We start from the raw sequence: 57,671 nt of genomic DNA, 5'->3' as shown, positions 1-57,671 counted from the left end.
CTATACCCAAAAAACCATTTCAGTGAGTCCGCTCAAGGAAATGGTTTTTTTATTGATTCATACTTGGCGATATTAAACCATATAAGTCATATAAGTTCATTTAAACTAAACTTATATGGTCTTACATGACTTATATAGTTTAAAAAAATTATATGTTCCAAACTAGTTTCCTTCGTTTTTTTATAAATTAAACCTAACAGGTTTTAAAAACCTGTTAGGTTTGGAATTGATCGAAAATAAGTCCTATAAGTTCATTCAAGCTAAACTTATATTGACTTACATCACTTATATGGTTGAAAAAATTTATACGTTCCAAACTAGTTTCTTCCGTTTTTATAAATTAAACCTGACAGGTTTTAAAAACCTGTTAGGTTTGGAATTCATCGGAAATAAGTCATATAAGCCCATTCAATCTAAACTTATATTAACTTACATCACTTATATGGTTTAAGAAATTATGCGTTCCAAACTAGTTTCCTCCGTTTTTAAAAATTAAAGCTGACAGGTTTTAAAACCTGTCAGCTTTAGAATTGATCGAAAATAAGTCATATAAGCCCATTCAAACTAAACTTATATTAACTTACATCACTTATATGGTTTAAAAAATTATACGTTCCAAACAAACTAGTTTCCTCCGTTTTTAAAAATTAAAGCTGACAGGTTTTAAAAACCTGTCAGCTTTAGAATTGATCGAAAATAAGTCATATAAGTCCATTCAAACTAAACTTATATTAACTTACATAACTTATATGGTTTAAAAAAAATTATGTGTTCTAAAAAGCGATATCTGCCAACGAATTACTTTCTAATATCTTTAATGTATTATCTCTCACTTCCGTCATTAAACGACGGGCTGCACAGGTAGATTCATCATCACAGTCATCGCATTTTTCGTAGAAATTGTGACTCGCGCACGGAAGTAGTGCAATCGGTCCCTCCAAAATTCGGTATACTTTGGCCATGCTAATATCTTTCGGATCTTTGATCAGATAGTAACCGCCTCCTTTTCCTTTTTTCGCTCCCAAGAAACCGGAATTCCTTAAAAGCAACAATATACTCTCCAGGAACTTAATCGAAATATGTTCGCTTTTTGCAATTTCAGCAATTTGCACAGGATCATTATTCTCGCGTCTTGCTAAAAACGTCAAAGCTTTAATTCCGTATTTTGTTTTCTTTGAAAGCACTTATTAAGATTTTAGAATGTTGATTTTAGATTTTTTGTGCTAAAATGACAGCATATTTTTCAACAGCAAAAATAGGCTATTGCTATAAGAATAACAAAAGAATAAAAAGTATGACGCTGACGAACTTATTATTCGTTTTCCTTAACTCCGATTAATTCAAATTCTTTAAATGTTTTTATGCTTTCTTTTAAAGCCTTATTACCGACTACATAAGTATCTGAAAAAGAATCATGCCAACCTCTGCTGCCTAAAAAAGAAAAAGCATCAAAAGGGATTAAGCGAGATAGACTTCTTTTAAAAATTGCTCCAAAACCCGGTTTTTCACCATTTTCATCAACGACAACAGTTCCCGTGATAAATTTCCCTATTGATCTTCCGAAAAGACCTTCTGTAAACACATAATAAAGTATCGATATTATTACAAAAACAAGTTGTGACTCCAGATCGCTCATGTTAATCAACCATTCATTCAGGCCATCCCATTCTAACAGATTGGACAAAATCGCAAAGATAAAAGTTAAGATAAATGCAGAAAGCATAATAACAATGATATCTAAAATGTAATTTAAGAAACGACTTCCATTAGAAGCTATTAAATTGTCATCAAGAATATAAGTAGTGTTACTCATGTTATAATTGGTTTTAATTAAGGTTATGTTTTGTTCGCGACAAAAATATACTTTTTGTATAAACAATTATGAAAAAGAAAGAAAAATCAACTTAAAGTTCACTGCAAATGACAACCGTATTCTTTTCTATTAAATACAACTGATGCTCTTGATTTTCGAAAACATAATTTGAAACATTCAAATCCGAAAACCATTCAGAATTCGGTTTATTCCGGTCATTCTCTCCAAAATACAACTTGATTTTGCAATTAGGAATCTCCGTTTCAAAACGCAATCTAGTTGACGAAACCGCCACCAACTGCTTTACTTTTAAACCAAGCAACGAAGCTTTCCAGCCAATTGTTCCTCCTATGCTAAAACCTAAAATAGTCACTTCTTCTTTTTCAAAATCCAATAAAGTTTTAACCGCCTTATCAATTCCTCCCTTTAAAAATTGACTGTGAATACCACTTTCATCGCAATCAGAAACATTTATTCCGCCCAATTTCAGAACATCATAATAGTGAACATCAAATTTAGATGCTAAGGTTTTACTATACGATTTTATCCATTCCGGGCTTTCTCCTCCAAATAAATCAGACAAGAGCAACAATCTTGGTTTTACCATAATCATGTTTTAAAAACTAAATTTAAGATACTAAAAAAGGCTATTCATTTTTAAAACAGATAGCCTTTTAGATTTTTAAAATTACAATACTTTTAAGAAAGTGCTTGCTCTAAATCTGCAATTACATCTTTTACGGTTTCTAAACCTACAGAAACACGCACTAAACCTTGTGTGATACCAACTGCCAATTGATCTTCTTCAGACAATTTACTATGCGTTGTTGAAGCCGGATGCGTTACAATTGATCTGGTATCGCCAATATTAGCGGAAAGAGAGCAAAGTTTAATTTTATCCAGAAATTTTCTTCCGGCCTCGATTCCTCCTTTGATTTCAAATGCAATAATATTACCTCCTAAAAGCATCTGTTTTTTGGCGATTTCGTATTGTGGATGTGATTTCAAAAACGGGTATTTCACACTATTCACATTTGGATGTGCTTCTAAAAACTCCGCTACTTTTAATGCATTTTCACAATGTTTTTCTACACGGATTGCAAGCGTTTCTAAACTTTTTGACAAAATCCAGGCATTAAACGGAGATAAAGCAGGACCGGTATTTCTTGAAAACAAATAAATCTGTCTGATTAAATCTTCACTTCCAACGGTCACTCCTCCTAAAACACGACCTTGACCGTCGATTAATTTCGTTGCCGAATGCACTACCAAATGTGCTCCAAACTTAATGGGCTGCTGAAGGTATGGCGTTGCAAAACAGTTATCAATGATTAAAATTAAATTGTGTTTTTTAGCGATGTCACCCAACAACTGCAGATCAATTACATCTACTCCTGGATTTGTAGGCGACTCTGCATATAATATTTTAGTATTCGGTTTAATGAAACTTTCAATTGTTTCCGGTTTATTAATGTCAAAATAAGAAGTTTCAATATTCCATTTCGGGAAATAAGTCATAAATAACGCATGCGTTGAACCAAAAACACTGCTTGCCGACACAATATGATCCCCCGCATTTAATAAAGCTGCAAAAGTAGAATACACTGCTGCCATTCCGGTTGCAAAAGCATAACCGGCTTCTGCCCCTTCCATTTTACACACTTTATCTACAAATTCAGTTGTATTTGGATTACTGAAACGGCTGTAAATATTTCTTTCTTTTTCTTCTGTAAAAGAAGCACGCATGTCCTCTGCGTCTTCAAATACAAAACTTGACGACAGGTACAAAGGTACCGAATGTTCTAAATACTGAGATCTCTCTAATTGTGTTCTAATGGCTTGTGTTTCGAAACCAAATTCTTGTTCGTTCATTTTTTTTTTGTTTTTCAGAGGACTATTTCACAGCGTTACACAAAGCAAACACTGAGTTGCACCAAAGATTTTAAAATATCTTTCAATAGCCTTTCAATTATTTAATAGCTAGTCAAAATTTTCTAATTCTCTAATTGACTAATTTTCTAATTCTTTGTCGTTTAAAACAACTTTGTATTTTATAGTTGCAGTTGGTTCAACCGTTTTGGCAACGGAGCAATATTTCTCAAAAGAGAGTTGTGCAGCACGATAGGCCTTTTCCGGATTGATGTCTCCTTTTAAATAAAAAACCACATTGATTTCTTTAAAAGGTTTTGCTTCGTCTATCTGAACGCGAAGTCCTTCTACCTCAGCATCAAAAGAAGTTATTTCCTGACGTTGTTTTTTTAAAATCGAAATCATATCGATAGCACTGCATCCTGCAACACCCATTAAAACAAGCTCCATTGGACTTGCGCCTAAATCACTTCCTCCAAATTCTGCCCTGCTGTCTACATCGATTACATGACCGCGTTCATTTTTTATTTTAAAATGAAATGCGTCATTTACTCTGTTTAAGGTTACTTTCATTTTTTTTTATTTTAATCTTTACTTTAATTATTTTGCTTTCGAAAAGGCCATTTTAATTGCCATTGACGTTAAAACTCCTGCCATAAACCATTTCTGAACCTTTAGCCACATTGGTTTTTTAGCGAAAAAAGAAGCTATTTTTGCTGCCGTTAGTACGATTATAAAATTAACCGTAAAACTCACCAAAACCTGTGTTACACCAAGTTCCAAACTCTGTGTCATAATCGATCCGTAGGCCGGTTTGATAAACTGAGGAAAAAACGATAAATAAAACACAGCAATCTTAGGATTTAATACACTTGTTAAAAATCCGATACTAAATAGCTTTTTCGGTTTATCTATAGAAAGGTTTTCATTCGGTTGAAAGAGATTCTTTCCGTTTGGTCTCACCGCCTGAAACGCCAAGTATAACAAATAGAGAACTCCTGTAATTTTAAGAATATTATACGCCATCGGAACAGCAAAAAGTAGCGCTGTAATTCCAAAAGAGACCATGATAATATGAACAAAAAAACCAAAAACAATTCCTGCCAACGATAGCATTCCCGCCTTTTTGCCTTGAGTAATAGAGCGCGAAATCAAATACATCATATTCGGTCCCGGTGTAATTACAAGTAATAAAGCCGCCAGGATAAAAATAACAAGTTCGTTTAATGGTATCATTTTTTTCTTTTTTATTTAAATATGTAGTCTAGTTTGTCTTTTCAAAAGAAGTTCAGAACTTAACTCAAACCGCGAAGCAATTCGCAGCTGTTTTTCAGATCCGTTTTCTACAAACCATCATAATTCTCTATCATAGAAATCGCAACAACTTTCAAAAAATCTAAAGCCTTCAATCTAAAATCAAAAACCTCCGTACTTATTTCTTTTTAGTCTTTGCTTTTGCTTTTGTCTCCTGTACTTTGGCTACTTCTTTTTTATTACAATTATTCGTCTCGTAAAGTTCAATTATACGACCGGCCAAAGTATTCTTTTTGAAATTTTCTTTATTAACCGCTTCCAAAAAAGCAGGACAATCTTTAAACTGAATACCTGCGATATTCCTCACAGCCTTATCCATCCCTACATTCACAGACATCATTGCTGACAACATATAAACATAAAATACACCATCTTCCTTCTCTTTTCCCATGTACAGCATTGTACCGCCACCTGAGCCTGTTGAAGTTCCTGTCGCCGCATTGTATCTAAGAGTCGATTGAAGCGCATCTACCGTAAGTTTAATTCCTTTCGAATAAATCACGTACAGCCAATATTTATCGGAGCTTTTTTTCACTCCTTTTTCTCCTTTATCCTGAAGCACAAACAATCTTTCTGCTTCATACTTATTTCCGTCTTTGTCAACGTACTCCACTTTTTTGAGTTCTTCACTCAAAATTTTCTCCGTATCTCCTTTTTCAGTAAGTCTGAATTTAACTTTAGAACTGTTTATTTCAACAAGTTCGGCGAACCCTTTTTTAACGGTTCCGTTTTCAAAAGTCAGAACAGCTTCATAATATTTTGCCTGCATCGTAAAAGAGATCAGGCAAAAAAGGAAATAGATTTTTTTCATTTGTATAGGTTAATTCATTTGGGGGCAATCAGAATCTGTAATGTTCAGATTCTTTCTATTCTTTGGCCCGTCGAATGTTATTTAACACATAGAAACATAGATTTAAAATTACTAACTATGTCTCTATGTGTTCCAATTAATTCCAGACAACGGGTTATTTTTATATTTTTTATGTTTAATTTTTCTTCTTTGTCGAAATAACAAGTTAGCGAATAAATCTAAAATCTCTTACTCTTTATCTGACAATCTCAAAATATCACCAAAAACGCCTCTTGCGGTAACGGCAGAACCTGCACCGGCTCCTTGTATTACGATTGGTCGGTCTCCGTAAGATTCTGTATAAATTTCAAAGAAAGAATCAGAACCTTTTAATCCGCCTAAAGCAGTATCTGAAGGCACAGAAACTAATTTTACTTCCAAAATTCCTTTGTCATTTTGTAAATCTCCGGACAATTCTCCGATATATCGCAACACATGATTCGGTTTTTGATCGGCTTTAATCTTCTCATAAATCGGATCAAATTCTTTTAGTTTGGTTAAGAAATCAGAAACATTTCCTTCACGTAAATGTTCCGGTATTAGATTTTGAATTGAAATTTCTTCAAACTCATTTTGCAAATCCAATTCTCTTGCCAGAATCAATAATTTTCTACCTACATCATTTCCGCATAAATCCTCACGCGGGTCCGGTTCTGTGTAACCATTATCAATTGCCTCTTGCAAAATCTCACTAAACGGAGCTTCTTTTGCAGAAAAATTATTAAACAAATAACTCAAAGTTCCCGAGAATACTCCTTTTATTTTAGTGATATTTTCACCCGAAAGGTGCAATAATTTTATCGTATCAATTAATGGCAATCCTGCACCAACATTGGTTTCATACAAATAATTCTTCTGATTATCTGCCAGTGATTTTCTCAATTCTTTATAGAAACCATAACTTAACGTATTGGCCACTTTATTAGACGAAATCAAATCAAAACTGCTCTCAATCAACGAAATATAGTTTTCAACAAAGGTAGCACTCGCCGTGTTATCAATCGCAATTAAGTTCTCTAAATGATGCTTATCTGCATAGGCAATAATGTCATTAATAGTATACGCAACTCCTTTATCCTGAATGTCATTTTTCCAATCTGATGTTACTCCATTTTTATTTAAAAGTACCTTTTTAGAATTGGCAATTGCAAAAACATTCAGTTTAATGTCTTTGCGTTTTTCAATAGCAGCAGTAGATTCCAAGATTTGATTGATCAAAGTTCCCCCAACCAATCCATGACCAAAAACGGCAATATTGATTTTTTTGGAAACTCCGAAAATCTCTCCGTGAATTACGTTTAAGGCTTTATGCAATTCTGATTTTTTAACTACCAAACTCACGTTTTTACCCGTAACCGTGTTGTTAAACAAAATCGGAACAATTTTATTTTTGATTAAAGCGGTGTAAGGCTTATGAAAAGTACTCAGATCCTGACCAATAATAGAAATAACCGAAACATTGTCTGTAACTGTAATTTGGTTTACGTCTTTAGAATAAAAATCATTCTCAAACTCTTTTTCCAGTTCGATCATGGCAGTAGTAGCTTTATCCGTTGCAACTACCAAACCAATTCCTCTTTCGGAAGATCCCTGAGAAATAATACTCACACTGATATTGTGATCGCCCATTACTTTAAAAATACGGGCATCAACTCCTGATTTTCCAAGTAATCCACGACCTTCAAGGTTTACTAAAGATAAGTTCTCTAAAACAGAAAGTGTTTTAATTCCTTCTTTTGCAGACTCTGAAGTGATTAAAGTTCCGCGATTTTCATGGTTAAATGTATTCAAAATACGAAGTGGAATACTCTTTTCCAACAACGGAATTATTGTTTTGGCATGCAAAATAGTAGCTCCGAAATTGGCCAATTCGTTTGCTTCATTAAACGATAAATATTCGATTTTTTTAGCATCGGCAACCAAATCAGGATTTGCAGTATAAATTCCGTCAACATGCGTAAAGTTTTGAAGCTCTTCTGCATTTAAATAATTTGCTAATAACGAAGCGGTATAATTACTTCCGTTTCTTCCTAAAGTTGTCGTGTCATTATTGTTGTTTGAACCGATAAAACCGGTTACAATATTCACTGTTGATCCGTTATGTTCTTTGAAATAATTGATGACATTTTTCTTAGAAAGCTGTTCCAAAGGCTGAGCATCACCAAATTTCGAATCCGTTTTCAGTAAATCTCTTGTGTCCACAAAATTAGCCGGAACTCCTTTTTCAATCAAAATTGCCGTCAATAATTTAGCCGAAAGCAATTCACCTTTAGACAAAATCTGGTCTTTGATTTTATTACTGTAATCTCCAATCAGACTTACGCCTTCAAAAAGTTTATCCAAAATACTGAATTCTTCAGACAGATCAACTTGTGGGTAATCTGAAACCTGGTACGTTTTAAAACTTTCTAATAACGGTTTATAGTTGCCGTTTTTAGAAGCAATACTTAAAATATCTTCTAATTCATCAGTAGCATTTCCGCGGGCAGAAACGACAACGGCAATTTTTTCACCCTGATTGATTTTATCTGTAATAATGGAAACTACTTTGTTAAGTCCTTCTCCGTTTGATAACGATTTACCGCCAAATTTTAATATTTTCATTTTATTTTTTTATTGTTTCTGCCTTAAAAATATCGGCAAGTAAATAATCTAGTTGTTTGTACTCTATTAAAAAAGCGTCATGTCCGTGTACTGAATCTATTTCGCTATAAAAAACATTGTCTTTGAATTTTATTAATTCCTGATACGTTTCCTTGTTTTCTTTTGCTGTGAAAAACAAATCTGAATTGATTCCGATAATATGAATCGCCGCAGTTGTTTTAGATAACAACGTTTCAAAATCGGCGCTGTTTCTGGTAATATCTATCGTTTTCAACAATTGATTCATCAATTTATACGAAGACAATTGGTATCTTTTTTGCAATCTTTCTCCGTGATGTGCCAGCCAGCTTTCAATATTAAAAATAGAAAGGTCTGAATTGATTGTACGTTGAAATTTTTCTTTGAATGATTCGGGAGAGCGGTAACACAACATAGCGTGAATTCTGGCATCTTCTATTGGTTTTGAAGAATTGTTCAGGATTTGCTCTTGTAAGTAACAATTTGCAATCATCCAGTCTGTCGATTTCCAGTCTGTTGCAATTGGTATTAAATTTTGTGTGATAGCGGGTTCTAAAGCCAGTATTTCCCATGCGATTCCACCTCCTACAGAGCCTCCTATTATGGTATGAAGCTGCTCTATCTTTAAGAAATCGAGTCCTTTTATAAAAATCCTCGCAATATCACGGGCTGTAAAATCCTGGTAATTTTCTATTAAGAAAGAATCATTCCCATTGCCGGGAACATTAAACGCTAATACCGTATAGACATTAGTATCAATTGTTTTTCCTTGTCCGATCAGATCATTCCACCAACCGTTTTCACCTGTTACCTCAGCATTTCCTGTCAGGGCATGATTGACCAAAACAATAGGCGCGCTATAGAGTGGTAAGCCCGAAATTGTAAAACTTAAGGGTAACGAATGATAAACTGCACCATTTTCGGTGGTGAAATTTTGTATGCTAATAAGGGTTGGTATATTTTCCAATTTCAAATCTGTTGTATTATTGATTTGTATGAGGAAATATTAGAAAGAAAGTCTAGACGAAACTAGAAAAATTCTTATTGTTATCTTTCCACGTTTGGGCGTGGTAGAATGCAGCACCTTCTTCGAATTAACGAAGGGTTGCTAAGGATTCATCGGGTCTAATCCCTCGTCCTTTCTTTATAACATTTCAATACGTTTTTGAACTTAACGGTGCAAATTAACTACTATTTTCTTAAACAAGCAAATTTATCTGAACTGAATCTTTTATTTTATGAAAATAGTTTAATCTGAAACTATTATACGCAAAAAATTACCGAACAATATGCCCAGTAAAATTAAGCCGGTTTCACCCTATTTTATGACTCTTTTCGATTTAGATGAAAAGGGTTTCATTCTCTTTAGAATACATTAAAAACAACAATGAATTTGGTGCTTTTTTTTCTGCATTTTTATCCGTTTCGGTAATTCCAAAACTTGGGTGGATCAATTCGTTTGTTGGTGGCGGGTTGTTTCTTTTTGTCCTGCCGTTTTTCAATCTAGAAAATGTTCTTGCTAAGTAGTTTGTTGCACTCATGATATTTAAGTTTTAGTTCAGTTGTGTATTATTATGTTTATTAATCTTTTACTATTTTGTTAAGGCAACCCAATGGAATAAAAAAACCCTTTTGGTTTCAGATGCCAAAAGGGTTATAAGTTTTACAAACTTGTATTTACTTTTGGAATCAACAGACGTATGCGCAAATACTTGCGACATTAAACATCTTATTCATCTGTAACGATTGATTCATCTGTGATTTATTTGTTATCTTAAAAAAATTCTGCATTTCGTATAAATTTAAAAAGCCTCTCAAAAAATTCTGGGAGGCTTTGCTATATTTTTTATTGTATTACAATATTAAGCAAAAGACATCCCCACGGTTTTAACCGAAATGACACAAAACATTTTGTAGGCATTTAAATTCATGTGATTAGTAGCTTTTTGGGTTTTACAAATATCAGAATAATAATTTTATTACACAAATGGAAATGAAGAATTTAATTACTAAAAATGTTAAAAAACATTATTTAAATGTTAAAAAATAGCTTCTAAAAGCAAAATTTCTTAAAAAAGCCATAAAGGGCCTTAAAAAATAGGTTTACACACTCCATATCAACTCTGCAAATCAGTTTATCAAAGAACATTTTTCAGTGTTTTAGTTCTTATACTTACAACCAAACAGCTTCTTTATTTCTGATTTTTTCAGCCACTTTCAGGATGTCGGTGATAATGCCGCGCGAAATGGCCTGCTTACAAGCCGAAGCACTTTTAATCACAATTGGCACAGCCGCATAAGATTGAGTGTAAATTTCAAAAATCGTATCGGAACCTTTCAATTGCCCGATAGCAGAAGTAATGGGTTCAGAAACCAATTTGACTTCCAATGTATTTTTCTGAACATCAAATTCTCCTATATAACGAAGCACATGATTGTCTGACTGGGTAATTTTTGCAATTTTGAAATACCGGTCCACCGCTTCTTTATTAAGTGTACCGTTTTTCTCCAGATGCGCCTCTTCGATCAACGGATTGATTTTTATATCCGAAAGTTCAAAGTCTTGCCCTATTTCCCTTGTTAGAATCAATAGTTTCCGTGCTGTATCATTTCCTGATAAATCCTCCTTAAAAGTAGAACGCATTAATCCTAAAAGACTGGCATCTTTTAAAATAGAAGAAAAAGTCACCTCCTCTGAAGAGAATTGATTAAAAACATAACTCAGATTATCGGAGAAAACACCGCGAATTTTAGTGATTTTTTCTCCTGAGTAATACAAATCTCTTAAAGTCTGCAAAACCGGAACTCCTGTATCTACCGAGGTTTCATACAAAAACTCTTTATCGTACTTTTTAAGATTCTCTCTTATTTCTTTATAAAGCTCAATAGGCAACGTATTGGCTTTTTTATTTACCGCGACAATATTAAATCCGTTTTGAATTAAGGTATTGTAATGGCCTATCAGTTCCTCACTCGCGGTTGCATCAACAGCGATCAGATTTTCAAATTCATTTTCTTTTGCAAATTCAATAATATCTTCCACTCTAAAAGGCACTGCCAATTCTACAAAATTGGTTTCCCACGCATACCCGACACCTTCTTTTTCAAAAAAAGCTACGGTAGAATTGGTGATAATCGGAAAATGAAAGTCAACATTTTTGTTTTGCAGAAAAAACTCCTGGCTTTCGATAATCTGATTGATTAAGGTACTTCCGATATTACCGATCCCGAAAAGGACAATGTTTATTTTAAGCTTTGACATAATTTTTAATTTTAAAATGACTCAAAAACAGAATTGTTTTTAATTAATTTAACCATATAAGACATTTAAGTTCCTTTTACTACTCGACCTTAGCTTACCTGAACTTATCGTACTTATATGGTTTAAACTTTATATTAAATTTTGTTTTTATAAAAAATCACCTCTAGCAAAAATCATATTGCTAAAGGCAATTTTTCAAACAAAAAACAAAAAAACCTTAATTTTTATTGATGCTGTATGCCTCTTTTTTAACCGTTGCGAAAACGGTTTGCAAATCAGCAATCAAATCCTCAATATCCTCAATTCCAACAGAAAGACGAACCAAGTCTTTAGAAACTCCTGTTTCTGCTTGCTCCTCCTCTGTCAATTGTTGGTGTGTTGTACTTGCCGGATGAATGATTAGTGACTTTGTGTCTCCAATATTGGCCAGAAGAGAAAACAATTTTGTTTCGTCAACTACTTTTTTAGCTGCTTCAAAACCGCCATTCAGTCCAAAAGTGATGATTCCGCTTTGTCCTTCAGGCAGGTATTTTTTGGCTAAATCAAAATATTTACTGGACTCTAATCCCGGATAATTTATCCAGGCCACCTCATCTTGTTTCTCGAGCCATTTGGCCAAAGCCAAAGCATTTTCGCTATGTTTTTTGATTCGGATTGGCAATGTCTCTAATCCCTGAATAATCTGGAAAGCATTAAAAGGACTCAAAGCTGAACCAAAATCCCGCAACCCTTCAATTCTCGCTTTTGTGATAAAGGCAGCATTTCCAAGCGCTTCATGATACACCAAACCATGGTAACCCGGAGAAGGTTCTGTAAATTCAGGGAATTTTCCGTTTGCCCAATCAAAAGTTCCGGCATCAATAATAGCGCCTCCTAGCGAAGTTCCGTTTCCGGCAATATATTTGGTCAAAGAGTGAATTACAATATTTGCTCCGTATTCAATTGGTTTTAGCAAATAAGAAGTGGCTACCGTATTATCTACAATAAAAGGCACTTTGAAGTTTTTAGCTTCTTTCGAAATGGCGCCCAAATCCAATACATCTAATTTTGGATTCCCTAAAGATTCTACAAAAAAGGCTCTTGTATTTTCTTTTGCCGCTTTGGAGAAATTTTCTGCTTTTGACGGATCAACAAACGTCGTTGTTATGCCTAATCGGGGTAAAGTTACTTTCAACAAATTGTAAGTTCCTCCATACAAACTGTTTGATGCTACTATATGATCTCCGGATTTTAACAAAGTTAGGAACGTTGTTGCGATTGCAGCGGTTCCCGATGCGGTAACGACTGCTCCAATTCCACCTTCGAGCGCCGCTAGTCTTTGCTCTAAAATGTCGTTTGTCGGATTGTTTAATCTGGTGTAAATAAATCCGGCTTCTGCAAGACCGAATAAATTGGCTGCGTGATCTGAATTGTTAAAAACATACGATGATGTCTGGTAAATAGGCACGGCTCTTGTTCCTGCATTTTTAGTAACATCGTGTCCAGCGTGTAGTGCGTTTGTTGCAAATTTTTGTGTGCTCATAATTTCTTAGTTTTTAGTGTTGTTAATAGTATTTTAGTTTGTTATTGATTTGTTTTTAAAAATAAAGGTCTTCTTCTTCTACTGCATACATTTGAAATAGTAATGATTTGTGTCCTTCCAGGCTCAACTCTTCTTTTACTTGAGTTACTTCCTCTATAATGTTGCTGTTGATTTTAAAATCTGTTTCTATTGCTTTCGAACTTTTAGCTGTGGTTTTCATACTTGTAATTTTTTAAAATGATGAAATAAAAAAAGCCCTTTTGGCTGGCTTACCAAAAGGGCTTATAGTTTAACTATAACAAAGATTTTATCTTTCACTTTTGGCAACAACAGACCGGAACGCATTTACGCATCATACAACACATTATCATTTTGTCTGCTATTGTTTTCATTTTATAAAATTGTATTAATTAAAAACTTTTAGATTTTTTTTAGTTCTACTAGTTTGATAGAGTAAATATAGTAACTATTTTTTAACTACCAAAAAAAAATGTATAATTTAACATTTAAAAAGAATTAAGCTACATAAATTTCACTCCAATTCTCTGTAAACCCCTTTCAAATCAAGCTTAAAGCTGTTTTGGACCTGAAAGGGATTTTTTTATTTTTTATTTAAAACTTGAACCCTAATCGTGCAAAAACAAATCTTCCGTTTAATCCAAATTGCGAAACGGCTCTTGAATAAGCAAATTGATTTGCGTTACTTAAGTCGGTACTCGGTGCAGGAGACAAAGTTGGGGTTGTATTGGTAAAGGCAGGTGTTGAAGGATTGTTTCGGTCCGGATACACATCACCTATATTATTAACTCCAAGCGTAATTCTGAACTTCTCATTAATCTGATATCCTAAAGACAAATCGGTCACAATTTTTGCGCTGTATTCCGGATGTTCGTACACAGAAGAAAATCCGTCTAAGTTTACATCTGTTGCTCCCGGATCTGTTACCTTTCCGAAATAGCTGTTTCTTAAATAAATATCCAATTTCTTGATATTAAAAGTGGTGGTCAAATTTGCCTTCAACTTTGGAATTGCTTCTTCCAAATAAACTCTGCTTGACTCGGGAAAAAACGAATATTTAAAAGGTTCTCCTCCTGCATCAATAATAGACTGAGGAACATTTAAATCTCCTACTCTTTTGGTTTCATTATAACTGATCGCAAAATCATTTCTGATTGTGAAGTCGGCTACTACATTATACTTCTGAGAAATCACTACATCTATTCCTTTTGTCTCAGAATTGATTCCGTTTGTCCAGAATGAGGCCCTTTCTACTCCTTTTAAATCAAATGCTTCCTGAAACAAAGTCAATGCTTCTGCTTGTTCCGGTGAGGTAGCGCCCGTAATTTGCGCGTCTGTTGGTCTTGCATATTGCCCTGTTAAAACAATTCGGTCATCGATTCTTGTAAAATAGGCATCGGTAGAAATGGTGATATTGGCTTCCGGAATTTTAAACGTAAAACCGGTGCTGATACTTTTAGATTTCTCCGGTTTTAAATTTGCTACACCAATGCTTTTTGCCGCATCGGAGTCATTTGTAAAATACCCCACCTGATATGGAGCACCATTGATAAATTGAGTAGAGCTGGTTTCAAAATATTTTTGTTGCAATGAAGGTGCTCTAAAACCTGTTTGTCCCGAAATTCTCCAATTGATGAAATCATTTAATTTCAAAAGTGAAGCCAATTTAAACGTAACCGTATTTCCAAAATCAGAATAATTTTCGAAACGTGCTGCTCCGTTTAAAAGCCAGTTTTCTGTTGGGTTTAATTCTAAATCTACATAAGCTGCCACACTTTTTCTGTCTTTCTCTTTTGCATCGGTAGCTTGAAATCCTGAGAATCCCTGCGCTCCTGCTCCACGTTTGTTCCCGAAGAAATCAGTCACAATTAATGGTGAAGTTGTTGGCAATGTACCGGAAACAAAATTCCCGTTTACATCATATAATCCATAAGAGGCTTGTTCTCCGGCTTTAATCTGATAGTTTTCATATCTGAATTCTCCACCAAAAGCAACATTCAGTCCTTCTAAAACATCGAGTTTTTTACTAAAATCTAAATTGGTTGTACTTTGTAAAAACGAAACTTTCCCTGCATCAAAACTAGATGGAGATTGTGTTCCCAAAGTTGCATTTATCGTATTATTTGCTCCGTATTTAAAAGAGTTTGTTCCCAGATTTGAACTGAAATCAGTGTCAAAACCAAACAATTGCGTTGTAATTCCCGCAGCAGCAGAAGCGTCTACGATATCTGATTCTATTTCCGGCAAAAATCCATTTGAATATACCTGAGTAAAAGCTCCCGAAGCATTTGGAAGTCTGTTAAAGGCGTATGATTTTCCGTTTCTGTAAGACAGTCCTCCAAAGGAATATAAGGAAGTAATCTCAGTCAAAGGGTATTTAGCATTGAAATACAACTGTCCTGTTGCCAATTCTGACTGACCTACACTCATATTATAGTCACTTCTTTGCTGTCCTCTGTAATTCAATTCATTATTCGTTACATCAAAATTTAAGGCAGTTTGCATCTGAGCAATCGTGCTCGCAGAAGAAATCGCGGTTTGCTGTGCCGGTGTAAAATAACTTACTTGTGGCGCATATTGCTGTAATGTACTGATGATTTGTCCCGAATTTGGCGTTGCATTAATATTACTGAACAACGAATTGACCTGAACGCCATCTTGAGCCGCTCTGTTTTCGACCGCGTTATAGGCATTAAAAATAGGGTTACTTCTAATTCCCGCACGACTGGTAGCCTGTCTTGTTACGGCACTTCCTGTAACATTTAGGTAACTTCCCTGTTTTCCTAAAGAGGTACCGTAGTTTAAATCTAATTGCAAAGATTGTCCGTCACTTCCTCCTTTAAAATTATTGGAGCCCGAAGATACATTTGCCCCGTACTGAATATCTCCAGAAACGTATTTTGCATTCTTTTTCAATACAATATTGATTACTCCGGCGATGGCATCCGAACCATATTGCGCGGCAGCTCCATCTCTCAATACTTCTATTCGCTCGATCGCGTAAGACGGAATTGCATTTAAATCGGTTCCGACAGAACCTCTTCCCGGTGATCCATTTATGTTTACCAAAGCACTTGTATGTCTTCGTTTGCCATTCACCAGAATCAAAACCTGATCGGGGCCTAAACCTCTTAATTGTGCCGGATCAACGTGATCTGTTCCATCTGCAGTAGAGGTTGGGTTACTGGTAAAGGATGGTGCAACATAATTTAATATTTGGGTTACACTGGTTTGTGGAGCCCCTTTTGTTATTTCAGATATATTAAATACATCAACAGGAACAGGTACGTCTGTTTTTACTCTGTTTTTACTTCTTGACCCCACTATTGTGATTTCTGACAGTTCATTGTTTTGTAAAGTATCTTTTTCTTTTTTGTTCTCCTGAGCATACAATCCCGAGATGGTAGCCAAGCCAAAAATTAATAGTAATTTATTTTTCATTGTATTTGAATTAGGTTTTTTTATGCTGTTTGTTATTGAATGTTGCTTATTATTTTTATTTCGTTTTCGACAAAAAAAAACCTCTGCAGATTGGCAGAGGTTCTTTATATATAGCTGAAAACATAGTCTACAATAGTCTCTCTGCGGAAGTTTCCGGCATCATACAAGACATATTCTTTGAGATTGATTTCATGTTTATTTTGTTTTCTTTCGTTTTGATGGGGCAAATTTGCGGACTTTTTTTGGAACCACCAAACAAAAACCCAAAATATTTCCATTACCCTATCGAATTAGTATGTTATGTTAAATTTCTGTACAATAAATAAAAAAAACAAAACTTTAATTTGTCAATCAAAATGGTTTTATAACTTTGCACCCGAATACAGAGGAAAAATTTGAACTGATTGCAACCTCTTCATAATGAAATGGTTCGTTATGAATACTGAAATGTTTTGATTTCAGTAGTAAAAAATGCTAAAGCAGGAACTCTCCTTTAGCATTTTTTAGCAATTTTTTTACCTCGCTTAATTTTAATTATCTAATTAATAAATTATTATGGCTTATTTATTTACGTCAGAATCTGTTAGTGAAGGACATCCAGACAAAGTTGCAGATCAAATTTCGGATGCATTAATTGACAACTTTTTGGCATTTGATGCTAACTCAAAAGTAGCATGTGAAACTTTAGTTACAACTGGTCAGGTAATCCTGGCTGGCGAAGTAAAATCCAATACCTATCTTGATGTTCAACAAATCGCTCGTGAAGTAATCCGCAAAATCGGTTATACTAAGAGTGAGTATATGTTTGAAGCAAATTCTTGTGGAATTCTTTCAGCAATTCACGAACAATCTGCAGATATCAATCAAGGTGTTGACAGAGCTAAGCCAGAAGAGCAAGGCGCTGGGGATCAAGGAATGATGTTTGGTTACGCAACTAACGAAACAGAAAATTACATGCCTTTGGCACTTGATTTATCTCACAAATTATTACAGGAATTAGCCATCTTAAGACGCGAAAACAAAGAGATCTCTTATTTACGTCCTGATGCAAAATCACAAGTAACTTTAGAGTACAGTGATGATAACAAACCAACCCGTATTGACGCTATTGTAATCTCAACTCAACACGATGATTTTGATGAGGAGACTGCCATGTTGGCTAAAATCAAAAAAGACATTATTGATATTTTGATTCCAAGAATCATTGCAAAAAATCCAGCTCACGCTCATTTATTCAATGATAAAATCCAATACCACATTAACCCAACAGGAAAATTCGTAATTGGAGGACCTCACGGAGATACTGGTTTAACAGGAAGAAAAATCATCGTTGATACTTACGGTGGAAAAGGAGCTCACGGTGGTGGTGCTTTCTCCGGAAAAGATCCAAGTAAAGTAGACAGAAGTGCTGCTTATGCTACACGTCATATCGCTAAAAACTTAGTTGCTGCCGGTGTTGCTGACGAAATCTTAGTACAGGTTTCTTATGCAATTGGTGTTGCTCAACCAATGGGTATTTTTATCGATACTTACGGAACTTCTAAAGTAAACTTAACGAATGGCGAAATCGCTAAAAAAGTAGAGGCTATTTTTGATATGCGTCCTTACTTTATCGAACAACGTTTGAAATTAAGAAATCCAATTTATAGCGAAACTGCAGCTTACGGACACATGGGACGTAAACCTGAAACGGTAACAAAAACTTTTTCTGCTCCGGGAGGAAACGAAAAAACAGTTACAGTGGAGTTATTTACATGGGAAAAACTTGATTTTGTTGACCAGGTAAAAACTGCTTTTGGATTGTAATTTCAATCTAAAATCTATATAAAAAAAGGCTTTCTAAAAATTTAGAAAGCCTTTTTTTATAGCTGTTTATTTACTTTCTTTAATGTTTAAAATAACAGTTAAAATATGAGTAAATTACCTTCGTTACAAAACGTCATAAAGGCCACACAAAGAACAGTGCTTCGATTCCCTCTGGAAACGCTCACTGCCATTCTCGGAACCATTTTCGCTATAATTCTACAAGAAAAAAAATATGGTGGACCACAGGAGTTTTACATAAAAGCAGTCATGAGCTGCTCGCTTTGTCTGATTTTATTTCTTTCAGTCAGTTTGTATTTCCAAGCTTCAAAAAAAAGCAATTTATTACGTTTTTTAAGCAGTTTTATTTTAGGCAGTTTACTTATTGCGTTTGTTTTTAGTTTCAAAAAAAATATTACGGATGTAGAAGCTCAAGAATTTTTAGTCCTCAATATTGCTTTACACTTACTGGTTTCCTTTGCCGGCTTTTTACCTAAAACTTACCATCAGGAGGAATTTTGGGAATTCAACAAACAACTTTTTCTCCGAATTCTGACTGCCGGACTATATAGCATGGTTCTTTACTGCGGTTTGGCATTAGCCATATTGGCGATCGAAAAACTGTTTGGTTTTGAATTTTACGATCGAATTTATCTTTATATCTTCTTTACTATTACGGGCGTTTTCAATACCATTTTCTTTTTAAATGGGGTTCCTGAAACTAATAATCAGGAAAATCCATTACAATTGAGTTATCCAAAAGGTCTTAAAAACTTTACTCAATTCATATTATTGCCCTTGATAAGTCTTTACCTGATAATTCTAATTTGTTACGAAGCCAAAATCCTGATCACACTATCATTACCCGTAGGTTGGGTTTCTTATCTTGTTTTAGTATTTGCTATTTTTGGAATCCTTTCTTTTTTATTGGTACATCCGATTGCAAATGAAAAGGGCAATCTTTGGATGAAAACCTTTAATCGTTGGTTCTACTTTTTACTAATTCCTTTACTGGGGCTATTGTTTTGGGCTATTTTGTACCGAATCAACTTGTATGGTTTCACACACGAAAGGTATTATGTCTTGTTATTGTCAATATGGCTGGGAGTTGTTGTTTTATACTTTTTAATTCAAAAGCAACCTAAAATTAAATTCATTCCGATAAGCATGTGCCTTGCAGGATTATTTTCTATTGTTGGACCGCAAAGTGCGAATTCGGTTTCAAAAAACAGTCAGCTGTCGCGATTTCAATCTTATATTCAAAAAGACAAAGCAAAAAAATTAACCTTTGAACAAGAACAGGATTTCAGCAGCATTGTATCTTTTTTAGAAGAAAATTATGGCGTTGAAATTATGGTTCCTTACGCTGAAAAAGAATTAAAACCACTGCTTAAAAAGGATAAATTCCCAAGTGATTACGAAATAATGAAAGCACTGGGTTATGAATACAGATCAATGTATGAAGAAAAAGAGGATACTTCAATAAATTATTCTTATTATGAAAACGATCAAACTACGGTACAAAATATTCATGGTTTTGATATGTCTTTCCATTTATCAGATAACAGTAAGTTTGAATGTATTGACTGCATAAAAATTGAGAATAAGAGTTATTCACTTTATGCCAAAACAAAAGACTATGGTACTGATTTAACTATTAATGGAGAGGTCATTCCTTTAAAAATTATTCCTTTTATTAATGAAAATACCGGCTTTGGATCGCATCCAACAAATCAAAAAATCACCCAACTAATAGAGACTGATAAATACCGTATTCTGCTTACTTATCTTAATGTCTCCGGAGAATTAGAGAAGAAGAAAAAAGTCATTTCTTATTATCAAATAAAAGTAATGATTGGTGTCAAATAACAATTGTTGGTGGTAGGCAATAAGCTTGAAGCCGAAATCACTAAAAAAAAACGCGACAGATTTAAGAAACCTGTCGCGTTTTTTTAATAAATTAAGTTCTAATATGTGCCGTTTTGCATTTTTTCCAGAACTGCTTTCATTTCGTTTACTGTTTCTTCATCCTGAACCGTACCGGAGTACTGCAATGCTTTTTCCTGAGTTTCGATCCCTTTTTCTTTTTGTCCGTCTTTATAATACAACTGCGCTAATGTATCTAAATAGTACGGATTGTTTTTCGTTATAATCAGACTGTATTCAGACCAATCAATTGCGGTTTTTACAAAGTCAATGTTTTCCGGTTTCGAAACTACTTTCCAGGCAGCTGAATTACACAGTTCAGAGTAATATTCTTTTAAGGAATTCCATCCATCAAAAGAATATTCATCAGAAGTATTAAATGTCTGGTACAATCCGTCTAATCTTTCAAACGGATTACCTTTTTCTAATGATAAATACTCTTTAAAGAAACCACCAAACTCTTTCGTATAGGCAGGCTCCTCTTCCAAAATAGCAAAATAACTTTTATAACAAAAAAAGCTACCTTTGCCGGATGTGATTAGCTTTTTATAAGTTTTAATGATTTGATTCTTATTTGCTTTCTCCGAACTTTCATCCCCTAAACCATACCCATTTGTCTGCAAAGCGGTTGAAATTTCATCCGTTAAAAAAACGTTTACCGGTCTGCTATAGCCTGTCCCTTCCTGACCTTTTGTTGCTTCAATCGCATCATAATGTTTAATTAAATAATCAATCGCAAGAAAATCAGTACTGTTAAACATTCTGTCTTCATTAAAAAACAACTTATAAAATCCTTGATTCTTAATTTCCTGCAGAATTGTTTCAACCAAAAGCATGTTCGGCTTCGTATCTTTTTGATGTGTTTCGATTAATTTTTTCCAGATTTGTAAAACCTCCTTTTTATTAAACGTGAATTTGCCCAACTTAAAACCTGTCGAAGCTATTTCATCTATCGTCTCACTACCAGCCTCATAATCCTTCAAAATGGAGACTTGGTTAAAAGCCGAAACCAGCTCAGCATCTGTTGCTTTTTTATTTCTAATTACCTTATTAAAAGTATACAAAGCATTGGCTTTCTCCAGTTTTTTTGGAAACCCATTATAAAAATTAAACTCTGCTTTTTCGTCTTCTAAAGTAGTCTTCGAACTAGTCAAGACAGCACCTTCACCATTTAAAATAACCACAGCAGGATTATTTAACAACTTATTCTTTTTAAGCCAATTTTTATCATCAGCACTCGCTAAATAGTAATTAAAAACATCAAATTGAGCGTTATAAGCATCGTACATATTAGCTGAAACTTCTGCTTCGCGTTCTTTCACAAACTGATCAAAATCAGCTTTCGCAAAAGAATTCTTATCGTTTGAATAAACGACCAAAAATTTTGTTTTTGCATTTTTAGTTGCTGCAATAGCATCCTTTAAATTATTTTCGATTTTAAGTTTAAAATCGAACTTCGGAGATTCATATTCATTCTCATCTATACTGGCGATACTATCCGAAGTAACGGCTTCGACACCAAAACCTTCATCAACCAAAGCCTCTTTGCCCGGATAAGTCCAATTAGCAATATTTTGACTTTCAAGAGCTGTAACTTTTACTTCACTATCTAATTTCTGCTCTTTTTCATTTACAAAAGTCAACGGGTTCTTCCCTCCTTTATCTGATATTCGAAACTTATTGGTTTCCCTGTCCAAAAATCCGGAAATTTTTAAGTCACCCGAAAGATCCGAATTGTATTTAATGGTTACTTCGGCAACATCCTTTGGCAAAGCGTACTTACAAAGTTTCGTCTCAGTTTCGTAACCTTCTAATACTAAATATAAAAAATCGCTTTTATCAATATCAAATATGAGATCCGCCTCTCTCCATTCCGGATCAATTTGGGTCTTAATATCTGAAAGTTTTTGATATTGAACGGCTTCATTTCCTTTCTGTGTTCCTATGTAAAAGGGATAAAAAGAAGAATCTATAAATTTAATTTTAATTTTTTTCGCCTTCTTATCCTTTACAAAAGCAAGATCAAAACCTTCCTCTACACTCTTATTTTGAGAGAACAATAAGGAATCTCCTTTTATATTGTAATCGCCGGAATACAATATAAATTCGTACTTGTTATTCTCTAATAAATTTAGTTTGATTTTTTGTCCTCTGTTTGTCGATAGATAACTTCCTTTCTCGATACTTTTTGTTTGAGAAAAAGAGGCCGATATTAAACAAATGAACAGTGAAAAACTCCATATAAAATTGCGCATGCTTCTATTCTTTTTGGATTGTTAATTTTGCGCAAAGATATTTCATTCTTACTCAAATTACAGTCACAAAATTCTATTTTTTAGTGATTAAAATACTACAAAAACTCTATTATCTCAAAAACACTTTATACGTGGCGGAATAGTCTATTTCAAAACAAAACTTAAAGACGTCCAGACCTTTACCCTATCAACTCCTGAAGCTATAGCATAAACAGTAGCATTCTAAAAAGGTTTAGCCGCAAAATCTAATCTCTTACGCTATTTCTACTATAGTTTTTTGTAATTTGGCTCTTAGAAACCAGAGTATCATGAGCCAAACAGTGCGTCGTTTTTTAATAATCTTTTTTATCGCCGGTTACTCCACAGTATTCTTTGCACAAGGCCAGAAAATAAAGCCTGATACTATTTCTCATTTAAAAATTGATGCTGATGAATTTCTGGGATACGATTCTTTTGGGTATTATTATTTTATAAAAGATAATGTCTTTCGAAAAATTAAAGGCAATGAGGTTTTTGAGTACAAAAATGTTTCTTTGGGAAATTTAACCAAAGTCGACCTGCAAAATCCGCTTAAAATGGTTTTGTTTTACGAAGACTTTAATAGTGTTATATTACTCGATAATCAATTGAATAAAATCACGGAGATTAATTTTTCTCAAAACAATATCCCAATTGTAGTTCCGTTTATAGGTATGTCAACGCAGAATCAACTTTGGGTTTATAACACATTAAACCAACAAATTGGACTTTTTGACTATCTGAAGAATGAATATAAAATCGTTTCGACTCCATTGACTGAAACTATTAAATATTATCAAACCGATTTTAATGCTTTTTATTGGATAGACAAGAAAAACAACTGGTTCTCCTGCGATATTTTCGGAAAAATAACAGCTCTGGGAAAAGTCCCTGATTTTGATAAAATCGAAATTATTGACCAACACCAATATATTTTCAGTACAAACAATTTATTGTATTTTAAAAGCAGTTCAGATACAAATTCAAGTACAATTTCTGAAATAGAAATTTCAGAAAAAACCTTTGATAAATTCTGCTACAAAGACCAAATTTTATCTATTTTTACATTTAAAGAAATCATCAATTATAAAATCGTAACACCGTAATGCACATAGCAATAGCAGGAAATATAGGCGCTGGTAAAACAACATTAACCAAGTTACTGGCCAAACATTTTAAATGGGAACCTCATTATGAAGATGTGGTAGACAACCCATATTTAGATGATTTCTACCATCAGATGGAACGTTGGTCCTTTAATTTACAGATTTATTTCTTAAACAGTCGCTTCCGTCAGGTATTGCAAATTCGCGAAAGTGGCAAGAAAATCATCCAGGACAGAACGATTTACGAAGATGCTCATATTTTTGCTCCCAACTTATATTCGATGGGATTAATGACCAGTCGCGATTTTGAAAACTACACTTCCTTATTCGAATTAATGGAATCGTTGGTAAAAGCGCCCGATTTATTAATCTACCTAAGAAGTTCTATTCCTAATTTGGTCGGACAAATTCACAAACGCGGACGTGAGTACGAAAACTCTATTTCAATCGAGTATTTAAGCCGTCTGAACGAAAGGTACGAAGCCTGGATTCAGACGTATACCAAAGGAAAATTATTAATTATCGATGTTGACAATATCAATTTTGTTGATAATCCCGAAGATCTGGGAAATATCATCAACCGAATTGATGCCGAATTAAACGGATTGTTTTAACAGCAAATCAGACGAATATAAATCCCCCTTATTCAAAAAGTAAGGGGGATTTTTAATATACCAAGTTATTGCTTATTTTTAGAGACTTGAAATAATTGGATTAAGATATCAAGTTCAAAAGTTGTAGAACAGTAAAAAATTGGATGTGAAAATTTAGCTTATTTTAAAAAACACTCCATGTTTGTCATTTCGACGAAGGAGAAATCACACCAGGATTTCCGCATAGTGAGCGACCATTCTTTGTCGAGTTACGTGTGTGATTTCTCGTACCTCGAAATGACAAACGGAGTGTGTTTTGATCTTAGTCCAAACAATTTTCGAAGCTACAGAGAATTAATTACGATACTCAAATTGTCTACATTCTATTTGTTGGAACTCATGATGAATACAACAATCTAAAAGACATTAAAAACTTATAGCAATATGGAAATAAAACCTATAAAAACAGAAAAAGATTATGACTTAGCACTTGAAAGGGTAAATACTCTTTTCAACGCTAAACCAAATACCAGTGAAGGTGATGAATTAGATATTTTGGTAACACTTATAGAAAAATATGAACAAATACATTATCAAATTCCTGAACCTGATCCAATTGAAGCCATAAAATTTATGATGGAGCAAAATGGCCTTACAGACGCAGATTTAGGAGTTATCTTAAATAGTCGCTCCAGAGTATCTGAAATCTTTAAGCGCAAAAGAGCTTTGACCATAAAACAAATTAGAATTTTAAACGAGGCCCTTCACATCCCTGCCTCAACTTTAATTAAAGAATACGCCTTAAATCAATAAAAAATGCCTCTGGAAATCCAGAGGCATTTTTATTTTATGCCACAGCACTTTTATTTTGCTGCTTCAATTTTTGCTTTAACTTCTTCTTCTGTTCCTTCAAAAACTTCTGTAGTTGTTTTTCCGTTTTCCGTTTTAGTCACTGTTCCTTTTGTGACACCATCTACGGTAGATAAATTAACCTCAAGACGTTTTTTCTCATATTTACTTGTATCAAAACAATCTGTTCTTTGATGTACATATTTTCCGTTTGCATCAAAATTAGCCAGACATTTTGCAGTCTCTTCCGGCGTGCAGCCTTTTTCTTTACACATTTTAACACATTCTTCTTTGGTCATTCCTGCCATAACAGCTCCATCGCCACATTTCGAATGCCCCGCATGTATTTCCGTCTTTTTGCAACAGGAAGCAGCCATTCCGGCTGTATCTGTACCATGTCCTTCGCCTAAGATTGGTGCAATGACCAAACCAATCAAACAAGTCAGTTTAATTAAAATATTCATTGATGGACCTGAAGTATCTTTAAACGGATCTCCAACTGTATCTCCGGTTACCGCTGCTTTGTGCGCATCGGATCCTTTATAAGTCATTTCACCATTAATCATAACTCCGGCTTCAAAAGATTTTTTAGCGTTATCCCAGGCACCTCCTGCATTATTTTGAAAAACAGCCCAAAGTACACCTGAAACAGTTACTCCAGCCATATATCCTCCAAGCATCTCAGCAATTAACTGATTGTTATCGGCATAAACCAATTTTCCTAACAACACAATTGCAATAGGGAAACCAATCGTTAAAATTCCAGGCAACATCATTTCGCGTAAAGCTGCTTTAGTAGAGATTTCAACACATTTTCCGTATTCCGGTTTTCCGGTTCCTTCCATAATTCCCGGAATCTCCTTAAACTGACGACGTACTTCGTACACCATGTCCATTGCTGCTTTTCCTACCGAATTCATCGCTAAAGCCGAGAACACTACCGGAATCATTCCTCCTACAAATAACATTGCTAAAACGGGTGCTTTAAATATATTGATTCCGTCAATTCCTGTGAAAGTTACATAGGCCGCAAACAAAGCCAATGAAGTCAAAGCGGCTGAAGCAATCGCAAATCCTTTTCCGGTTGCTGCAGTTGTATTTCCTACTGAATCTAAAATATCTGTTCTGGTACGAACTTCTTTTGGTAATTCGCTCATTTCTGCGATTCCTCCGGCATTGTCAGAGATTGGACCAAAAGCATCAATTGCCAACTGCATTGCTGTAGTGGCCATCATTGCTGATGCTGCTAAGGCTACTCCGTAAAATCCTGCTAACGCATAGGAAATCCAAATGGCGGCTGCGAATAATAATACGGTTGGAAAAGTAGAAATCATTCCCGTTGCCAAACCTGCAATAACATTGGTTCCTGCTCCTGTTGATGATTTTTGCACAATTGCCAAAACCGGTTTTGTACCTAATCCTGTATAATACTCCGTAACGGATGAAATGGCTCCACCAACCACTAATCCAACCAAAGTAGCATAAAAAACTCTCATTGAAGAAATCTGCTGTGCTCCTTCTCCAAAGAATTCCATTGTCATTACTTCAGGTAACATATGTTTTACCAAAAAGAAACAGGCAATCGCCGTTAAAACAATCGAAACCCAGTTTCCTATATTTAATGCTTTTTGCACTTGTGCTTCTTTTGCATTATCATCTGAGATTTTTACCAATGTTGTTCCGATAATTGAGAATAAAATTCCGAAACCGGCAATTGTCATTGGCAATAAAATTGGGCCTATTCCGCCAAAAGCGTCCTGAATATTTCCACCCATATCTTTAATCACATAGTTTCCTAAAACCATTGCGGCTAATACGGTTGCGACATAAGATCCGAATAAATCGGCTCCCATACCGGCAACATCACCTACATTATCTCCTACGTTATCTGCAATTGTAGCCGGATTACGAGGATCATCTTCCGGAATTCCGGCTTCTACTTTACCCACTAAATCAGCACCAACATCGGCAGCTTTCGTGTAAATTCCACCACCAACTCTGGCAAACAAGGCGATTGATTCTGCTCCTAATGAAAATCCGGCCAATGTTTCCAAAACAACGGTCATCGTTTCTGTATCTTTCCAAACTCCATCGGAAAACAGCGTAAAGAAAATTATAAAAAAGGTGGTTAAACCTAAAACTGCCAAACCGGCAACACCCAGTCCCATTACCGTTCCTCCTCCAAAAGAAACTTTTAAAGCTTGCGGTAAACTTGTACGGGCAGCCTGAGTGGTTCTAACGTTAGTTTTAGTAGCGATCTTCATCCCTATATTACCAGCGTAAGCAGAGAAGAGTGCTCCAAAAATAAAGGCAACTACAATTAATAAATGTGTTTTAACTCCCGGAATAAAGGTAATTCCTGCCAATGCAACACTTGCAATAATCACAAAAATTGTCAATAATCGGTATTCTGCTTTTAAGAAAGCAAGCGCCCCTTCATAAATGTGATCTGAAATCTCTTTCATTTTGCCGTCGCCGGCATCTTGTTTTAAAACCCAACTCCTTTTTATTCCCATGAAAAGTAATCCTAAAACTGCCATGACAATTGGCAGGTAAATCATAAATGCATTCATAATATTGTAATGGTTTTTTGGTTAATAGTCAACAAACTAGCAAAACGAATTTAAACAAAAAAGCAATACTCCTGACGGAGTATTGCTTTTTTTATAAAATACAAAGGTTAAAATTATTTAATACTAAACAATCCCTCTGGTTTATTTTCGATATCATCAAAACGTTTCGTGCACTCTGCAATAATAGCAAATGCTTCGTTTACGTCTCCCCATCCTTCAACATCAACCTTTTTGTTTTCAAGATCTTTGTAAACCTGGAAGAAATGCTCGATTTCTTTTACTAAGTGTGGGTTTATGTCTGACAAGTCTGTTAATGAATTCCAGATTGGATCTGAAACAGGTACACAAATAATTTTCTCGTCTGGTCCTTTATCGTCTGCCATGTGGAAAACACCGATTGGTTTTACTTCCATAACACATCCTGGGAAAGTTGGTTCAGTTACCAAAACCAATACGTCAAGAGGGTCACCGTCAAGTGCTAAAGTTTCCGGAATAAATCCGTAATCAGCCGGGTACATCATTGAAGAGAATAACATTCTGTCGAAACGCATTCTTTTAATTTCAAAATCGTACTCATATTTATTTCTGCTTCCTCTTGGTATTTCGATTAATACATCGAAAGTTGTTAGTTTGTCTGCGGTCATTTTTGTTTTTTATTAATTCTATAATTTCGGTTGCAAAAGTAACTAAAGAATCTATGTTTACAATAAAAAAACCGCTTAAATTATCTGCATTATCTTTTAAAAAACAAGCATTTAATAGGTAATTTTTCTATTTCGCTTATTTAAGTAATAATGCCAGAGCAAATAGGTCGCATAAGACCGGTAAGGACTCCATTGCCGGGAATGAATTTCCATTTCCTGTTTATCATGAATATCCAACAATTCTTTGATGGTATTTACCACTGCGATATCTCCAAGCGGAATTAAATCGGGCTCCTGCAAACAAAACATCAAATAGATATCAATAGTCCAGTTTCCGATTCCTTTTAGCCTTATGAGTTCCTCACGTACTTGTTGCGCCGGTTTTATCGCTAAACTTTCAATATCTAATTCTCTGCTTAAAACCGCTTCCGCTAAAATTTTGATATATAGTGTTTTTTGACGACTCACCCCAAGAGCTCTAAACTCTTCGTCAGGCAAAACAGCCATTGTTTCAGGATTACAAATGGTATAGGCTTTTATTTTCAAGAATGTGGCTTTTGCCGAATCTATAGATACCTGCTGCTCGAGTATGAGCAATACTAATGTTTCAAAACCTTGTGGACGTTTTGGAATTGGGGGCAATCCGTATTTATCAATTATTTCCTGAAATATTGGATTTTTACCGGAGAGGAAATCGATGGCTTCTTGCATAAGGTGGATTTTAGCGTCTTCCAAAATTAACTAAAATTATGGATTTATTCCATGCAAAAACATCGGCTCATCAAATTCCAAACGGCCTTGTTATCCTACATTTTTTTCTATTTTCAATTATCCTGAAATATACTTTCCATAAGGAAGTCTATTTACACAATAGATAATTAATGCTGATATAGACAAACATAAAGCACTAGTAATTGGAATTGCCAAAACAGGATTTATAAAGTCATAGTCAATACCCAAAGACACCAAAAATCGAAGAACTAAAATATGAACCAAATAAATCCCATAACTATAGGTATTTATAAAATTGATTATCTGAACAAGGACAGGATTTGAAATTTTTGAATTTTTAAAGTAAATAAACAATCCCGCAGAAACAATTACAATATTAAAAGTCAGCCCTCCATAAAAATATTCATTAAAACGATTCTCCGCAACTGATAAAAAATAAGTGCCAAAAATGGTGACGATTATACCTAAGAAAAACAACAGTAAAGAAATTTGCTTGAGTGTTTTTACATCATATTTAAATGACTTAATTGACAAATAATACCCTAAGATCAGATAACCCAAAAAACCCGCAAAATAGGTAAAATCAACATTAATTCGAAATTCACGAAAAATAGGCTGATTTAGAAATAAAGTAAAAACCCAAATCGCTATAAAGTAAAGTATCTCTTTTTCATTGGCATTCTGAACCCATTTACTTAGGATTGGCATAAAAAGATATATCCCAATAATCATATAAATATACCATAAATGAAAGGAACTTCCTGTGGCAATAAGATTAAGAGCCAGTTTACTCCCTTCTAATAATGACATCTCAGGATGCACTAAAGAGGCGTCACGCAAAGCCAACAGCACATAAAAAAAACTCCAAAAGAGAAAAGGCAAAATAATTCTGGAGAACTTCTTTTTCAGAAAATCACCTAATTCGTATTTTTTATTGAGCATTAACGCTCCGGTAAGCATCAGGAAAATCGGTACACAAAAACGAACTATGCTGTCATACACATTTCCTGTCCACCAAACAAAATTGGAGATATTCCCATATTTATAAAGGATATCACACGCTACATGAACAAAAATTACGCTAATAGTGGCTAAAACCCTAAGATTAGTTGTCCAATTTAAATTACTAGTTTCTACGGTTGTACTCATAGAAACTAAATTAACAAAAATATATTTACCTTTTACTAAAAATAAAAGCCGAACGATCCTTTTACTGCAAATTTATTTGCATCGGGCGTATTTAAGTAACTTCCTCTCCAAGAGAAATCGATTCGGAATACTTTGAATATATTTCCAATACCGGCATTGTACTCCCAATACACATTTTCAGGTGCATTATAAGGCTGTTGTGAGGCATTTATAGCTCGGTTGGCACTAGATATAGTACCGTGAACGGCTTTTATCCCTACAAACTCTCTCCAGTTTAATTTCCTCATAAAAGGAACTCTGGAGAACAATCTTCCTCCAAAATCGTGGTTCCATTGTAAAGTAGTATACTGATCCGTTATGAATTCATAGAAATTCAAGTTACTAAAGGTATTTTCAATCGTAAAATAAGTTTGATTTCCCGGTATTACACTCATTAACCCCAACGGAATTGTTCCGAAAGTTTTCCCGGTTTCAAGAATAATATTCGATCTTCCTAAAGGTCCGATAATAATAGGTTGCTTGTAGAACAATTGAATTTTTTCGTAGGCAAAATCACTGTCTAAAACGCCTTTAAGTCCATAACTGAAATTAACAAAGAAATGACTAAAAGGGCTATCAACAAGTTTTCGTTCTACACCAAAACCAATCGTTTTGCGATTTGGCATAAATTCGAATTGAATGTTTGCTTCGAATTGTTTTACTGCACTTGCTACAACTCCGGCAGGATTTGCAGTTGTTGGCAAAGTCGTATAATAATCTAAACTAAACGTTGGCGAAGCCGATTCTAATGTTCGATACGAAACACCTGCCTGGAAAACGAAGTTTTTCAATGGTTCCATTTCGAAGGAAACATTGCTTAAATTGATATTCGTTAATTTTCCGTTACTGCCTGTTGTAAACAAAGCTGAGGACGCAAAACTTCTTCCTAAAATGTCATTGGTTGTGGTTAAACTGGCACCAATCTGCTCGATGTCCCGCCTGTTTCCTCCAGAAATAATGATTCGGTTTTTCTTATCCACCATCCATTTTCCGGATACACCATATTTAAATTTATTATCATCAAAACCATACGCCGTGTAAGCCTGTATACGCCAAGGATCGTTTGGCCCAAAATAGGTACGACCTCCTACACGCAAACGCAAACCTTCGACTTCATTATAACCAAAAGTAGAAAAAATAGGTCCGTAATCGAAATTTTTAAACTCGACATAACCACTTCCTAATATCGAAACTAAACTATAAAGTTGCTTGAATTTTTTAACTGTTTGCAACGTGTCAAGCATTTTATAAATACCGGCTTCGTCTTTATTTAGTTTTTCAAAACGATTTTCTTCCCAAAATTCAGGTGGGCGGTCATAAACCACGTTGTCTATAAAATTGACTTCTTCTTTATAAAATTTATCGGGCTTGGGAATATTAAATTTATGATTCCTGAACAATGTGGTTCGTTTACCATAAACTCCTTTTGATTTCTCTTTTTTATTCAAAGCAAAATCAGACATCATATAGTCACGGGTTAACAGAAAAACGGAGTCATTTTGCACATCAAATTCCTGTTCGATATAAATGTCTTTTACCCAGTTAATATTGGCACTTTTGGTAACGGCCATATTTATTTTTTTGATGGCAAAAGTGGTGTCATTTACCCAAAAATCTCCTTTAAAAGTCAGTTCATTTTTACGTCTTGGATAAAAAACAATGTTGTAACACCATTTTTTATCGATATAAGTACTGTCTTTCAATACATAGTTATACACATCAATTCCTGTTCTTGAAAGTGGACTCGTAAAGCTCTTATCAAAGAATTTCAGATGGTTATCGTAAATATTGTAATCGGAATAAAGATCCTTTACAAAAGCCTGAATTTGCTGATTACCATTAAATCCTGACGTTTTGTTTCCGGTAATATTTTCTTTTATTTTCTTAATTTTGTTGTCCCCGTAAACATCGTACACCGATTCGCTTATAAAAATAGGCAGATAGGTTTTTCCTGTAACTTCAGAGGTATCAACGTGTTTGAATACAAACTCCATTCCTTTAAAGAGTTTGTTTTTCATGAAAGCACTGTCAATCGTATTCATATCGAATTCGACTTTTTCGTACTTCTGCATTTGATATTGATTGAACTGGTACAACCCGTTTTTACGCTTTCGTTCCCAAATTTTCCTCAAAATATCCAATGCCGGATTGTTCTTTTTGGATGTTTTTCCTGTAAAAATAACAACTTCATTAAGCGCTTCCGCTTCACTTAAAACAATCTTAAAGTCATAATTTACCGCTTTCTCTAACGTAATTTCTTTATCAGAAAATCCTGCCGAGCTCACTAGTAAAATCGTATAGGTATTAGGGGATTCCAGATAAAAACGTCCATCTTCATTAGAAACAATTCCTGTACTTGAGCCTTTAAAAACAACATTGGCAAACGGAATTGGCTGATTAGATTTGTCTAAAACAATTCCGCTCACTTTAGTTTGTGCAGTAGCGATATTCACAAATGCAAATACAAAAAACAGGCTAAATAGAATTATTTTTTTCATCATCTGGTAAAAAAAAACTTCATCAATTAAATATGACTGATGAAGTTTTATAAGTGTTGTTTAAGAACTATTTGTACATTACTTTCTTTACTGCTTTTACAACATCAGCTGCGTTTGGCAACCAGTCTTTTAGTAAAACAGGAGAGTAAGGTGCAGGAGTATCTGCAGTTGTAATACGTTGAATTGGCGCATCAAGGAAATCGAACGCTTGTTCTTGAACGATATACGTTATTTCAGAAGAAATACTTGCAAATGGCCAAGCTTCTTCTAAGATTACTAAACGGTTTGTTTTTTTAACAGAAGTAAGAATAGCATCTTTATCCATAGGACGAACTGTTCTTAAATCGATGATCTCACAAGAGATTCCTTCTTTAGCTAATTCATCAGCAGCAATAAAAGCTTCTTTGATGATTTTTCCGAAAGAAACAATCGTAACATCTTTTCCTTCACGTTTAATATCAGCAACTCCTAATGGAATCGTGTATTCTCCGTCCGGCACTTCACCTTTATCGCCATACATTTGCTCTGATTCCATAAAAATTACAGGATCATTATCACGAATAGCTGATTTTAAAAGTCCTTTTGCATCGTAAGGAGTTGAAGGTACAACTACTTTAAGACCCGGAGTATTAGCAAACCAGTTTTCTAAAGCTTGTGAGTGAGTTGCTCCTAATTGACCTGCAGAAGCAGTTGGTCCACGGAAAACGATAGGCACATTAAATTGTCCACCTGTCATTTGACGCATTTTAGCAGCATTATTTATAATTTGATCAATACCAACTAAACAGAAGTTAAAAGTCATATACTCTACGATAGGACGACAACCATTCATAGCTGATCCTACTGCAATTCCTGTAAAACCAAGTTCCGCAATCGGAGTATCGATTACTCTTTTTTCGCCAAACTCAGCAAGCATTCCTTTTGAAGCTTTATAAGCTCCATTGTATTCTGCGACTTCCTCGCCCATTAAATATATGGATTCATCGTGACGCATTTCTTCGCTCATCGCTTCACAAATGGCCTCTCTAAATTGTATTGTTCTCATATTTATATTGTATGTTGAATTTTCTGAAGAGCAAAAATAAATATTTTAAATAACTTAAAAGCATAAATTAAATTTAAAATCACAGGAACTTCACTCTCGCTTTAGGTTTTTACTCTAAAAAAAATATTGAGATATTTACGAAATCGATATATTAACGTTTTTATTCTTTAAATAGTATTTTAATAACAAACTCCATTTTATTTGTTTGATTACAATTAAAAAAAACAAACTATTTTAAAAGTACGCCATAAATCACACCATTTTCATCGATTATCAGACAACACAAGATTGCAAAATCCCTAAGAATCAACAAAAAAGAATGTATATTTGTTTTCGTTTTCCGATGAAAGGTCATCGAAAATGCGGAATCCTCGAAATCGTAATAGTTTTCAAAAAATATTATGCATGCATAATATATTATTTCGATTTTAATTTCTAAATTTGTAAATGAATATTATAACTATAAACTATCATACTTATGAAAATATTAGTTTGCATCAGCCATGTGCCTGATACTACTTCAAAAATTAACTTCTCAAATGGTGACTCAGAATTCGATACCAATGGTGTACAATACGTAATTAATCCTAACGATGAGTTTGGTTTAACACGTGCAATCTGGTTCCAGGAACAACAAGGAGCTACAGTAACAGTAGTAAATGTTGGAGGTCCTGATACTGAACCAACTTTACGTAAAGCTTTAGCAATTGGAGCAAACGAAGCAATTCGTGTAAACGCAAACCCAACTGATGGTTTTTTTGTTGCAAAACAACTTGCTGAAGTAATCAAAAATGGTGGTTACGATTTAGTAATTGCCGGAAAAGAGTCTTTAGATTACAACGGAGGAATGGTTCCGGGAATGATCGCAGGAATTACAGGTTCTAACTTTTTAAACTCTTGCACCAGCATAACAGTTGAAGGTAACAATGTAAAAGCCGTTCGTGAAATTGACGGAGGAAAAGAAACTGTAAGCACTACTTTACCATTAATTATTGGAGGTCAAAAAGGTCTTGTTGAAGAAAAAGACTTGCGTATTCCGAACATGAGAGGAATTATGACTGCAAGAACAAAAGCACTTACTATTCTTGAGCCGGTTGACGCTCCTGTAAATACAAAAGCGGTTAAATTTGAAAAACCAGCTCCTAAATCAGCAGTAAAATTAGTTTCTCCTGATAATTTAGATGAGTTAATCAATTTATTACACAACGAAGCGAAAGTAATCTAGTAATCAGTATTTAGTCACAGTTTTCAGTTAACCAACTTGAAACCTGAAACCTGAAACTTTAAACTTCTAAACAAAAAATAGTATGTCAATATTAATATATGCAGAATCTGCAGAAGGAAAATTTAAAAAAGTTGCTTTTGAATTAGCTTCATATGCTAAAAAGGTAGCCGAAACTTTAGGAACAACCGTAACCGCTTTAACGGTTAACATTAGCGACGTAAGCGAATTGTCAAAATACGGAGTAGACAAAGTTTTAAAAGTAAACAACGACAAATTAGCTGGTTTTACTGCAAAAGCGTACGCTGATGTAATCAAACAAGCTGCTCAAAAAGAAGGAACAAAATTAGTTTTACTTTCTTCTACAACAGACAGTATTTACCTTTCATCACTTGTAGCGGTGTCTTTAGAAGCTGGATTTGCTTCTAATGTCGTTGGTTTACCGGTTAGCACTTCTCCTTTTCAGGTAAAAAGAAATGCTTTCTCTAACAAAGCTTTCAACATTACACAAATCGATACCGATGTAAAAGTGCTTGGTTTAGCTAAAAACTCTTACGGAATTTTCGAAAGCGCAGGATCTGCAACTGAAGAAGACTTTAACCCAACTATTGGAGACAATGACTTTGGAGTAAAAGTAGAATCAGTAGAAAAAGTAACCGGAAAAGTTTCAATCGCTGATGCTGACACGGTAGTTTCTGGTGGACGTGGACTAAAAGGTCCTGAAAACTGGGGATTAGTAGAAGATTTAGCCGCTGTTCTTGGTGCAGCAACTGCTTGTTCTAAGCCGGTTTCTGACTTAGGCTGGAGACCTCACAGCGAGCACGTTGGACAAACAGGAAAACCAGTTGCAACTAACCTTTATATTGCAATCGGAATCTCCGGAGCTATTCAACATATTGCAGGAATCAACTCCTCTAAAGTAAAAGTAGTTATCAACAACGATCCTGAGGCTCCTTTCTTTAAAGTAGCAGATTACGGTGTAGTTGGAGATGCATTTGAAATTGTACCACAATTAATTGAGAAACTAAAAGCTTTTAAAGCACAACATTCTTAGATCTCAAAATTCTCTATAAAAATATAGCTGCCTAAAAACAAGATAATCGTATCTTTGCTTTAGGTAGCTTTTTTGTTCCATATTTTTTGATTAAAATTGCACCTTTATTTTTCAATCAAAAAAAGTATTAAAATGAGGCATTAATTGCCCTTTTTTACCCACATATATGAGTCTAGTAAAACTATCCATAAAAGGAATATCATACAGTCAAACTCAAAATGGTGCTTATGCCCTTATTTTGAATGAAGTCGATGGCGAAAGAAAACTTCCCATTGTTATTGGTGCTTTTGAAGCCCAATCGATTGCTATTGCCTTAGAAAAGGAAATAAAACCTCCTCGCCCGTTAACGCACGATTTATTCAAAAACTTCGCAGAAAGATTTGATATTGTAGTCAAACAAGTCATCATTCACAAACTTGTTGATGGTGTTTTTTATTCGAGTTTAATTTGCGAAAGAGACAAAATCGAAGAAATCATTGATGCCAGAACATCTGATGCGATTGCTTTGGCATTGCGCTTTAACGCTCCAATTTTCACTTACAAAAACATACTGGATAAAGCCGGAATTTATTTAAAATCAAATTCTGCAGACACCGATCAGGGTGCTCAGGAAATAGACGATGTATTGTCAAATCCGGAGACTTTTGGGCGCGAAGAAGAAAGCAATCAATCCGGTGACGTTTATGCCAAACATAGCTTACAAGAACTAAATGATCTTCTGGATCAGGCAGTTTCTCAGGAAGATTATGAAAAAGCAGCTAAAATCAGAGACGAGATTTCGAAAAGATAAACATTCTGTTTAATCGTTAAACCGTTTATTTGTGAAATCGATTAAACGATGAAACAGTCAAACGAATAAACCAACTATGAAACAATACTTAGATTTAGTACAACATGTTTTAGAAAACGGTTGTCAAAAAGGAGACCGTACAGGGACAGGAACAAAAAGTGTTTTTGGCTATCAGATGCGTTTTGATTTAAGTGAAGGTTTCCCAATGGTTACGACCAAAAAGTTACACTTAAAATCGATCATATACGAATTGCTTTGGTTTTTAAAAGGCGATACCAACATTGCTTATCTTCAGGAAAACGGAGTTAAAATTTGGGATGCCTGGGCAGATTCAAATGGTGATTTAGGACCTGTTTACGGGCATCAGTGGCGCAATTGGAACAGTGAAGAAATCGATCAGATTTCTGAATTAATCACCGAATTAAAAACAAATCCAAATAGCCGAAGAATGTTGGTTTCTGCATGGAATCCTTCGGTGTTACCTGATACAAAAAAATCATTTGAGGAGAATGTAGCAAACAACAAAGCCGCTTTGCCGCCTTGTCATGCCTTTTTCCAGTTTTATGTAACAAGTCCTGATGAGACTAAAGGAGAAACAAAAGGAAAATTATCCTGTCAGCTCTACCAACGAAGTGCCGATATCTTTTTAGGAGTACCTTTTAATATCGCTTCTTATGCGCTCTTAACGATGATGATCGCACAAGTTTGCGATTTGGAACAGGGAGAGTTCATTCACACTTTTGGAGATGCACACATCTACAACAATCATTTTGAGCAACTGGAATTGCAATTAACACGCGAACCAAAACCATTACCAAAAATGATTTTAAATCCGGAGATTAAAAACATTTTTGATTTTGATTACAAAGATTTCACCTTATTAGATTACGAACCACACGCCGGCATAAAAGGCAGTGTTGCTGTATAAATACAAAATCCGCTTTTTAGCGGATTTTTTTATACTACCAGTACACTATTTTCGCTTCCTGCGAAATCATTCCATTGATACGAGTCTGCTTCGGGATCATTAACATAACTTCCGTCAATTACATATTTAAACTCGTAGATCGCATCTTTAACCAAGTCGTAAGTAGCTTTAAAAGTTCCGTTTTTCAACTTACTCAAAGTACCTTCCTGGGCATTCCAATTGTTAAAATCTCCAACCACAGCTACCGCACTAGCCTCTTTAGCATCAATTGAAAATGTAACTTTACATACCGGTTTTGTTTTTACAAACTGTTTCTTCAAAGCCATAACTATTTAATTTTTAGATTAGTACACCTAAATTACACAAATTCAACTGAACATTCAACATCGGGAAAACCGATTTATGATAATATCAAAAAGGGATTCTATTTTTTTCTCTATTCCTAATTAATTCCATCTTTAATTTTGGATTTCAGATAATTAACTCTTTTAAAAATAAATAATCTATGTTCAAAATATTGTGATTTCAAAATAAATTCTAACTTTATAATCTCATTATTTTTTAAATCTTATGGAAAAAGAAGTGCACGAACAATACGAGTATGCCAGAAGAAGAATCAGACAGAAAAAAGTATTATATTTTCATTTCGTCCTTTTTCTTATAGGCAGTTTGTTTTTATTTATTGCCAATAGGTTTTTTGGATTTGGCGCTACCACTACCAATCAAAACTGGTGCGTTTGGGCGATCACAATATGGTTATTTATATTTATACTCCATTTTATAAAAGTCTACATAACAGACCGATTCATGAATAAAAACTGGGAAAGAGAACAAATTGACAGACTTGTTGCTTTACAGCAAAAAAGAATCAGTCAATTAGAATCAAAAATAAACGAGGATACCGAAAATAAAATTTAGTTCAGAATACCATGATTATAATGATAGCGGCAGTTGCCGAAAACAATGCTCTTGGAAAAAACAATGAATTGGTTTGGCACTTACCAAATGATTTCAAAAGATTTAAAGCTCTTACAACGAACCACCATATCATAATGGGAAGGAAAACTTTTGAAAGTTTTCCAAAACCTTTACCAAACCGGACTCATGTGGTGATAACGCGTCAGGAAAACTATCAGCCCGAGGGTTGTATTGTAGTAAAAAGCATAAGTGAAGCAATCGCAAAATGCCCAAAAAATGAGGATTCTTTTATTATTGGAGGAGGAGAAATCTATACCTTGGCGATGCCTTTTGCTGATGTTTTAGAAATAACAAGGGTACATCACAGCTTTGAAGCGGATGCTTTTTTCCCTGACATCAACAAAGACGAATGGCTGCTAGTAGAATCTGAAACTAATATAAAAGACGAAAAACATCTTTACGACTATACGTACGAAACTTTCGTTAAAGCATAAAATTAAAAAACATCCTCAAAACGAGGATGTTTTTAATGAAAAATGATCTCCAACTTAGGACTATTCAAGAGTAGAATTTGATAAAAATAACAATCATCTGACATAAATGATTGTTATAAAATTGGATTCGATTTTTTTGAGACACTACTCAAAAAAAGCCTTTAACACCAAATACCACGAAGGCATTAAAGGCAAAGAAAATTAAAATTTCCAAAAACAAATTTAATCCTAAGAACGTATTGCGCTTTAAAAAGAGTATCACTACAAGAGCCATACTTTAAAAAACTACTGCAAGAACAAATAAATAACAAGCACGGGGAAATTCATTTGATTTAAGTCACTAAGTTATCAATAATCATTACAAATTCAGATTAACAACAGGACAAAATTGGCCATAAATTCTTACCCTCACAATACCCACTTACCGTGATTTTTACAAAATACCCTTTTATGGTTAGGGTAAAAAAACATTACGGATCAAGTTCAGAAGCTGTTGGGAAGTAGAAATTACAACGCTTTTTTCATAAAAAGAAACTATCTTTAAAACTTTTCTGCCAATTCTTTCCTATGCATAAAACACTTCACTTTCGCCTCTTCAAATAAAGATGAATTCCACAAGAAGCTAAAAGTAAATCTAAAATGAACTTACATCACTTATATGGTTTAAATACACCCTCAGTTAACCCCTATTTTGGAACCTAATCCGCCAATACTTCACTAAATTTCTCCTTTTCTGAAACATTTGATTTACAAATTAAAAAACTGAATTACAGTTAAAGAAGATTTGTATTATATTTGCGTAAATAAAAAAAATGTCTGAAAAAATAACTCCGTATAAAAACTCTACATTAGGCAAAAAAGAACAAGTTGCTCAAATGTTTGATACGATCTCTGGGAACTATGATAATTTAAACCGCGTAATTTCATTTGGAATTGATATTAAGTGGAGAAAGAAGGTATTAAAAATAGTTTCTGATACTAAACCAAAAATCATCCTTGATATTGCCACCGGAACAGGTGATTTAGCTATTTTAATGGCACAAACGAATGCAGAGAAAATCATTGGTTTAGATATTTCAGCAGGAATGCTTGAAGTTGGGAAAAGAAAAGTAGAGGAAAAAAAATTAACAAATGTTATTGAGTTAGTTCTAGGAGATTCTGAAAACATCCCTTTTGAAGACAATCATTTTGATGCCATCACTGTTGGTTTTGGTGTACGAAACTTCGAAAATCTCGAAAAAGGTTTTGCTGAAATTCTAAGGGTTCTAAAGCCAAATGGTGTATTTGTAATTTTAGAAACTTCTGTACCGGACAAAACACCTTGCAAACAAGGATATCGTTTTTACACGAAAAATATACTTCCACTAATCGGGAAATTATTCTCAAAAGACAATTCCGCTTACGGTTATTTATCTGAATCTGCCGCTGCTTTTCCTTATGGTGAGGCGCTGAACAATATTTTACGAAAAATTGGGTTTATAGATGTAGTGGCTATGCCTCAAACTTTTGGAGTTGCAACCATTTACTCTGCTTCTAAGAAATAGTATGAAAAAAACAGTAATCTTAATTTTATTAGCCTTATCGACAAAGGGATATTCACAATTTGCTAAAAACATGTTTAGCAAAGACCCTATTACTAACCTCGAAAACTGGCAAAAACAACGAGTCTATTTTGGTTATTACCTTGGCTTTAATAGTTTCGACTTTAAGTTTGATTACAAAAATCCTGTACAACAGGATATTCAGGTAAAAAAAACAACCGGTTTTAATGTTGGAGTTGTTGCCGATTTAAGATTGCAGGAATACATCAACCTGCGCTTTGAGCCGGGCTTGTATTATACCAAGCGTGACTTGTATTACCCACTTCCCGATAAAAAAGATTATTTGAGAGAGGTAAACAGCACCTATATTCATTTTCCTCTATTGTTAAAATTCTCTGCTTTGCGAACCGGAAATATCCGTCCGTATTTGGTTGGAGGAATGTCAACAACATTGAATCTGTCCAGTAATGCAAAATCGGAAGATGATAATCACGAGCAAAAATTCAGAGTTAAACAATGGACTGCTGCTTATGAGCTTGGTTTTGGAATTGATCTTTTTACCGAATATTTTATTTTCTCTCCTTCTATTAGGGGTATGTTTGGAATTTCGGATGAATTGATTCGAGACAATCCGGGCACACCAAGTCCTTGGACAGACAATATTGATTCTATGAAATCGAGAGCGATTTTAGTAAATTTCACTTTTCATTAAAACAAAACACTAACTATTTCGTTTAAACTCACTGAGAATAATTGCTGTTGCGGTAGCTACATTTAAACTTTCGGTTTTTTGCAGCTCTCCAAATCTTGGAATTGTGAGTCGGCTTGTAACCCTTTTTTCAATCTCTTCAGAAATACCGTTGGCTTCATTACCCATAATAATGATCCCGTCCTGCGGTAAATTAGATTGATAAATGTTCTCTCCGTTCATAAATGTTCCAAAAACAGGCAATTTTGTTTGTGAAAGAAACGTGTCTAAATCGACATAATTTACATTTACCCTGGTGATAGACCCCATTGTGGCCTGTACAACTTTTGGATTGTAAATATCAACGGTTTCTTTTGAGCAAATAAGCTGCTTAATTCCAAACCAATCACACAAACGTAAAATGGTTCCCAAATTTCCCGGATCACGGATATCATCTAACGCCAGGATTAAACCGGTATCGTTAATTTTGTTTTCTGATGGCATTTTGAAAACTGCCAGACAGGTATTTGGAGTTGACAACGCACTTATTTTCTTAAGTTCCTGCTCATTGATAAGCGTGCGCTTTGACGAATGAACGGTTTCAAAATCATTTTGCGTGGTATACAAATGTTCTAATTCAAAGTTAGATTGCAAGAGTTCCTGAATCACTTTCACTCCTTCGGCGAAAAATAACTGATTTGCAAAACGTTGCTTTTTTTGATGTAAACCTGATATAAGCTTTATTTGGTTTTTACTAACCATAAAATAATGTACTTTTGAATTAAATATTAAATAACACTTGAAAAAGAATTCCACAAAAATACTAGCATTTATTCTAATAGCAATACTTATTTGCGCTTGTAATGCTGTAAAAAGAGTTCCCGATGGGAAAAGTCTTCTTATTAAAAACAATATTCTTGTTAATGGAAAGTCTACAAATGATGAAACAGCATCTAATCAGATGTATCAAAAACCAAACGGAACTTTATTAGGATACAAATTGCGTTTGAATTTATACAACTTAGCCAATTTAAATCCGGATTCTACTTATCAGGCAAAATTCAAAAATAATCCGGGCTTGTACGAGCGCCAGTCGAAACTATTATCTGCAAAACAAGTAGACCGACTTGGGCAGTCTTTTTTATATAAAGGTATTCATGAATTTTTAAAAAATACCGGAGAAGCTCCTGTAATTATTGACACTTCAAAAACAAAAAAAACCTTATTACGTTTGAAATTTTACTATTTCAACAATGGTTATTTTAATGTAAAAACAGCCTATAACATTGACAGTATCGGGCGCAAAAAAGCCAAAATCAATTATAATATTACTACAGGTCCAGCTTATCTTTTAGATTCTGTCAGAACCTCTATTTTAACTCCTGCATTAGATTCCTTATACAAAACGAACAAAGAAACCTCCTTAATAAAATCCGGAAATCAATTTAAAACTTCCGATTTTGAGGAAGAGAAAAATCGTATTACGACCTACTTCAGAAATCATGGTGCTTATTACTTTCAACCTACTTATGTGTCGTATGACATTGATACAATCGGCAAAAAGAACAAGGCTGATGTCAATTTAATTATCAGCAACAATACCATTCAGGAAAAAGATTCCAGTCGTACAGAGCCTTTCAAACTATACAAAATTAGCGATGTAAATATCTATACGGATTATTCGGCTGCCAATTCAAAAGGTCAAATTAAAGACAGTACCACCTACAACAACTTTAATTTATACAGTTACAAAAAATTAAAATACAAACCACGCGCTATTACAGACGCCATTTTTATCACAAAAGGAAGTGTTTTTTCTGATACCCGAACAACACTTTCGTCCCGATACCTGAACAATCTAAAGATTTTTAATTATCCGTCTATACAATACGAAGTCGACAAACGCGACTCAACTGCGCAATCTCTTATTGCTAATGTTTTTTTAACACCAAGAAAAAAATACAGTTTCGGTGCTACGCTCGATCTTACGCATTCCAATATTCAGGATTTTGGAATTGGTGCCAGTATCTCTCAAACGATTCGAAATGTATTTAACAGAGCCGAAACCTTAGAAATTTCTGCACGTGTAAACATAGGTTCGTCAAAAGACATGGCCAATCCGAATAACAATTTCTTTAATGTTTCGGAATATGGTCTTGATATGAAATTAAATTTCCCGAGAATCTTATTGCCATTCGGAACAGAAAAAATCATTCCTAAAAGAATGATTCCATCTACCAGTATCTCAAGTGGTTTCTCAAAACAAAGGAATATTGGTCTGGACAAAGAGAATTTTACGGGAGGACTTGCTTACAACTGGTCGCCTAAGCGATTCAATACAGCGAAATTCGAATTACTTAACGCACAATTTGTACGGAACTTAAATCCTGACAATTATTTTAATGTCTATACTTCTTCTTATAATGAGTTGAACGATATTGCCAACGTCTACAATACAGATCCCACGAATTTAGATGAAAATGGGGATCTGATCATCACAAAAGGAACAACCAATTTCACCAATCAGGTTCTCAACGGACAAACTAGTCTGACCCCGTCAAATCCTGATTACAAGGAAGTGGAAAGTATCGAAGAACGAAGAGTCCGTCTCACAGAAAATGATTTTATTCTGGCCACTAGCTATACTTTTACCAAAACAACCAAAAAAGATTTAGCGGACAATACATTTTATCAGTTTAAAACAAAAATAGAAACTGCAGGAACTCTGTTATCTGCTATTTCAAATATTGCAAGCTTACCTAAAAACACCAGCGGTAATTACGAAATATTCAACTTAGAATATTCCGAATACATAAAAACCGAATTTGACTATATCAAACACTGGGATTTTGGAAAAGAAAAAGTTTTGGCAGTACGAAGCTTTTTTGGAATCGCAATTCCGTTTGGCAATTCCGATTACATTCCTTTCTCGCGAAGTTATTATTCGGGAGGTTCAAATGATAATCGTGCCTGGCAACCTTACTCTTTGGGTCCGGGAAGCACAAATGCATCTAACGACTTTAACGAGGCCAATATGAAAATTGCGCTTAGTGGTGAATTTAGATTTAAAATCTTCGGAGATTTAAAAGGAGCGATCTTTGCAGACGCCGGAAATATCTGGAATGTGCTCGATAATGTCACCGATGAGAAAGCAAAATTTGACAACTTAAACGATTTAGCTGAAATTGCTTTGGGAACAGGATTTGGTTTTCGTTACGATTTAAGCTTTTTTGTTATTCGTTTAGATACGGGCTTCAAGACTTATAATCCGGCACATGAGAAGGGAGACCGCTGGTTTAAAGAATATAATTTTGGTCACATGGTTGTAAATTTTGGAATAAATTATCCTTTCTAATGCTAATTAATTCTTATTTTTGCAACCTAAAAACTAAAAACAACTATAAAAAAAATTAACAATGGCACACAACATTAAACCAGGAGTAGCTACGGGAGATCAGGTACAAGAGATTTTTAAATATGCAAAAGAAAAAGGATTTGCACTTCCGGCAGTAAACGTGACGGGGTCAAGTACTATTAATGGAGTTCTTGAGACTGCAGCAAAACTAAATGCGCCAGTTATCATTCAATTTTCAAACGGTGGAGCACAATTTAATGCTGGTAAAGGATTATCTAATGCTAACGAAAAATCAGCTATCGCTGGTGGAATCGCCGGAGCAAAACATATTCACGCTTTAGCGGAAGCTTATGGTGCAACTGTAATTTTACATACAGACCACTGCGCAAAAAAATTATTGCCTTGGATCGACGGTTTATTAGATGCTTCTGAAGAACATTTTGCAGCAACTGGAAAACCATTGTTCAGTTCTCATATGATCGATTTGTCTGAAGAGCCAATCGAAGAAAACATTGAGATCTGTAAAGAATACTTAGCAAGAATGAGCAAAATGGGTATGACATTAGAAATCGAGCTTGGTATTACAGGTGGCGAAGAAGATGGTGTTGACAACTCTGATGTAGACAGTTCAAAATTATATACACAACCGGAAGAAGTAGCTTTTGCTTACGAAGAATTATCTAAAGTAAGTCCTAAATTTACAATTGCAGCTGCTTTTGGTAACGTTCACGGTGTTTACAAACCAGGAAACGTAAAATTGACTCCAAAAATCTTAAAAAATTCTCAGGATTTCGTTCAAAACAAATTCAACACTGGTCACAATCCGGTAGATTTCGTTTTCCACGGAGGTTCAGGTTCTACACTTGAAGAAATCAGAGAAGCTATTGGATACGGAGTAATCAAAATGAACATCGATACAGATTTACAATTTGCTTATACAGAAGGAATCCGTGATTATATGGTTAAAAACATTGACTATTTAAAAACACAAATCGGTAACCCTGATGGTGCTGATGTTCCGAATAAAAAATACTATGACCCAAGAAAATGGGTACGTGAAAGCGAAGTGACATTCAACACAAGACTTGAACAAGCTTTTGCAGACTTGAATAACGTGAATACATTATAATAAAAAAGTTCCAAGTTTCAGGTTTCAAGTTTCACAACTTTGAACTTTAAACCTGAAACAACAAAAAACAACAGATATGGCTTGGTTTAAAAGACAGGAAAAAGGGATTACAACCGCTACAGAAGACAAGATGGACGTTCCGAAAGGATTGTGGTACAAATCTCCTACCGGAAAAATTATTGATGCTGACGAATTAGCAAGAAACTTATTTGTTAGCCCTGAAGATGATTTCCACGTTAGAATTGGAAGCGCAACCTACTTTGAGATTTTATTCGACAACAATGAATTTGTTGAATTAGACAAAAACATGACTTCTAAAGATCCTTTGCATTTTGTGGATACAAAAAAATATGCAGACCGATTAAAAGATGTAATGGAGAAAACTCACCTTAAAGACGCAGTGCGTACCGGAGTGGGAAAATCTAAAGGAAAAGACCTTGTAATCTGCTGTATGGATTTTGCCTTTATTGGTGGATCTATGGGAGCTGTTGTAGGAGAAAAAATTGCAAGAGGAATTAATCACGCAATCCAAAACAAATTACCTTTCGTGATGATTTCAAAATCAGGAGGTGCCCGCATGATGGAAGCAGCTTACTCGTTAATGCAATTAGCCAAAACATCTGTAAAATTAGCGCAGCTTGCTGAAGCTGGATTACCGTACATTTCTTTATGTACAGACCCAACTACAGGAGGAACTACTGCTTCTTATGCCATGTTAGGAGATATCAATATTTCTGAGCCTGGTGCTTTGATTGGTTTTGCAGGTCCTCGTGTGGTACGTGATACTACCGGAAAAGATTTACCGGAAGGTTTTCAAACTGCCGAATTTCTTTTAGAGCACGGTTTCCTTGACTTTATCACGCCTAGAAAAGAGTTAAAAGACAAGATCAATTTGTATATCGATTTGATTCAAAATAATGAAATTAGATAGTTTTAAACTTCTAAAATTAAAATCCCAAGATTTGCTTCTTGGGATTTTTTTATATCTAAATATTTGATTAACCTGAAGAGGAAGAAGGCTGTTTTTATTTGGCTAAAGCCCTGCCTTTCCATCAATTTATACCTCCAGCTAAAGCTGGAGGCAATTCAAAAACAAAACCTAAACATAAAGCTTTGCGAACTTAGCGCTCAAGACAAAAAAAACCTTGCGTACTTTGCGGTTAAAAAACTTAACCACAAAGTACGCAAGGGTCTATGCAAAGATCTCAAGGATTTAAAAAACTTAGAATCTTAGTTCCTCAGAACCTTAGCAACTACTTCAAAGAAGCCATATCAATCACAAAACGATATTTCACATCGCTTTTGTTCATTCGATCGTAAGCCTCGTTAATATAATCCATATCAATTATTTCTACATCTGATGTGATGTTGTGTTCTGCACAATAATCCAGCATTTCCTGAGTCTCTTTTATCCCTCCAATTAAACTTCCTATAATGCTTCTTCTTTTCATGATTAAAGTAAAAACAGGGATTTCTGCAGGTGCCGGAGGAGCTCCTACCACAATCATAGTTCCATTCGTTTTTAACAAATTCAAATAAGCATTATGATCGTGTTTCGCTGAAACGGTATTCAGAATAAAATCGAAACTGTTGGCTAACGAATCCATTGTTTCAGGATTTGAAGTTAAAGCAAAATGATGTGCTCCCAACTTTTTGGCATCGGCTTCTTTAGAGGGAGAATGACTCAACATGGTCACTTCGGCACCAAAAGAAACGGCAAATTTTACCGCCATATGTCCTAAACCGCCTAAACCCAAAACACCAACTTTATGTCCTTTACCTACTTTTAAATAACGCAACGGCGAATAAGTCGTGATTCCTGCGCACAACAAAGGCGCTACTCCTTTTAAATCTAATTTTTCGGAAACATGAAGGGTATAATTTTCATCGACAATAATACTGCTTGAATAGCCGCCACGAGTCGGAATATCTGTTCCTCTTTCTACGCTGTTGTAAGTTCCAGTCATTCCTTCATCACAAAACTGCTCCTCACCTGACTGACAACTTGGACAGGTTCTGCAGGAATCTACAAAACACCCGATCCCGGCCAGTTCTCCAACTTTAAATTTAGAAACTTCACTTCCAACAGCCACAATTCGGCCTACAATTTCGTGACCCGGAACCAATGGGTAATTTATAGGTCCCCAATCTCCTTTTACAGTATGAATATCGGAATGGCAAACACCACTATACAAGATTTCTATCTGAACCTGATGAACACCAACTTCTTTTCTTTCAAACGTATAGGGTTTTAACGGATTTACAGCATCATATGCCGCGTAAGCTTTTACTGGTATCATTTTATTAAATTTTAATTTAGCTATTAAATTTACAATAAAATTCTACACCAAAATAAATCCTGAAGTTGTAAAATCATGAAATTTCAACATCCAAATTACATTCCCGCTCTGATAGCTTCTACCGGATCTAATTTTGATGCAGAGATCGCAGGCAAGATTCCCGAAATTAATCCGACAATGATCGACAATCCGGATCCAATTATAATATTACTAAAACTTAAGACAAATTCAAAATCCAGTAAACTAGTTAGTAAAATAGACAAAAGCCAAACAATCATAATTCCAATTATTCCGCCTATTAAACAAAGGATAATTGCTTCAAACAAAAACTGAAACAGAATAAATTTGTTTTTAGCACCTAATGATTTCTGAATCCCGATTAAATTAGTTCGTTCTTTCACAGAAACAAACATAATATTAGCAACTCCAAATCCTCCCACCAGAAAAGAAAAGAAACTTATACAAATTCCACCTACACGTAAAGTTCCTAAAATACCATCGATAAGATCGGTAAAACCGGAAAGTACATTGACGAAAAAATTATCAATTTCTCCAGCTTTCATTCCGCGAATCCCTCTTATTTTCTGGGCTACTTCTGCTTTATAGGCGTCCATATCAACTCCTTTTACAGGTTTCAAAACGATTACAGGTGTCATAGAATCACTATCGCCATACATTCGTCGTAAAAAATTTGCCGGCAAATAAACAGAAGTATCATTGCTGTCTCCAAAAAAACCGGCTCCTTGTTTTGCTATAACACCAATGACGGTAAAACGCTGTCCGTACAAACGGATATTTTTTCCAATTGGGTCACTTGTTCCAAAAAGGCCGTCGGCAATCTCATATCCCAAAACAATTACCGGAGTCCCCGAATTCGATTCCGATTCATTATAAAATCTTCCTTTATCAAAACTCAATCCGTCAATATCGACCATTTCAAATGAGGAAGGAACAATATTTACATCGGCAACGGTTTTAGAATCATATTTCAGCGTTTCATGTTTTACAAAAAGCTGATAACCGACCTGATCGGTATTGGTAAGAGAATTTTTCAAAGCAACATACTCATCGTATTTCACATTCGGAAATTGTTCTCTTTTCCATTGTGGAATTTCAGATGGCCCAAAACAATATTTCATCAGATAAATGGTGTTTTTATCTAAACTGCTCAAATCCTTAGAAATTTTACGATCTAACGAATCCACAGCGGCAAGTACGGTAATAATCGAAAAGATACCAATGGTAACCCCAAGCAATGACAACAGCGTACGTAATTTATTATTCCGCAAAGCATTTATGGCAAAGCTTAAACTTTCTTTTAACAACCGTAGATAAACCAGCATATGTAAGTATTTTTCTGTAAAGTAAAATTCAAAAAATTAAAATCAAAAACCTAATAAAAGTTAACTTACTCATCAGTAGATTTATTTAGCATAATGTTACATTAATTTTCTTTAAAATAATATATAAAAAAACTACTTTTGCAGTCTGAAAATCATAACTACACAATGAGCACAACTAAAACAATACAATCGGCATTAATTTCTGTTTTTTCTAAAGACGGACTGGAACCAATCGTTAGAAAATTACACGAACAAAACGTAACTCTTTATTCAACCGGAGGAACTGAAGATTTTATTAAAAATTTAGGTATTCCTGTAGTTCCTGTTGAAGACATTACTTCTTTCCCTGAGATCCTTGGCGGAAGAGTAAAAACATTACACCCGAAAATTTTTGGAGGGATCCTGAACCGTCAGGATAATGAAAGTGATGTTAAACAAATGAAAGAATTTGACATTCCACAGATTGATTTAGTTATCGTTGATTTATACCCGTTTGAAAAAACAGTTGCATCCGGAGCTAGCGAACAAGATATTATTGAAAAAATTGATATTGGCGGAATTTCATTAATTCGTGCCGGAGCAAAAAATTTCAAAGACACTGTAATTGTAGCTTCTGTTAACGAATATAGTTTGCTTTTGGATTTGATCACAGAACAAAACGGAGCAACAACTCTTGAGAACAGAAAATTGTTTGCTACAAAAGCATTTCACGTTTCGTCGCATTATGATGGTGCTATCTTCAATTATTTCAATACAGATGAAACCATCTATAAAGAAAGTATTGATAACGGTCAGATTTTACGTTATGGCGAAAATCCACACCAAAAAGGATTCTTTTTCGGAGATTTTGACGCAATGTTCAAAAAAGTTCACGGAAAAGAGTTATCTTACAACAACTTACTTGATGTAGATGCTGCAGTAAACTTAATTAATGAGTTTAAAACTGACGGACCAACATTTGCTATTTTAAAACATAATAATGCTTGTGGTTTAGCTTCAAGAAAAACAATCAATGAAGCTTATTTAGCTGCTTTGGCTTGCGATCCGACATCTGCTTTTGGTGGTGTTTTGATTGCTAATACTAAAATTGATTTGGCTACAGCACAGGAAATCAACAAATTATTCTGTGAGGTTGTAATTGCTCCAAGTTATGATGCTGAAGCTATTACTGTTTTACAAGAAAAGAAAAACAGAATCATATTGGTTCAAAATGAAGTTGAATTACCTTCAAGACAAGTGAGAACATGTCTTAATGGTTTGTTAATTCAGGACAGAAACAATATTACAGATACTAAAGAGCACTTAAAAACCGTTACTACTACAGAGCCGACTGCTCAGGAAATAGAAGACTTAATATTTGCTTCAAAAATTTGTAAAAACACAAAATCAAATACGATTGTTTTTGCGAAAAACGGAACATTAATTTCGTCAGGAACTGGTCAGACTTCAAGAGTTGATGCTTTAATGCAGGCTATTGATAAGGCTAAAGCTTTCGGATTTGATCTAACAGGAGCTTCAATGGCGAGCGACGCATTTTTCCCATTTCCGGATTGTGTAGAATTAGCCAAAAAAGCAGGAATAACAGCTGTAATTCAGCCAGGAGGATCAATAAAAGACGAATTAAGCATAAATTATTGCAACGAAAACAATCTTGCAATGGTATTTACAGGAACACGTCATTTTAAACATTAATTTGTTTAACTTTGTTCGATAATTAATTATAACATTTTAAACCCCTAAAAAACTTATGGGATTTTTTGATTTCATGACCGAGGATATCGCGATAGACCTTGGTACCGCAAACACTTTAATCATACATAATGATAAAGTTGTTATTGATAGTCCGTCAATCGTTGCACGTGATCGAATATCAGGCAAAATCATTGCTGTTGGTAAGGAAGCCAACATGATGCAAGGTAAAACACATGAAAACATCAAGACCATAAGGCCCTTGAAAGATGGTGTAATTGCAGATTTTGATGCCTCAGAAAAAATGATCAATATGTTCATTAAAAGTATTCCGGCATTGAAAAAAAGAATGTTTACTCCAGCTTTAAGAATGGTAGTATGTATTCCGTCTGGAATTACGGAGGTTGAAATGCGTGCCGTAAAAGAATCTTGTGAAAGAGTAAACGGTAAAGAAGTTTATTTGATACACGAACCAATGGCTGCGGCAATTGGTATTGGTATTGATATCATGCAACCTAAAGGAAACATGATCGTTGATATCGGTGGTGGAACAACTGAAATTGCTGTTATTGCATTAGGCGGAATTGTATGTGACAAATCTGTAAAAATTGCAGGTGACGTATTCACAAATGATATTGTTTATTACATGCGTACCCAACACAACCTTTTTGTTGGAGAGAGTACTGCAGAAAAAATAAAAATACAAATCGGAGCTGCGATCGAAGATCTTGAAAGCCCTCCTGAAGATATGTCTGTTCAAGGTAGAGATTTACTTACCGGAAAACCAAAACAGGTAGATGTTTCGTACCGTGAAATTGCTAAAGCATTAGATAAATCAATCCAACGTATTGAAGATGCTGTAATGGAAACTTTATCGCAAACTCCTCCTGAATTAGCAGCAGACATCTACAATACCGGTATTTATTTAGCAGGTGGTGGATCTATGTTGAGAGGTCTTGACAAACGTATTTCTCAAAAAACAGATTTACCGGTTTATATTGCTGAAGATCCATTAAGAGCTGTTGTTCGTGGAACAGGAATGGCACTTAAAAACATTACTAAGTTCAAAAGTATCTTAATCAAATAAGATTCAAAAAATAACAATCAATATCTTTTTATCAGAGTCAGATTGAATCATCTGACTTTGGTAAAACTTGAACCCAAAAGCATATCCTGAAACAAAATAACCGAACAAGAAATGCAGCAAATTTTTAATTTCATTATAAGAAACAGTAATCGATTGCTGTTTTTGCTGCTTTTAGGCATTTCGTTGGCCCTCACAATTCAATCTCATTCCTACCACCGAAGCAGAGTAATCAGTTCCGCCAATTTTTTAAGCGGAGGTGTTTATGAACGCATTAATCGTATCAACGAATATTTGAATTTAAAAACCGAAAACGACGAACTTGTACTTGAAAACGCAAGATTAAAAAGTCTTTTATTCAACAAAGAAGACACAACCAAAATACCTTTAAAAGATACCATTAAAGGGGTAAAACCTGCTGATATCATTGTTTCAAAAGTAATTCACAATTCCTACAGCACACACGAAAACTATATCACCCTGAACTCCGGAGCAACCGACGGTGTTAAACAAGACATGGGAGTTATCAATAGTTTAGGAATTATCGGTGTTGTAGACAATACCTCTAACAGATATTCTACTGTGGTAAGTATTTTGAATATGAAATCACAGATCAATGCGAAAATTAAAAAATCAAATCACTTTGGTTCTTTAACCTGGGATGGAAAAAGTACCGGTTTTGTTCAACTGGAAGATGTTCCAAGACTGGCCTCAATCAGAAAAGGAGATACCATTGTTACCGGTGGACAATCTGTGATTTTCCCGGAAGGAATCAATATTGGTACGGTAGACAAAATTTACGTGAAAAACAAAACCAGTTTTTATGTGATCAACGTAAAACTGTTTAATGATATGACCAATCTTGGACATGTTTACATCATTAAAAGCAAAGACAGAGAAGAACTTATTAATTTAGAAAAAAAGGGGAAAGATGAATAGCGCATTGTTACTCAATATTTTTCGATTTATTGTATTACTGGCCATTCAGGTTGTTATTTTCAACAATATGAATTTCCTGGGATACATAAGTCCTTTTCCGTATATTTTATACATAATTCTCTATCCCGTAAACAGCAACAAATCAGGCTTAATTATCTCAAGTTTTTTACTTGGACTAGCCATGGATATGTTTTGTAATTCGGGAGGAATCCATGCGACTGCTTCTGTTATATTGGCTTATTACAGGCCTTATATCTTCAAATTTTCATTTGGATTGAGTTATGAATATCAAACGATAAAACTAAACGAGTCTTTAACTCCTGAGCGATTCTCTTTTATTTTATTATCGGTTGTATTACATCATATCATACTATTTACACTTGAAGCTTTTCAATTTAAATTCATCTGGGATATTTTGCTTCGAACTTTGTTCAGCTCGATATTTACCATTATCATTTCAGTCATAATAATATATCTTATTAAGCCCAATAAAAGATGAGAAAAGTTCTGCTGCCCTCTTTAATTATTATTGCAGCATCTTTGCTAGTGATCAGGATATTTTATTTGCAAATTATAGATGATTCTTTCAAATTAAAATCAGAAAATAATGCGATAAAAAAAGTGTATGATTATCCTGAAAGAGGATACATATACGATCGATATGGCAAATTAATGGTTGCCAACCAGGCTTCTTATGACATCATGGTTATTCCACGCGAAATCAAAGAAAACATTAACATTAATGAACTTTGTACGCTGTTGAATATCACAAAAGAAGATTACGAAAAAAAAATCGCAAAAGCCAAGGTATACAGTCCAAGATTACCTTCTGTATTTTTACCTCAATTAAACAAATCCGAATTTGCTGCTTTTCAGGAGAAAATCAGAAAATTTGAAGGTTTCTATTTCCAAAAAAGATCCCTTAGAGATTACGAAGTAGATTACGGAGCTAATATCTTTGGATTCATCACACAGGTGAATGAAAGATTAATTGCCAAAAACCCGTATTACAACAGTGGTGATTTGATCGGTAAACAAGGGGTCGAAGAAAGCTACGAGGAAATTTTACGCGGAATAAAAGGGGTAAAATACATTCAAAAAGACAAATATAACAGAGAAATCGGCTCTTATAAAGAAGGGAAATACGATACTATTGCAGTAGCCGGAGAAGACATTAATTTAACCATTGATGCCGAACTTCAGAAATACGGCGAAGAATTAATGATCAATAAAAGAGGAGGAATTGTTGCGATTGAACCTAAAACCGGTGAAATTCTTGCATTAGTTACTGCTCCTTCTTATGATCCCGGTATTTTAGTTGGAAGACAACGATCTAAAAACTATACGCTTTTGTATCATGACTCGATCGCCAAACCATTGTACGACAGAGGTCTTTTAGCAGAATACCCTCCCGGTTCGCCTTTTAAAATCTTAACCGGATTGGTCGCTTTACAGGAAGGTGTTATCAATGAGCAAACTACTTTTATGTGCCATCACGGTTTTAGTTATGGTAGAGGTCGTTTTATGAAATGTCACGGTTTTGGTCCACATCAATTGCACAACGGAATTTACAATTCGTGTAATACGTATTTCGCTCAGTCGTACATGTTAACGATTAACAAATACAAAAATCCGGGACAAGCGGTTGATATCTGGAGTAATCACGTAAAAAGTTTTGGATTAGGTCAGTTTATGGGTTACGATCTACCTACGGGTAAGAGAGGGAACATTCCAACTTCTAAAACCTACAAAAAAATATATCCAAACGGTGGCTGGAGAAGCACAACAATTGTATCAAACTCTATTGGCCAGGGAGAGGTTTTAATGACGCCAATTCAGCTGGCCAATATGATGGCGACAGTTGCTAACCAGGGTTATTATTACACGCCTCATATCATTAAAAAAATTGAAGGAAAAAAAATAGACGCTAAATTCACCACCAGACACGAGACTACGATAGACAAAAAATATTTTCCTCCCGTAATCAGTGGTTTGTTTGATGTGTACAATAAAGGAACTGCTTATTCTTTAAGAGTAGAAGGAATTGATATTTGCGGAAAAACAGGTACAGCAGAAAACTTTGCCAAAATCAACGGAAAAAGAACGCAGCTTAAAGATCACTCTATATTTGTTGCATTTGCCCCTAAGGACAATCCGAAGATTGCAATTGCTATTATGATTGAAAATGGAGGTTTTGGAGCAACAGTAGCAGGTCCTATTGCCAGTTTGATGATAGAAAAATACTTACGCAGAAAAATCACTTCAAGAAATGATTTAGAAGTTCGTGTTTTAAACAAAAGTTTGGTAGCGGAATATGCAAAATTAGGCGGAATGAAAGAAGCAAGCGCAATAGAATCCACACCTAAAGACTCCATCTTAAAAGCGAAGATTATTGTTCCAAAAACAGTAACCCCAAAAACAGAGATCAAAAAAACCACAGTAGACACAACAAAAGAGAATTAATAAAGATTATTTCAAATGAGAAATCAAAGTGTAAAAAATAATATTGACTGGATAAGTGTGGTCATCTATGCTATATTGGTAGTTTTAGGATGGCTGAACATTTATTCTTCTTCATTATTATCTACTGATGGCACTTATGAAAAGCAATTAATATTTATTGCCTGTACGATCCCTTTAATATTTGTTGTTCTTTTTGTAGATGGTAAATTCTACGAAAAGTATGCTACTATTATTTTTGGCGTTTCTTTATTATCATTAGCCGGATTATTTCTTTTTGGAAAAACGATCGCCGGTCAGAGGTGTTGGTATGCCATTGGAAGTTTTACCATACAGCCTTCTGAGTTTGCAAAAGCAGCAACATCCTTAGCTTTAGCGAAATATCTAAGCGACAGTCAAATCAATTTAAAAGAAACGAACAGACAGATTCAGGCTTTAGCCATTGTTTTTCTGCCGGTTCTTCTGATCTTGCCGCAACCTGACCCGGGAAGCGCCTTGATATACAGTATTTTTATTGTAGTTTTATTTAGAGAAGGTCTACCTGCATGGTATGTTTGGACAGGCTTTTTAGCTATACTATTATTTGTACTTACACTTGTTCTGGAACCTTACGTGGTGATATTAATTTCACTAGGTGTTTTGACCATCATCCATTTCAAAGGTCGGGTTGTAGATCGAAACCTTCTTTTAAGCGGAATCTTACTCGCTATTGTTTCCTGTTTTGTTTTATCTGTTGATTATGTTTTCGACAATGTCTTCAAGCAGCACCACAGGGATCGTTTTAATATTCTTTTAGGAAAAACGGTAGACATGAAAGGTATCGGATACAACACCAATCAATCTGAAATTGCTATCGGATCCGGTGGTTGGATTGGAAAAGGTTTTCTGGAAGGAACTCAAACCAAAGGAGGTTTTGTACCCGAACAACATACGGATTACATTTTTACAACTGTTGGTGAAGAATGGGGATTTCTAGGTTCAATGGTCGTTATTGCTCTTTTTGTTGGATTATTTCTAAGAGTCATTTACTTAGCCGAAAGACAAAAAACAAAATTCAGCCGCGTATATGGATATTGCGTTGCCGGAATTTTATTCACACACTTTTTCGTAAACATTGCCATGGTTGCCGGGATTTTCCCGACAATCGGGGTTCCTCTGCCCTTCTTTTCTTATGGAGGCTCCGGACTCTGGGGATTCACTATTTTGTTGTTTATCTTCTTAAAAATGGATGCCAATAAGGTTAATGAATGGTAGTGGGGTTAAATTCCAAATTTTTGAAATTCCAAATTCCAATTTTATGCGTTTAGGGTAAGCTTATTGCAAAGAGCTCTTAACACTCACACTAGCGTTGTGATCTTTGCGTACTCTCTTTGTGTCCTTGCCTATACTTTGCGATTAAAATAAAGAAAAGGTTCGCAAATATTTTCTTTTGCACGCAGATTTAGCAGATTAGGCCGATCTTATTTACCTCTTAAAAAAATCTGTGCAATCTGCTAAATCTGCGTGAAAAACTTTCTCAAAGCATTAAATTTTCAGTATAGCTCGTGTGTGTGCAAAACTCCACAAAAATAAGAATCTAAATTATATACAGTAAGAGCATATTTTCTTTACTAAAAAATGGTACAGTCAACAATAGCTTATACTACAAACTTAAAATTCATTACACCCTTGACTAGTCCTAAATAATCGATACAGATTATTAGATAAAAATATTTTAATTAAACACCTGCAAAAACGTTTTTGCAGGTGTTTTTTGTTTTATAAGTTCTCATTTCAACTTTACTTTGTTCGTGCAT

General features: G+C 34.6%; 48 protein-coding genes and 1 riboswitch. Of the genes, 23 read left to right on the top strand and 25 right to left on the bottom strand.

The window, feature by feature from the left end; all coding sequences use genetic code 11:
• Positions 1–773: 773 nt before the first annotated feature.
• The 14 genes from ACHRV3_RS06670 to ACHRV3_RS06605 all read right to left on the bottom strand — a co-directional run bounded on the left by ACHRV3_RS06670 (position 774) and on the right by ACHRV3_RS06605 (position 16,711).
• Positions 774–1,184: an Rrf2 family transcriptional regulator gene (locus tag ACHRV3_RS06670; RefSeq protein ID WP_047772871.1), complete on the bottom strand. Its 411-nt coding sequence runs from the start codon at positions 1,182–1,184 to the stop codon at positions 774–776.
• Between the two features lie 128 nt (positions 1,185–1,312).
• On the bottom strand, positions 1,313–1,813 hold the full coding sequence (locus tag ACHRV3_RS06665; protein ID WP_395433722.1) for an RDD family protein: 501 nt from the start codon (positions 1,811–1,813) through the stop codon (positions 1,313–1,315).
• Between the two features lie 91 nt (positions 1,814–1,904).
• Positions 1,905–2,420, bottom strand: coding sequence for an alpha/beta hydrolase (locus ACHRV3_RS06660; protein WP_395433721.1), 516 nt, complete (start codon positions 2,418–2,420; stop codon positions 1,905–1,907).
• Positions 2,421–2,512: 92 nt separating this feature from the next.
• The gene (locus tag ACHRV3_RS06655) at positions 2,513–3,685 is read right to left on the bottom strand and encodes a PLP-dependent aspartate aminotransferase family protein (RefSeq protein WP_047772866.1); all 1,173 of its coding nucleotides are present in this window, start codon (positions 3,683–3,685) and stop codon (positions 2,513–2,515) included.
• Between the two features lie 138 nt (positions 3,686–3,823).
• Positions 3,824–4,255, bottom strand: coding sequence for an OsmC family protein (locus ACHRV3_RS06650; RefSeq protein WP_230004429.1), 432 nt, complete (start codon positions 4,253–4,255; stop codon positions 3,824–3,826).
• Positions 4,256–4,282: 27 nt separating this feature from the next.
• The gene (locus ACHRV3_RS06645) at positions 4,283–4,918 is read right to left on the bottom strand and encodes a LysE family translocator (RefSeq protein ID WP_395433720.1); all 636 of its coding nucleotides are present in this window, start codon (positions 4,916–4,918) and stop codon (positions 4,283–4,285) included.
• Positions 4,919–5,114: 196 nt separating this feature from the next.
• A complete protein-coding gene (locus tag ACHRV3_RS06640; RefSeq protein ID WP_395433718.1) occupies positions 5,115–5,807 on the bottom strand; it encodes a hypothetical protein in 693 nt (230 codons plus the stop codon).
• A 228-nt stretch (positions 5,808–6,035) separates the two neighbouring features.
• On the bottom strand, positions 6,036–8,450 hold the full coding sequence (gene thrA, locus ACHRV3_RS06635; protein WP_395433716.1) for a bifunctional aspartate kinase/homoserine dehydrogenase I: 2,415 nt from the start codon (positions 8,448–8,450) through the stop codon (positions 6,036–6,038).
• A 1-nt stretch (position 8,451) separates the two neighbouring features.
• A complete protein-coding gene (locus ACHRV3_RS06630) occupies positions 8,452–9,435 on the bottom strand; it encodes an alpha/beta fold hydrolase (RefSeq protein WP_395433715.1) in 984 nt (327 codons plus the stop codon).
• 77 nt (positions 9,436–9,512) lie between these two features.
• A riboswitch (SAM riboswitch) is annotated at positions 9,513–9,621 on the bottom strand.
• Positions 9,622–9,808: 187 nt separating this feature from the next.
• Positions 9,809–10,009 (bottom strand): hypothetical protein, encoded by a 201-nt coding sequence (locus tag ACHRV3_RS06625; RefSeq protein ID WP_047772852.1) that lies wholly within the window; start codon positions 10,007–10,009, stop codon positions 9,809–9,811.
• 632 nt (positions 10,010–10,641) lie between these two features.
• On the bottom strand, positions 10,642–11,730 hold the full coding sequence (locus tag ACHRV3_RS06620; RefSeq protein WP_395433714.1) for an aspartate kinase: 1,089 nt from the start codon (positions 11,728–11,730) through the stop codon (positions 10,642–10,644).
• A 217-nt stretch (positions 11,731–11,947) separates the two neighbouring features.
• Entirely contained in the window at positions 11,948–13,252 is a 1,305-nt protein-coding gene (locus ACHRV3_RS06615; RefSeq protein ID WP_230004423.1) for an O-acetylhomoserine aminocarboxypropyltransferase/cysteine synthase family protein, read from the bottom strand.
• A gap of 55 nt (positions 13,253–13,307) precedes the next feature.
• Positions 13,308–13,472, bottom strand: a complete 165-nt coding sequence (locus ACHRV3_RS06610) for a hypothetical protein (RefSeq protein ID WP_395433713.1) — start codon at positions 13,470–13,472, stop codon at positions 13,308–13,310.
• Positions 13,473–13,864: 392 nt separating this feature from the next.
• Positions 13,865–16,711, bottom strand: a complete 2,847-nt coding sequence (locus ACHRV3_RS06605; RefSeq protein WP_395433712.1) for a TonB-dependent receptor plug domain-containing protein — start codon at positions 16,709–16,711, stop codon at positions 13,865–13,867.
• Positions 16,712–17,266: 555 nt separating this feature from the next.
• Between ACHRV3_RS06605 and metK the strand changes: the two genes are divergently transcribed.
• On the top strand, positions 17,267–18,517 hold the full coding sequence (gene metK / locus ACHRV3_RS06600) for a methionine adenosyltransferase (protein ID WP_047772842.1): 1,251 nt from the start codon (positions 17,267–17,269) through the stop codon (positions 18,515–18,517).
• Between the two features lie 105 nt (positions 18,518–18,622).
• Positions 18,623–20,383: a DUF4153 domain-containing protein gene (locus tag ACHRV3_RS06595; RefSeq protein WP_395433710.1), complete on the top strand. Its 1,761-nt coding sequence runs from the start codon at positions 18,623–18,625 to the stop codon at positions 20,381–20,383.
• Between the two features lie 98 nt (positions 20,384–20,481).
• On the opposite strand, the gene ACHRV3_RS06590 is transcribed toward ACHRV3_RS06595, so the two are convergent.
• The gene (locus ACHRV3_RS06590) at positions 20,482–22,695 is read right to left on the bottom strand and encodes a hypothetical protein (RefSeq protein ID WP_395433709.1); all 2,214 of its coding nucleotides are present in this window, start codon (positions 22,693–22,695) and stop codon (positions 20,482–20,484) included.
• Between the two features lie 308 nt (positions 22,696–23,003).
• On the opposite strand from ACHRV3_RS06590, the gene ACHRV3_RS06585 reads away from it, so the two are divergent.
• From ACHRV3_RS06585 to ACHRV3_RS06570, 4 genes are all read left to right on the top strand, one after another.
• Positions 23,004–23,819, top strand: a complete 816-nt coding sequence (locus ACHRV3_RS06585; protein WP_395433708.1) for a hypothetical protein — start codon at positions 23,004–23,006, stop codon at positions 23,817–23,819.
• Positions 23,819–24,433, top strand: coding sequence for a deoxynucleoside kinase (locus ACHRV3_RS06580; protein ID WP_047772834.1), 615 nt, complete (start codon positions 23,819–23,821; stop codon positions 24,431–24,433). The genes ACHRV3_RS06585 and ACHRV3_RS06580 overlap by 1 nt, the downstream gene beginning before the upstream one ends.
• 332 nt (positions 24,434–24,765) lie before the next feature.
• Entirely contained in the window at positions 24,766–24,852 is an 87-nt protein-coding gene (locus tag ACHRV3_RS06575) for a hypothetical protein (RefSeq protein WP_395426694.1), read from the top strand.
• 4 nt (positions 24,853–24,856) lie between these two features.
• Entirely contained in the window at positions 24,857–25,225 is a 369-nt protein-coding gene (locus tag ACHRV3_RS06570) for a type II toxin-antitoxin system HigA family antitoxin (RefSeq protein WP_230004417.1), read from the top strand.
• Between the two features lie 50 nt (positions 25,226–25,275).
• On the opposite strand, the gene ACHRV3_RS06565 is transcribed toward ACHRV3_RS06570, so the two are convergent.
• The 6 genes from ACHRV3_RS06565 to ACHRV3_RS06540 form a co-directional block, all read right to left on the bottom strand.
• Positions 25,276–27,834, bottom strand: coding sequence for a sodium-translocating pyrophosphatase (locus ACHRV3_RS06565; protein ID WP_395433707.1), 2,559 nt, complete (start codon positions 27,832–27,834; stop codon positions 25,276–25,278).
• Positions 27,835–27,947: 113 nt separating this feature from the next.
• A complete protein-coding gene (locus tag ACHRV3_RS06560; protein ID WP_047772828.1) occupies positions 27,948–28,478 on the bottom strand; it encodes an inorganic diphosphatase in 531 nt (176 codons plus the stop codon).
• Between the two features lie 111 nt (positions 28,479–28,589).
• Positions 28,590–29,189: a DNA-3-methyladenine glycosylase family protein gene (locus ACHRV3_RS06555; protein ID WP_395433706.1), complete on the bottom strand. Its 600-nt coding sequence runs from the start codon at positions 29,187–29,189 to the stop codon at positions 28,590–28,592.
• 117 nt (positions 29,190–29,306) lie between these two features.
• On the bottom strand, positions 29,307–30,359 hold the full coding sequence (locus ACHRV3_RS06550; RefSeq protein ID WP_047772823.1) for an acyltransferase: 1,053 nt from the start codon (positions 30,357–30,359) through the stop codon (positions 29,307–29,309).
• A gap of 35 nt (positions 30,360–30,394) precedes the next feature.
• On the bottom strand, positions 30,395–32,896 hold the full coding sequence (locus tag ACHRV3_RS06545; protein WP_395434065.1) for a DUF5686 family protein: 2,502 nt from the start codon (positions 32,894–32,896) through the stop codon (positions 30,395–30,397).
• Between the two features lie 67 nt (positions 32,897–32,963).
• Positions 32,964–33,941: a pyruvate dehydrogenase complex E1 component subunit beta gene (locus ACHRV3_RS06540; RefSeq protein WP_047772819.1), complete on the bottom strand. Its 978-nt coding sequence runs from the start codon at positions 33,939–33,941 to the stop codon at positions 32,964–32,966.
• A gap of 478 nt (positions 33,942–34,419) precedes the next feature.
• On the opposite strand from ACHRV3_RS06540, the gene ACHRV3_RS06535 reads away from it, so the two are divergent.
• The 4 genes from ACHRV3_RS06535 (at position 34,420) to ACHRV3_RS06520 (ending at position 37,935) form a co-directional block, all read left to right on the top strand.
• Complete coding sequence (locus ACHRV3_RS06535; RefSeq protein WP_395433705.1) at positions 34,420–35,166, top strand: electron transfer flavoprotein subunit beta/FixA family protein; 747 nt, start codon at positions 34,420–34,422, stop codon at positions 35,164–35,166.
• Positions 35,167–35,248: 82 nt separating this feature from the next.
• Positions 35,249–36,217, top strand: a complete 969-nt coding sequence (locus ACHRV3_RS06530) for an electron transfer flavoprotein subunit alpha/FixB family protein (RefSeq protein ID WP_395433704.1) — start codon at positions 35,249–35,251, stop codon at positions 36,215–36,217.
• A gap of 166 nt (positions 36,218–36,383) precedes the next feature.
• Positions 36,384–37,007 (top strand): bifunctional nuclease family protein, encoded by a 624-nt coding sequence (locus ACHRV3_RS06525; RefSeq protein WP_047772813.1) that lies wholly within the window; start codon positions 36,384–36,386, stop codon positions 37,005–37,007.
• Positions 37,008–37,083: 76 nt separating this feature from the next.
• Positions 37,084–37,935, top strand: coding sequence for a thymidylate synthase (locus tag ACHRV3_RS06520; RefSeq protein WP_047772811.1), 852 nt, complete (start codon positions 37,084–37,086; stop codon positions 37,933–37,935).
• A 29-nt stretch (positions 37,936–37,964) separates the two neighbouring features.
• On the opposite strand, the gene ACHRV3_RS06515 is transcribed toward ACHRV3_RS06520, so the two are convergent.
• Entirely contained in the window at positions 37,965–38,261 is a 297-nt protein-coding gene (locus ACHRV3_RS06515) for an isoamylase early set domain-containing protein (RefSeq protein ID WP_230004414.1), read from the bottom strand.
• Positions 38,262–38,505: 244 nt separating this feature from the next.
• On the opposite strand from ACHRV3_RS06515, the gene ACHRV3_RS06510 reads away from it, so the two are divergent.
• From ACHRV3_RS06510 to ACHRV3_RS06495, 4 genes are all read left to right on the top strand, one after another.
• The gene (locus ACHRV3_RS06510; RefSeq protein WP_395433703.1) at positions 38,506–38,853 is read left to right on the top strand and encodes a 2TM domain-containing protein; all 348 of its coding nucleotides are present in this window, start codon (positions 38,506–38,508) and stop codon (positions 38,851–38,853) included.
• Positions 38,854–38,864: 11 nt separating this feature from the next.
• The gene (locus tag ACHRV3_RS06505) at positions 38,865–39,347 is read left to right on the top strand and encodes a dihydrofolate reductase (protein WP_230004412.1); all 483 of its coding nucleotides are present in this window, start codon (positions 38,865–38,867) and stop codon (positions 39,345–39,347) included.
• Between the two features lie 812 nt (positions 39,348–40,159).
• Positions 40,160–40,891: a bifunctional demethylmenaquinone methyltransferase/2-methoxy-6-polyprenyl-1,4-benzoquinol methylase UbiE gene (gene ubiE, locus ACHRV3_RS06500; RefSeq protein ID WP_395426564.1), complete on the top strand. Its 732-nt coding sequence runs from the start codon at positions 40,160–40,162 to the stop codon at positions 40,889–40,891.
• Position 40,892: 1 nt separating this feature from the next.
• Positions 40,893–41,600, top strand: a complete 708-nt coding sequence (locus tag ACHRV3_RS06495) for a porin family protein (protein WP_047772800.1) — start codon at positions 40,893–40,895, stop codon at positions 41,598–41,600.
• A gap of 9 nt (positions 41,601–41,609) precedes the next feature.
• Here the strand turns inward: ACHRV3_RS06495 and ACHRV3_RS06490 are convergent, their stop codons facing one another.
• Entirely contained in the window at positions 41,610–42,338 is a 729-nt protein-coding gene (locus tag ACHRV3_RS06490) for an RNA methyltransferase (RefSeq protein ID WP_047772798.1), read from the bottom strand.
• 37 nt (positions 42,339–42,375) lie between these two features.
• Here ACHRV3_RS06490 and ACHRV3_RS06485 point away from each other — a divergent pair, with 37 nt between their 5' ends.
• The 3 genes from ACHRV3_RS06485 to accD all read left to right on the top strand — a co-directional run bounded on the left by ACHRV3_RS06485 (position 42,376) and on the right by accD (position 46,991).
• Positions 42,376–44,931, top strand: coding sequence for a BamA/TamA family outer membrane protein (locus ACHRV3_RS06485; protein ID WP_395433702.1), 2,556 nt, complete (start codon positions 42,376–42,378; stop codon positions 44,929–44,931).
• 61 nt (positions 44,932–44,992) lie between these two features.
• Complete coding sequence (gene fbaA, locus ACHRV3_RS06480) at positions 44,993–46,060, top strand: class II fructose-bisphosphate aldolase (RefSeq protein WP_047772794.1); 1,068 nt, start codon at positions 44,993–44,995, stop codon at positions 46,058–46,060.
• Between the two features lie 76 nt (positions 46,061–46,136).
• Positions 46,137–46,991 carry an acetyl-CoA carboxylase, carboxyltransferase subunit beta gene (gene accD / locus ACHRV3_RS06475; RefSeq protein WP_047772793.1) on the top strand — a complete coding sequence of 285 codons (855 nt, stop codon included), beginning with the start codon at positions 46,137–46,139 and terminating at the stop codon, positions 46,989–46,991.
• Between the two features lie 322 nt (positions 46,992–47,313).
• Here accD and ACHRV3_RS06470 read toward each other — a convergent pair whose 3' ends face one another.
• Positions 47,314–48,360, bottom strand: coding sequence for an NAD(P)-dependent alcohol dehydrogenase (locus tag ACHRV3_RS06470; RefSeq protein WP_395433701.1), 1,047 nt, complete (start codon positions 48,358–48,360; stop codon positions 47,314–47,316).
• 95 nt (positions 48,361–48,455) lie between these two features.
• A complete protein-coding gene (locus ACHRV3_RS06465) occupies positions 48,456–49,703 on the bottom strand; it encodes an ABC transporter permease (RefSeq protein WP_047772788.1) in 1,248 nt (415 codons plus the stop codon).
• A gap of 165 nt (positions 49,704–49,868) precedes the next feature.
• Here ACHRV3_RS06465 and purH point away from each other — a divergent pair, with 165 nt between their 5' ends.
• The 6 genes from purH to rodA all read left to right on the top strand — a co-directional run bounded on the left by purH (position 49,869) and on the right by rodA (position 57,129).
• A complete protein-coding gene (gene purH / locus ACHRV3_RS06460) occupies positions 49,869–51,395 on the top strand; it encodes a bifunctional phosphoribosylaminoimidazolecarboxamide formyltransferase/IMP cyclohydrolase (protein ID WP_230004411.1) in 1,527 nt (508 codons plus the stop codon).
• A 55-nt stretch (positions 51,396–51,450) separates the two neighbouring features.
• Positions 51,451–52,479: a rod shape-determining protein gene (locus ACHRV3_RS06455; RefSeq protein ID WP_047772784.1), complete on the top strand. Its 1,029-nt coding sequence runs from the start codon at positions 51,451–51,453 to the stop codon at positions 52,477–52,479.
• 111 nt (positions 52,480–52,590) lie between these two features.
• Complete coding sequence (gene mreC, locus ACHRV3_RS06450; protein ID WP_395426559.1) at positions 52,591–53,415, top strand: rod shape-determining protein MreC; 825 nt, start codon at positions 52,591–52,593, stop codon at positions 53,413–53,415.
• Positions 53,408–53,914: a rod shape-determining protein MreD gene (locus ACHRV3_RS06445; RefSeq protein ID WP_395433700.1), complete on the top strand. Its 507-nt coding sequence runs from the start codon at positions 53,408–53,410 to the stop codon at positions 53,912–53,914. Before mreC ends, ACHRV3_RS06445 begins: the two co-directional genes overlap by 8 nt.
• Complete coding sequence (gene mrdA, locus ACHRV3_RS06440) at positions 53,911–55,878, top strand: penicillin-binding protein 2 (RefSeq protein WP_230004410.1); 1,968 nt, start codon at positions 53,911–53,913, stop codon at positions 55,876–55,878. The genes ACHRV3_RS06445 and mrdA overlap by 4 nt, the downstream gene beginning before the upstream one ends.
• 15 nt (positions 55,879–55,893) lie before the next feature.
• Entirely contained in the window at positions 55,894–57,129 is a 1,236-nt protein-coding gene (gene rodA / locus ACHRV3_RS06435; RefSeq protein WP_047772775.1) for a rod shape-determining protein RodA, read from the top strand.
• Positions 57,130–57,671: the final 542 nt, after the last annotated feature.

Origin of the sequence: Flavobacterium sp. FlaQc-49 (assembly GCF_044005985.1) — a bacterium.
Classification (GTDB): domain Bacteria; phylum Bacteroidota; class Bacteroidia; order Flavobacteriales; family Flavobacteriaceae; genus Flavobacterium; species Flavobacterium cupriresistens.
The sequence above is the reverse complement of the archived record's forward strand: the minus strand, read 5'-3'. Positions and strand labels throughout refer to the sequence as shown.

Coding starts and splice junctions, on each gene's coding strand:
- ACHRV3_RS06665 (WP_395433722.1), bottom strand. CDS start 1,813: ATGAGTAACACTACTTATATTCTTGATGACAATTTAATAGCTTCTAAT.
- ACHRV3_RS06660 (WP_395433721.1), bottom strand. CDS start 2,420: ATGGTAAAACCAAGATTGTTGCTCTTGTCTGATTTATTTGGAGGAGAA.
- ACHRV3_RS06655 (WP_047772866.1), bottom strand. CDS start 3,685: ATGAACGAACAAGAATTTGGTTTCGAAACACAAGCCATTAGAACACAA.
- ACHRV3_RS06650 (WP_230004429.1), bottom strand. CDS start 4,255: ATGAAAGTAACCTTAAACAGAGTAAATGACGCATTTCATTTTAAAATA.
- ACHRV3_RS06645 (WP_395433720.1), bottom strand. CDS start 4,918: ATGATACCATTAAACGAACTTGTTATTTTTATCCTGGCGGCTTTATTA.
- ACHRV3_RS06640 (WP_395433718.1), bottom strand. CDS start 5,807: ATGAAAAAAATCTATTTCCTTTTTTGCCTGATCTCTTTTACGATGCAG.
- thrA (WP_395433716.1), bottom strand. CDS start 8,450: ATGAAAATATTAAAATTTGGCGGTAAATCGTTATCAAACGGAGAAGGA.
- ACHRV3_RS06625 (WP_047772852.1), bottom strand. CDS start 10,009: ATGAGTGCAACAAACTACTTAGCAAGAACATTTTCTAGATTGAAAAAC.
- ACHRV3_RS06620 (WP_395433714.1), bottom strand. CDS start 11,730: ATGTCAAAGCTTAAAATAAACATTGTCCTTTTCGGGATCGGTAATATC.
- ACHRV3_RS06615 (WP_230004423.1), bottom strand. CDS start 13,252: ATGAGCACACAAAAATTTGCAACAAACGCACTACACGCTGGACACGAT.
- ACHRV3_RS06610 (WP_395433713.1), bottom strand. CDS start 13,472: ATGAAAACCACAGCTAAAAGTTCGAAAGCAATAGAAACAGATTTTAAA.
- ACHRV3_RS06605 (WP_395433712.1), bottom strand. CDS start 16,711: ATGAAAAATAAATTACTATTAATTTTTGGCTTGGCTACCATCTCGGGA.
- metK (WP_047772842.1), top strand. CDS start 17,267: ATGGCTTATTTATTTACGTCAGAATCTGTTAGTGAAGGACATCCAGAC.
- ACHRV3_RS06595 (WP_395433710.1), top strand. CDS start 18,623: ATGAGTAAATTACCTTCGTTACAAAACGTCATAAAGGCCACACAAAGA.
- ACHRV3_RS06590 (WP_395433709.1), bottom strand. CDS start 22,695: ATGCGCAATTTTATATGGAGTTTTTCACTGTTCATTTGTTTAATATCG.
- ACHRV3_RS06585 (WP_395433708.1), top strand. CDS start 23,004: ATGAGCCAAACAGTGCGTCGTTTTTTAATAATCTTTTTTATCGCCGGT.
- ACHRV3_RS06580 (WP_047772834.1), top strand. CDS start 23,819: ATGCACATAGCAATAGCAGGAAATATAGGCGCTGGTAAAACAACATTA.
- ACHRV3_RS06570 (WP_230004417.1), top strand. CDS start 24,857: ATGGAAATAAAACCTATAAAAACAGAAAAAGATTATGACTTAGCACTT.
- ACHRV3_RS06565 (WP_395433707.1), bottom strand. CDS start 27,834: ATGAATGCATTTATGATTTACCTGCCAATTGTCATGGCAGTTTTAGGA.
- ACHRV3_RS06560 (WP_047772828.1), bottom strand. CDS start 28,478: ATGACCGCAGACAAACTAACAACTTTCGATGTATTAATCGAAATACCA.
- ACHRV3_RS06555 (WP_395433706.1), bottom strand. CDS start 29,189: ATGCAAGAAGCCATCGATTTCCTCTCCGGTAAAAATCCAATATTTCAG.
- ACHRV3_RS06550 (WP_047772823.1), bottom strand. CDS start 30,359: ATGAGTACAACCGTAGAAACTAGTAATTTAAATTGGACAACTAATCTT.
- ACHRV3_RS06545 (WP_395434065.1), bottom strand. CDS start 32,896: ATGAAAAAAATAATTCTATTTAGCCTGTTTTTTGTATTTGCATTTGTG.
- ACHRV3_RS06540 (WP_047772819.1), bottom strand. CDS start 33,941: ATGAGAACAATACAATTTAGAGAGGCCATTTGTGAAGCGATGAGCGAA.
- ACHRV3_RS06535 (WP_395433705.1), top strand. CDS start 34,420: ATGAAAATATTAGTTTGCATCAGCCATGTGCCTGATACTACTTCAAAA.
- ACHRV3_RS06530 (WP_395433704.1), top strand. CDS start 35,249: ATGTCAATATTAATATATGCAGAATCTGCAGAAGGAAAATTTAAAAAA.
- ACHRV3_RS06525 (WP_047772813.1), top strand. CDS start 36,384: ATGAGTCTAGTAAAACTATCCATAAAAGGAATATCATACAGTCAAACT.
- ACHRV3_RS06520 (WP_047772811.1), top strand. CDS start 37,084: ATGAAACAATACTTAGATTTAGTACAACATGTTTTAGAAAACGGTTGT.
- ACHRV3_RS06515 (WP_230004414.1), bottom strand. CDS start 38,261: ATGGCTTTGAAGAAACAGTTTGTAAAAACAAAACCGGTATGTAAAGTT.
- ACHRV3_RS06510 (WP_395433703.1), top strand. CDS start 38,506: ATGGAAAAAGAAGTGCACGAACAATACGAGTATGCCAGAAGAAGAATC.
- ACHRV3_RS06505 (WP_230004412.1), top strand. CDS start 38,865: ATGATTATAATGATAGCGGCAGTTGCCGAAAACAATGCTCTTGGAAAA.
- ubiE (WP_395426564.1), top strand. CDS start 40,160: ATGTCTGAAAAAATAACTCCGTATAAAAACTCTACATTAGGCAAAAAA.
- ACHRV3_RS06495 (WP_047772800.1), top strand. CDS start 40,893: ATGAAAAAAACAGTAATCTTAATTTTATTAGCCTTATCGACAAAGGGA.
- ACHRV3_RS06490 (WP_047772798.1), bottom strand. CDS start 42,338: ATGGTTAGTAAAAACCAAATAAAGCTTATATCAGGTTTACATCAAAAA.
- fbaA (WP_047772794.1), top strand. CDS start 44,993: ATGGCACACAACATTAAACCAGGAGTAGCTACGGGAGATCAGGTACAA.
- accD (WP_047772793.1), top strand. CDS start 46,137: ATGGCTTGGTTTAAAAGACAGGAAAAAGGGATTACAACCGCTACAGAA.
- ACHRV3_RS06470 (WP_395433701.1), bottom strand. CDS start 48,360: ATGATACCAGTAAAAGCTTACGCGGCATATGATGCTGTAAATCCGTTA.
- ACHRV3_RS06465 (WP_047772788.1), bottom strand. CDS start 49,703: ATGCTGGTTTATCTACGGTTGTTAAAAGAAAGTTTAAGCTTTGCCATA.
- purH (WP_230004411.1), top strand. CDS start 49,869: ATGAGCACAACTAAAACAATACAATCGGCATTAATTTCTGTTTTTTCT.
- ACHRV3_RS06455 (WP_047772784.1), top strand. CDS start 51,451: ATGGGATTTTTTGATTTCATGACCGAGGATATCGCGATAGACCTTGGT.
- mreC (WP_395426559.1), top strand. CDS start 52,591: ATGCAGCAAATTTTTAATTTCATTATAAGAAACAGTAATCGATTGCTG.
- ACHRV3_RS06445 (WP_395433700.1), top strand. CDS start 53,408: ATGAATAGCGCATTGTTACTCAATATTTTTCGATTTATTGTATTACTG.
- mrdA (WP_230004410.1), top strand. CDS start 53,911: ATGAGAAAAGTTCTGCTGCCCTCTTTAATTATTATTGCAGCATCTTTG.
- rodA (WP_047772775.1), top strand. CDS start 55,894: ATGAGAAATCAAAGTGTAAAAAATAATATTGACTGGATAAGTGTGGTC.